This window comes from Dorea amylophila (assembly GCF_025567265.1).
Taxonomy (GTDB): Bacteria; Bacillota; Clostridia; order Lachnospirales; family Lachnospiraceae; genus Dorea_A; species Dorea_A amylophila.
This window is the reverse complement of record NZ_JAOQJW010000027.1, coordinates 1-50,870: the sequence shown is the minus strand read 5'-3', so window position 1 is coordinate 50,870 and position 50,870 is coordinate 1. Positions and strand designations below refer to the sequence as shown.

General features: G+C 42.5%; 39 protein-coding genes, 7 tRNA genes and 1 pseudogene. 39 read left to right on the top strand and 8 right to left on the bottom strand.

Annotated elements, in window-relative coordinates:
* Positions 1 to 145 precede the first annotated feature (145 nt).
* The 9 genes from OCV72_RS14855 (at position 146) to OCV72_RS14815 (ending at position 4,806) form a co-directional block, all read left to right on the top strand.
* Positions 146 to 219 (top strand) — tRNA-Asp (locus tag OCV72_RS14855).
* Between the two features lie 7 nt (positions 220 to 226).
* Positions 227 to 299: transfer RNA gene (locus OCV72_RS14850), tRNA-Val, on the top strand.
* Positions 300 to 315: 16 nt separating this feature from the next.
* Positions 316 to 397, top strand: a tRNA-Tyr gene (locus OCV72_RS14845).
* A gap of 17 nt (positions 398 to 414) precedes the next feature.
* A tRNA-Thr gene (locus OCV72_RS14840) sits at positions 415 to 487 on the top strand.
* Positions 488 to 513: 26 nt separating this feature from the next.
* Positions 514 to 587 (top strand) — tRNA-Met (locus OCV72_RS14835).
* Between the two features lie 23 nt (positions 588 to 610).
* A tRNA-Phe gene (locus OCV72_RS14830) sits at positions 611 to 683 on the top strand.
* A 22-nt stretch (positions 684 to 705) separates the two neighbouring features.
* Positions 706 to 778 (top strand) — tRNA-Lys (locus OCV72_RS14825).
* A 308-nt stretch (positions 779 to 1,086) separates the two neighbouring features.
* Positions 1,087 to 3,639, top strand: a complete 2,553-nt coding sequence (locus tag OCV72_RS14820) for a cation-translocating P-type ATPase (protein WP_055284607.1) — start codon at positions 1,087 to 1,089, stop codon at positions 3,637 to 3,639.
* A gap of 9 nt (positions 3,640 to 3,648) precedes the next feature.
* The gene (locus tag OCV72_RS14815; RefSeq protein ID WP_055284605.1) at positions 3,649 to 4,806 is read left to right on the top strand and encodes an AI-2E family transporter; all 1,158 of its coding nucleotides are present in this window, start codon (positions 3,649 to 3,651) and stop codon (positions 4,804 to 4,806) included.
* Positions 4,807 to 4,826: 20 nt separating this feature from the next.
* Here OCV72_RS14815 and OCV72_RS14810 read toward each other — a convergent pair whose 3' ends face one another.
* The gene (locus OCV72_RS14810) at positions 4,827 to 5,483 is read right to left on the bottom strand and encodes a hypothetical protein (RefSeq protein WP_055284602.1); all 657 of its coding nucleotides are present in this window, start codon (positions 5,481 to 5,483) and stop codon (positions 4,827 to 4,829) included.
* A 185-nt stretch (positions 5,484 to 5,668) separates the two neighbouring features.
* Between OCV72_RS14810 and OCV72_RS14805 the strand changes: the two genes are divergently transcribed.
* The 10 genes from OCV72_RS14805 (at position 5,669) to rpoN (ending at position 18,918) form a co-directional block, all read left to right on the top strand.
* The gene (locus OCV72_RS14805) at positions 5,669 to 7,033 is read left to right on the top strand and encodes a Wadjet anti-phage system protein JetA family protein (RefSeq protein ID WP_028088411.1); all 1,365 of its coding nucleotides are present in this window, start codon (positions 5,669 to 5,671) and stop codon (positions 7,031 to 7,033) included.
* 25 nt (positions 7,034 to 7,058) lie between these two features.
* Complete coding sequence (locus OCV72_RS14800; protein WP_028088410.1) at positions 7,059 to 7,703, top strand: DUF4194 domain-containing protein; 645 nt, start codon at positions 7,059 to 7,061, stop codon at positions 7,701 to 7,703.
* Positions 7,654 to 11,001, top strand: coding sequence for an ATP-binding protein (locus tag OCV72_RS14795; RefSeq protein WP_055284599.1), 3,348 nt, complete (start codon positions 7,654 to 7,656; stop codon positions 10,999 to 11,001). Before OCV72_RS14800 ends, OCV72_RS14795 begins: the two co-directional genes overlap by 50 nt.
* A gap of 12 nt (positions 11,002 to 11,013) precedes the next feature.
* Complete coding sequence (locus tag OCV72_RS14790) at positions 11,014 to 13,629, top strand: sigma 54-interacting transcriptional regulator (RefSeq protein ID WP_055284596.1); 2,616 nt, start codon at positions 11,014 to 11,016, stop codon at positions 13,627 to 13,629.
* Positions 13,630 to 13,809: 180 nt separating this feature from the next.
* Positions 13,810 to 14,586 carry a PTS mannose/fructose/sorbose/N-acetylgalactosamine transporter subunit IIC gene (locus OCV72_RS14785; RefSeq protein WP_055213128.1) on the top strand — a complete coding sequence of 259 codons (777 nt, stop codon included), beginning with the start codon at positions 13,810 to 13,812 and terminating at the stop codon, positions 14,584 to 14,586.
* On the top strand, positions 14,579 to 15,382 hold the full coding sequence (locus OCV72_RS14780; protein WP_055213295.1) for a PTS system mannose/fructose/sorbose family transporter subunit IID: 804 nt from the start codon (positions 14,579 to 14,581) through the stop codon (positions 15,380 to 15,382). Before OCV72_RS14785 ends, OCV72_RS14780 begins: the two co-directional genes overlap by 8 nt.
* A 24-nt stretch (positions 15,383 to 15,406) precedes the next feature.
* On the top strand, positions 15,407 to 15,886 hold the full coding sequence (locus OCV72_RS14775) for a PTS sugar transporter subunit IIB (RefSeq protein WP_055213126.1): 480 nt from the start codon (positions 15,407 to 15,409) through the stop codon (positions 15,884 to 15,886).
* Between the two features lie 14 nt (positions 15,887 to 15,900).
* Positions 15,901 to 16,320: a PTS sugar transporter subunit IIA gene (locus OCV72_RS14770; RefSeq protein ID WP_055284594.1), complete on the top strand. Its 420-nt coding sequence runs from the start codon at positions 15,901 to 15,903 to the stop codon at positions 16,318 to 16,320.
* Positions 16,286 to 17,650, top strand: a complete 1,365-nt coding sequence (locus OCV72_RS14765) for a glycoside hydrolase family 32 protein (RefSeq protein WP_055284592.1) — start codon at positions 16,286 to 16,288, stop codon at positions 17,648 to 17,650. Before OCV72_RS14770 ends, OCV72_RS14765 begins: the two co-directional genes overlap by 35 nt.
* A gap of 11 nt (positions 17,651 to 17,661) precedes the next feature.
* Positions 17,662 to 18,918, top strand: coding sequence for an RNA polymerase factor sigma-54 (gene rpoN, locus OCV72_RS14760; protein WP_055284590.1), 1,257 nt, complete (start codon positions 17,662 to 17,664; stop codon positions 18,916 to 18,918).
* Positions 18,919 to 18,960: 42 nt separating this feature from the next.
* Here rpoN and OCV72_RS14755 read toward each other — a convergent pair whose 3' ends face one another.
* The gene (locus tag OCV72_RS14755; RefSeq protein WP_055284589.1) at positions 18,961 to 19,185 is read right to left on the bottom strand and encodes a hypothetical protein; all 225 of its coding nucleotides are present in this window, start codon (positions 19,183 to 19,185) and stop codon (positions 18,961 to 18,963) included.
* Positions 19,186 to 19,695: 510 nt separating this feature from the next.
* On the opposite strand from OCV72_RS14755, the gene OCV72_RS16695 reads away from it, so the two are divergent.
* Both OCV72_RS16695 and OCV72_RS14745 read left to right on the top strand, forming a co-directional pair.
* The gene (locus OCV72_RS16695; RefSeq protein WP_055284585.1) at positions 19,696 to 20,031 is read left to right on the top strand and encodes a PDDEXK family nuclease; all 336 of its coding nucleotides are present in this window, start codon (positions 19,696 to 19,698) and stop codon (positions 20,029 to 20,031) included.
* A gap of 173 nt (positions 20,032 to 20,204) precedes the next feature.
* Positions 20,205 to 21,005, top strand: a complete 801-nt coding sequence (locus OCV72_RS14745; protein WP_055284583.1) for an MBL fold metallo-hydrolase — start codon at positions 20,205 to 20,207, stop codon at positions 21,003 to 21,005.
* 121 nt (positions 21,006 to 21,126) lie between these two features.
* Here the strand turns inward: OCV72_RS14745 and OCV72_RS14740 are convergent, their stop codons facing one another.
* Positions 21,127 to 22,086, bottom strand: coding sequence for a hypothetical protein (locus tag OCV72_RS14740; RefSeq protein ID WP_055284581.1), 960 nt, complete (start codon positions 22,084 to 22,086; stop codon positions 21,127 to 21,129).
* Between the two features lie 297 nt (positions 22,087 to 22,383).
* On the opposite strand from OCV72_RS14740, the gene OCV72_RS14735 reads away from it, so the two are divergent.
* The 4 genes and pseudogenes from OCV72_RS14735 (at position 22,384) to OCV72_RS14720 (ending at position 27,294) form a co-directional block, all read left to right on the top strand.
* Positions 22,384 to 22,917 (top strand): helix-turn-helix domain-containing protein, encoded by a 534-nt coding sequence (locus tag OCV72_RS14735; RefSeq protein ID WP_055284579.1) that lies wholly within the window; start codon positions 22,384 to 22,386, stop codon positions 22,915 to 22,917.
* Positions 22,918 to 22,977: 60 nt separating this feature from the next.
* A pseudogene (locus OCV72_RS14730) lies at positions 22,978 to 24,057 on the top strand (ABC transporter ATP-binding protein); the annotation flags it as partial.
* Positions 24,058 to 24,556: 499 nt separating this feature from the next.
* Positions 24,557 to 25,393 carry an ABC transporter permease gene (locus tag OCV72_RS14725; protein ID WP_055284575.1) on the top strand — a complete coding sequence of 279 codons (837 nt, stop codon included), beginning with the start codon at positions 24,557 to 24,559 and terminating at the stop codon, positions 25,391 to 25,393.
* Positions 25,394 to 25,398: 5 nt separating this feature from the next.
* The gene (locus tag OCV72_RS14720) at positions 25,399 to 27,294 is read left to right on the top strand and encodes an extracellular solute-binding protein (protein WP_055284572.1); all 1,896 of its coding nucleotides are present in this window, start codon (positions 25,399 to 25,401) and stop codon (positions 27,292 to 27,294) included.
* Positions 27,295 to 27,349: 55 nt separating this feature from the next.
* Here OCV72_RS14720 and OCV72_RS14715 read toward each other — a convergent pair whose 3' ends face one another.
* From OCV72_RS14715 to OCV72_RS14705, 3 genes are all read right to left on the bottom strand, one after another.
* Positions 27,350 to 29,131, bottom strand: a complete 1,782-nt coding sequence (locus OCV72_RS14715) for a DUF885 domain-containing protein (RefSeq protein WP_055284612.1) — start codon at positions 29,129 to 29,131, stop codon at positions 27,350 to 27,352.
* Positions 29,132 to 29,195: 64 nt separating this feature from the next.
* Positions 29,196 to 29,507: an AzlD domain-containing protein gene (locus OCV72_RS14710; protein ID WP_006427531.1), complete on the bottom strand. Its 312-nt coding sequence runs from the start codon at positions 29,505 to 29,507 to the stop codon at positions 29,196 to 29,198.
* The gene (locus tag OCV72_RS14705; protein WP_055284570.1) at positions 29,497 to 30,264 is read right to left on the bottom strand and encodes an AzlC family ABC transporter permease; all 768 of its coding nucleotides are present in this window, start codon (positions 30,262 to 30,264) and stop codon (positions 29,497 to 29,499) included. The genes OCV72_RS14710 and OCV72_RS14705 overlap by 11 nt, the downstream gene beginning before the upstream one ends.
* 291 nt (positions 30,265 to 30,555) lie before the next feature.
* Here OCV72_RS14705 and OCV72_RS14700 point away from each other — a divergent pair, with 291 nt between their 5' ends.
* From OCV72_RS14700 to OCV72_RS14655, 10 genes are all read left to right on the top strand, one after another.
* A complete protein-coding gene (locus OCV72_RS14700; protein WP_055284568.1) occupies positions 30,556 to 31,581 on the top strand; it encodes a methionine ABC transporter ATP-binding protein in 1,026 nt (341 codons plus the stop codon).
* Entirely contained in the window at positions 31,581 to 32,249 is a 669-nt protein-coding gene (locus OCV72_RS14695) for a methionine ABC transporter permease (protein WP_028088377.1), read from the top strand. The genes OCV72_RS14700 and OCV72_RS14695 overlap by 1 nt, the downstream gene beginning before the upstream one ends.
* 130 nt (positions 32,250 to 32,379) lie before the next feature.
* Positions 32,380 to 33,234: a MetQ/NlpA family ABC transporter substrate-binding protein gene (locus OCV72_RS14690; protein WP_055284566.1), complete on the top strand. Its 855-nt coding sequence runs from the start codon at positions 32,380 to 32,382 to the stop codon at positions 33,232 to 33,234.
* 39 nt (positions 33,235 to 33,273) lie between these two features.
* A complete protein-coding gene (locus OCV72_RS14685; protein ID WP_055284609.1) occupies positions 33,274 to 34,590 on the top strand; it encodes an amidohydrolase in 1,317 nt (438 codons plus the stop codon).
* Between the two features lie 98 nt (positions 34,591 to 34,688).
* Positions 34,689 to 34,892 carry a hypothetical protein gene (locus OCV72_RS14680; protein ID WP_055284564.1) on the top strand — a complete coding sequence of 68 codons (204 nt, stop codon included), beginning with the start codon at positions 34,689 to 34,691 and terminating at the stop codon, positions 34,890 to 34,892.
* Between the two features lie 293 nt (positions 34,893 to 35,185).
* Positions 35,186 to 37,126: a methionine--tRNA ligase gene (gene metG, locus OCV72_RS14675; RefSeq protein WP_055284562.1), complete on the top strand. Its 1,941-nt coding sequence runs from the start codon at positions 35,186 to 35,188 to the stop codon at positions 37,124 to 37,126.
* Positions 37,127 to 37,401: 275 nt separating this feature from the next.
* Positions 37,402 to 38,163, top strand: coding sequence for a TatD family hydrolase (locus OCV72_RS14670; RefSeq protein ID WP_055284559.1), 762 nt, complete (start codon positions 37,402 to 37,404; stop codon positions 38,161 to 38,163).
* Between the two features lie 110 nt (positions 38,164 to 38,273).
* On the top strand, positions 38,274 to 39,152 hold the full coding sequence (rsmA, locus tag OCV72_RS14665) for a 16S rRNA (adenine(1518)-N(6)/adenine(1519)-N(6))-dimethyltransferase RsmA (protein WP_006427524.1): 879 nt from the start codon (positions 38,274 to 38,276) through the stop codon (positions 39,150 to 39,152).
* Entirely contained in the window at positions 39,149 to 40,528 is a 1,380-nt protein-coding gene (locus OCV72_RS14660) for a citrate/2-methylcitrate synthase (protein WP_006427523.1), read from the top strand. The genes rsmA and OCV72_RS14660 overlap by 4 nt, the downstream gene beginning before the upstream one ends.
* Positions 40,525 to 41,469, top strand: coding sequence for an alpha/beta fold hydrolase (locus tag OCV72_RS14655; protein ID WP_055284556.1), 945 nt, complete (start codon positions 40,525 to 40,527; stop codon positions 41,467 to 41,469). The genes OCV72_RS14660 and OCV72_RS14655 overlap by 4 nt, the downstream gene beginning before the upstream one ends.
* Before the next feature lie 391 nt (positions 41,470 to 41,860).
* Here OCV72_RS14655 and OCV72_RS14650 read toward each other — a convergent pair whose 3' ends face one another.
* Positions 41,861 to 42,220, bottom strand: coding sequence for a sporulation initiation factor Spo0A C-terminal domain-containing protein (locus OCV72_RS14650; RefSeq protein WP_055284554.1), 360 nt, complete (start codon positions 42,218 to 42,220; stop codon positions 41,861 to 41,863).
* Positions 42,221 to 42,507: 287 nt separating this feature from the next.
* On the opposite strand from OCV72_RS14650, the gene OCV72_RS14645 reads away from it, so the two are divergent.
* The 4 genes from OCV72_RS14645 to OCV72_RS14630 all read left to right on the top strand — a co-directional run bounded on the left by OCV72_RS14645 (position 42,508) and on the right by OCV72_RS14630 (position 49,573).
* Complete coding sequence (locus tag OCV72_RS14645; RefSeq protein WP_055284552.1) at positions 42,508 to 43,203, top strand: response regulator transcription factor; 696 nt, start codon at positions 42,508 to 42,510, stop codon at positions 43,201 to 43,203.
* Positions 43,204 to 43,215: 12 nt separating this feature from the next.
* Positions 43,216 to 45,810, top strand: coding sequence for a sensor histidine kinase (locus OCV72_RS14640; RefSeq protein ID WP_055284550.1), 2,595 nt, complete (start codon positions 43,216 to 43,218; stop codon positions 45,808 to 45,810).
* A 120-nt stretch (positions 45,811 to 45,930) separates the two neighbouring features.
* Positions 45,931 to 47,112 (top strand): class I SAM-dependent methyltransferase, encoded by a 1,182-nt coding sequence (locus OCV72_RS14635; protein ID WP_055284548.1) that lies wholly within the window; start codon positions 45,931 to 45,933, stop codon positions 47,110 to 47,112.
* Positions 47,113 to 47,125: 13 nt separating this feature from the next.
* The gene (locus tag OCV72_RS14630) at positions 47,126 to 49,573 is read left to right on the top strand and encodes a hypothetical protein (RefSeq protein WP_055284545.1); all 2,448 of its coding nucleotides are present in this window, start codon (positions 47,126 to 47,128) and stop codon (positions 49,571 to 49,573) included.
* Positions 49,574 to 49,661: 88 nt separating this feature from the next.
* On the opposite strand, the gene OCV72_RS14625 is transcribed toward OCV72_RS14630, so the two are convergent.
* Positions 49,662 to 50,150: a QueT transporter family protein gene (locus tag OCV72_RS14625; protein WP_055284543.1), complete on the bottom strand. Its 489-nt coding sequence runs from the start codon at positions 50,148 to 50,150 to the stop codon at positions 49,662 to 49,664.
* Positions 50,151 to 50,870: the final 720 nt, after the last annotated feature.

The window sequence follows — 50,870 nt, the reverse complement described above, 5'->3', positions numbered from 1 at the left end:
AGATAGGTCAGAGGTGGAAGTACAGTAATGTATGGAGCTGACTGATACTAATCGGTCGAGGGCATGACCAAGCAAGGTGATAGGTAGGATGAAAGAAAGTATTTCTTGTATGCAGTTTTGAAGGTGCATAGCTTCAATTGAAGATGGCCCAGTGGCTCAGTTGGTTAGAGCGCCGCCCTGTCACGGCGGAGGTCGAGAGTTCGAGTCTCTTCTGGGTCGTTTGTATGGGATCATAGCTCAGCTGGGAGAGCATCTGCCTTACAAGCAGAGGGTCATAGGTTCGAGCCCTATTGGTCCCATCAAATTAAATAATATGGATGGATTCCCGAGTGGCCAAAGGGGACAGACTGTAAATCTGCTGCAAATTGCTTCGGTGGTTCGAATCCACCTCCATCCATTAGCCGTAAGGCACTCGCCGATGTGGCTCAATTGGCAGAGCAGCTGATTTGTAATCAGCAGGTTATCGGTTCGAGTCCGATCATCGGCTTTAAGTCACAAGACTTAACTTAATATCGCGGGGTGGAGCAGTCTGGAAGCTCGTCGGGCTCATAACCCGAAGGTCGTAGGTTCAAATCCTGCCCCCGCAACTCACACATAATATTATGTGTATGCCCAGATAGCTCAGTCGGTAGAGCAGAGGATTGAAAATCCTCGTGTCACTGGTTCGATTCCGGTTCTGGGCATTTTCCTTGCAAAAGGAAATGAGGGCGTGTAGCTCAGGTGGTAGAGCACTTGACTTTTAATCAAGTTGTCCGGGGTTCGAATCCCCGCACGCTCATGGAATGAGAGTGAAGTAGTATATAAGTACTGCTTCTTTTTTTTGTTAAAAATGATTGACAGAAGTCAGAAAAATGTTTATATTATATTTTAATAAAAGGGAGTAATCGGCATCTATTTATTTTTAAGGATAGATGTTTACGATGACGTCAGTACGATGACAGACAGGTCATCCGTATCGTAATGAAATGGTGAGACTTTTATTGCATAGTTTTTGTGCAATAAAGGGCTCTTTTTTTATTATTAAGATTTACGCTTTATTTTGCACAACGGTTTTGTATAACTTTGCACAACAGAAAGGAGAATAAGATGTTAACAAGTGAACAGGCAAAGAAGAATCAGGAAAAATATGGATTCAATGAATTGACGGAAGGAAAAAAGAAAAGTGTACTCCGGATATTTTTGGAACAATTCAAAGATTTTCTGGTTATTATATTGATTGTATCAGCGGTCATATCAGGAATTCTCGGAGATGCGGAGAGCGCAATTGTTATCTTCGTCGTGATCACAATGAACGCGGTTCTGGGAACGATACAGACGGTAAAGGCGGAGCAGTCACTGGACAGTTTAAAGCAGTTATCGGCACCGGAAGCCAAGGTGGTGCGTGATGGCAGCGTGATCCAGATCCCGTCCAGGGAAGTCACGATCGGTGATGAAGTGATCCTCGAAGCAGGAGACTGTATCCCGGCAGACGGAAAGCTGATCGAATGTGCAAGTCTGAAAGTAGATGAAAGTGCTCTGACGGGAGAAAGCATTTCCATAGAGAAGAATCTGGATGAAGTGGAAGAAGCTGCGGCACTTGGAGATCAGACGAACCGGGTATTCTCCGGAAGCTTCGTCACATATGGAAGAGGAAGATATGAAGTAACTGCGATCGGTATGAAGACAGAAGTCGGAAAGATTGCAGATCTTATGAAGAATACTTCGGAAAAGAGAACACCGCTGCAGGTGAATCTGGATGATTTCGGAAAGAAATTATCGGTGCTGATCCTGGCATTTTCCGTAGTGATATTCGGAGTGAATGTATTTCAGGGTGAATCGTGGGGTTCTGCATTTATGTTCGCTGTTGCACTTGCAGTTGCGGCAATACCGGAGGCTTTAAGCTCGATCGTTACGATCGTGTTATCCTTCGGTACGCAGAAGATGGCAAAGGAACATGCGATCATACGTAAGCTGCAGGCAGTGGAAGGTCTGGGAAGTGTATCGATTGTCTGTTCGGATAAGACGGGAACGCTTACGCAGAATAAGATGACGGTCGAGGATTATTATGTAAATGGAAAGAGGATTCCGGCAGGAAAGATTGATCTGAAGAATGAAAATGAAAAATTACTTTTAAGATTCAGTATCCTTTGTAATGATTCTACGAATACGGACGGACAGGAGATCGGTGATCCGACAGAGACGGCGCTCATCAATCTTGGAACGAATCTTGGTATTGATGCGATGCAGGTAAGGGAGAGATACCCGAGATTGTCGGAAGTGCCGTTTGACAGTGACCGGAAGCTGATGTCGACTGCTCACAATATGAATGATGCACTCCTTCAGGAAGGACATATGATGATCGTAAAAGGTGCGGTAGATGTCCTGTTGGAGCGTATGGACAGAATACGGGTTGGGAATACTATAAGGAGGATGACAGATTCCGACCGGGAGGACATTGCTGTCCATAACATGCAATTTTCCAGAGAAGGCTTAAGGGTTCTTGCATTTGCATATAAGCAGGTGGAGGAAGAGAAAGAGATCGGTACGGAGGATGAGGACCAGCTGATATTTATCGGTCTGATCGCAATGATGGATCCGCCGAGAGAAGAATCGAGACTTGCGGTGGAGGAATGCAGACGTGCGGGAATTCGTCCGATCATGATCACCGGTGACCATAAGATTACTGCAGCGGCTATTGCAAAGAGAATCGGCATCTTAAAAGAAGAATCGGAGGCCTGCGAGGGAGCCGTAATTGAAGATATGTCGGATGAAGAGCTGCAGGATTTTGTAGAAGGAATCTCTGTGTATGCGAGGGTTTCGCCGGAACATAAGATCCGAATTGTCCGTGCATGGCAGGAAAAGGGGAATATCGTAGCAATGACAGGTGACGGTGTGAATGATGCACCGGCGTTGAAACAGGCCGATATCGGTGTTGCGATGGGAGTGACCGGAAGTGAGGTTGCCAAAGATGCGGCAGCGATGGTCCTGACGGATGACAATTTCGCAACCATTGTAAAAGCTGTGGAAAATGGAAGAAATCTGTATCAGCATATTAAAAATGCGATTCAATTCCTGTTGTCCGGTAACTTCGGGGCAATTCTGGTTGTATTATGTGCATCCGTTGCCGGACTGCCGGTTCCATTTGCACCGGTGCATCTGCTGTTCATCAATCTGCTGACAGACAGTCTGCCGGCAATTGCACTGGGAGTAGAACCACATTCCAAAGCGGTTATGGAGCAGAGACCACGGCCAATGAGCGAGTCAATCCTTACAAAGCCATATCTGCTGAGTATCGCAACGGAAGGAGTGAGCATCGGCGTAATGACGATGGCTGCATTCCTGATCGGATACACAAGCCAGAATGCAGCTCTTGCAAGTACGATGGCATTCGGAACCTTATGCATGAGCCGTCTGGTGCATGGATTTAACTGTAAGGATGATAAACCGGTAATATTTACAAAGAGATTCTTTAATAATAAGTATCTGATCGGAGCATTTGTCCTGGGTATGATCCTGATCACAAGTGTTCTTATGATTCCGGGATTGCACGGAATGTTCAAAGTAGTTACGTTGAGCCTGAAGCAGCTGATGACAGTATACGGGCTTGCATTGTTGAATCTTCCTGTGATCCAGGGAATGAAATATTTGAAAGAGAGATAGAAACAGAGAATGGAATTGAGAAAAGAAACGGTAAAACAGATCAGGGGGCTGATCGTATTTACGGCATTATTGATCGTCTGTCTGTGGAAATATGATGTTGTGATGGATGCGTTTAGATTCGTATTGAATATTTTATATCCATTTCTGCTTGGCGGTGCGATTGCATTCGTCTTAAGCGTTCCGATGAATTTTGTGGAAAGAAAATTATTCACAGAGAGAAAGCTTCCTGAAAAATATAAAAGAAAATATGCCAGAGGAGTCAGTCTTCTGATCGTTCTTTCCGGTGTGATCGGGCTTCTTGCAATTATCATGTTCGGGCTGATTCCGCAGCTTGCCGGGACATTTGCCAGTCTCGGGAAGAGTATCCAGGATTTTATCCCGCAGCTGCAGGAGTGGGCAGATCATTGGTTTCATAATAATAAGGAGATCATGAATGTAGTCAACAATCTGGAATTTGACTGGAACAAGGTGATGGAGGCTGCGCTGGAGTTTCTGAAGAACGGAGCCGGAAGTATGCTGGAATCTACGATCAATACGGCGAAAAATATCATTGGTGCCGTGGGAACATTCTTTATCGCTTTTGTATTTGCAATGTATATTTTGCTGCAGAAAGAAAAGTTGGGAAGACAGGCGAAAAAAGTGTTATTTGCATTTGTCAGAAAGGGAAGGGCAGAGGCTGCGCTGGAGGTTCTTGCATTGACATATAAGACATTTTCCAGTTTTCTGACGGGACAGTGTGTAGAGGCTCTGATTCTGGGATCCATGTTTGTGATTTCGATGACGCTGCTTAGACTTCCGTATGCACTTCTTACGGGAATTGTGATCGCATTTACCGCATTGATCCCGATCTTTGGAGCATTCATTGGCTGTGCGGTCGGTGCGTTTCTGATATTTATGGTGAGTCCGGTCCAGGCATTGATATTTATCGTACTGTTCCTGGTACTCCAGCAGATAGAGGGCAATCTGATCTATCCGCATGTGGTGGGCAATTCGGTCGGCCTTCCGTCTATCTGGGTGCTGGCTGCGGTAAGTATAGGCGGAAGCCTGATGGGTATTGTTGGAATGTTGATCTTTATTCCGCTGATGTCAGTGTTCTATGCTTTGTTTCGGGAAGTTGTCTACATTAAACTGCGGCAGAAAAAGATTTATCCACAGGATATTGGTTGATTGTGGATAACTTTTGGGGATTAAGCATCGGTTTTATCTTTGCTGCCTTTGCTGTCCTTTCCATTCTGGGCTTTGCTCCAGATACGGAGGGCAGCGAGGATTCCGAATGTATACAAGATCGTCACGAGTATTACCGGATTATCCTTCAGAAAATAAATAACAAGGATAACGGATAACAGACAGATGGCGAGCTGGAATGTAGTCCAGAATCTTTTCTCACGTACTTCCTTTGCCTGCTGGAGAAGTTCCATACGTTTCTGTTCCATGCGGAGATACTCCATCAGATCTTCATCGCTGATGCGGGAGAGGATCTGTTCATCACGGTTCATCTCGATCTTGCGTTTGGAACGGAAATTGGAGAAAAATTCGCGGAACGGATGCTCGTCTTTGGAGCGGGATTTTTCCTGTTGTTCGTAGAAATCTTCTTCCAGGTCATCGTCGTCGTCTTCTTCTTCCGCATCTTTTGGTGAAGATTCTTTTGTATTTTGGGTGTCACTGAATTTGTTAGTGTTATCGGCAGTTTTATCGTCGGTAGCTTTGCTTTCAGTATCTGAAGTTTCCTGCGCAGCAGATACAGTTTTCTCCTCATCAGAAACAGGGTAAAGCACAACGTTGTCAGTTCCTTTAGTCTCAGACGATTCTTCGGTCTGTACTGCTTTTTCTATATTTTCGGACATAATTTTACCTCCGTCTTCATTTCTATGTTGTATATTGTCTTTTATTTTATCTTTATTATTTTATCATATCAGCTATGAAAGCAAAAAACAAATAAAGAGTACATAAAATTCTGGAAAATAACTTGCAGTAGAAAAACTCCCCTAAAAATGGTAGAATTGTAAGGAATCATTTGGAGGAAAACAAGATGCAGTTAATGAATGAAATCCCGGATACGTTCTGGAGTCTGTTCCGTTCGGTCAACCGGGATATTTATATTGAAGCACTTTTATGTATTAATGAAGAATACGAATATAATAACTATTTCCTGACGAAAGAGGTGTGCATCCAGATCTTAAGTGATATGAATGCGAAGAAGCGCTTTGAGCTACAGCGGGAGGAAAATGATACAGACTTTGATATGTTGGAGACGCCTTCTTCGAGGATCTTAAACTGGCTGCTGCGGGCAGGATGGCTGAAGCGTATCGAGGATTATAATACACTGGTGACAAATATTGTCATTCCGGATTATGCGGCGGTGATGATCGATGCATTTGAAAAGCTGAATTCGGAAGATGCATCGGAGACGGACATTTATATTCAGAATGTGTATGCGACGCTATATGCGTTCCGCAATGATCCGCGGGCAAGTGTCGGGCTCTTAAGGACGGCTCTGGTGAATACGAGGCGGCTGAATAAGGCACTGCAGGATATGCTTCATAATATGAATAAATTCTTTGCGAAGCTCTTGCAGCAGGATTCTTACAGTGGGATTCTGCGGGAACATCTGGACAGTTATGTGGAAGAAATCGTATGGAAGAAGTATCATATCCTGAAAACATCGGACAACTTTTATATCTATAAGATGGATATTAAGAAATGTCTGAGAGAGATCCGGGATGATGAAGCATTTATCATGAAGGTACAGGCACGGTCGAAGATGCTGGGAGATAACCAGGATGATGTGTTGGATCTGTTGGATCTGATCGAGCGTGGATTTGACGACATCGAGCACCGCATTGCCAATATGGACAAAGAACATACGAAATATGTCCGGGCAACGGTAACCAGAATGAATTATCTGTTAAGCGGTGAGACAGATACGAAGGGCCTGGTGGTACAGCTTCTGAATAAGATGTCGGAAGAACCGGAGCAGATGGAAGAGATTATCACAGAGACCGGAAAGCGCATGAATCTGTCACTTCTGGAGATCCTGTCAGAGAAGTCTTTATATAAGAGAAGAAAATCCAGAAAAGACTTCATCAGTCAGCTGCTTCCGGATGAGACGACGGGAGATCTGGATAAGGATGATATCTTAAGACTGAACCGGATACAGATGCGGTTCAGCAAGAAGCAGATTGAAGAATTCATCGAGAATAATATGGAAGATGAAGTGATGGATGCGTCGAAGATCAATATTGCTGACGAGGAAGAATTTGAAAAACTGATTCTTGCTTATGATTACAGTACGCGTAAGAACAGCAGATATATGGTGCTGGAAGAAGAACCGGAGATGGTGGAAAAGGACGGATACCGGTATCCGGCACTCAGGTTTGTGAAACGGCGCGTGTAATAGATAAAAGGAGTTCTGAAAATAAATGATAGATTATTACGAACAGTTAACTCAGGAAGAAAAAGAAGAGATCACAGAGGTCATCCAGACACTGTACCGTCAGACATTTCTCCTGGAAAGAAAATTTGATAAACGTGCGGGAAGGATGCAGTATACAAAAGAATACCGTACCTGTACGAAGCATCTGGAATTTTTTAAAGCATATTTTGAGGTGGCGGGGATCATACTGCGGGAAAATGTACATATGGGTGTGATCTATATCCAGGGAGAGCAGTTATGGGGTGAGAAGCTGCCGCGTCTAGCGACGATCTATTTACTGGTGCTGAAGCTTATCTATGACGAGCAGATGCAGACTGCATCGTCAAGCAGCCATGTGGTGACAACACTTGGTGCAGTAAACGGAAAAGCGGGAGAATTTCATGTATTGAAGAGTCTTCCGTCAATTACGGAAATGAGACGGACGATCGCACTTCTGAAGAAGTATCAGATCATCGAGCCGCTTGATGTTCTGGAAGAATTAAACGAGTCGACCCGCCTGGTCATCTATCCTTGTATCCATACGGTACTTTTAGGAGACGACATCAGGGAATTATTAGCAACATTCAGTGAGGAGGATCAAATTGGAGACGAAGCAGCCATTCAAAGCACTCTCGAAGATATGCCTGAATAATTGGCATTACATAGATAAAAAGATACTGACGCTTAATGAAGGAATCAACTTCTTCACCGGACATTCCGGAAGCGGTAAATCGACGGTTCTGGATGCGATCCAGATCGTGCTGTATGCCAATACGGACGGCCGTGGATTCTTCAACAAGGCGGCAGCAGATGATTCGGACCGTACACTGATCGAGTACTTAAGAGGTATGGTGAATATCAGTGAAAATAATGAATCACAGTATTTAAGAAATCGTAATTTTTCCAGTACGATCGTGCTGGAGCTGACACAGACGAATACCAGAGATAAACAGTGTGTTGGTGTTGTGTTTGACGTGGATACGTCGAATAATGACGTAAGCCGCCTGTTCTTCTGGCATACGGGAGAATTACTTCCGAATCATTACCGCTCGGAAGGCCGGTGCCTTACTACTGCGGAAATGCGTGAGTACCTGCAGCGTTCCTTTACGCCGGAACAGTTCTACTGCGGTCCGAGCAATGAAAGATTCCGGAGACAGCTATACGATATCTATCTTGGCGGTCTGGACATGGAAAAATTTCCAAAGCTATTCAAACGTGCGATCTCGTTCCGTATGAATATCAAACTGGAAGATTTCGTAAAGGAATATATCTGTATGGAGCAGGATATCCATATTGAGGATCTGCAGGAAAGTGTCATGCAGTATGGACGTATGCGCAGTAAGATCGAAGAGACGATGGAGGAGATCAGAAGACTGAAGCTGATCTGCGGAAAATATGAGCAGTATGCAGAAAAATCCGATGAGGAGAAGGTGTGCTCTTATCAGATCGACCGTCTGGAGATTATGAACCATGAGGTGAAGAGTCAGGAAGCCAGAGACCGGATCAAGGTAAGGCAGGAAGCCATCGAAGATTTGAAAAAGCAGCAACAGGTGCTGGAGCAGGAAGAAAAGGACCTGCAGAAAGAGTATGAAGAGATCATTCTGCGGATCGCAGACAGTGGGTATGCAAGACTGGAATCAGATCTGGATACATTAAATGAGACGCTGGAGCGTCTGAATAACGGAAAAGTCCGCTGGGAGCAGACTGCAGAGCATCTGAAGGCATGGACGGAGAAAGACATTACGCCAAATCAGGTGATCTGGGATATCGAAAAATTCGCAGACGGAAGCATTTCCGAAGAAGAGCTTGTGCGCCTGCAGGAAGGCTTAAAAGATCTGCAGGAGGAGCTGGAAGACCAGAGACAGGAAGCGGATGCAGACCTTCGCCGGATCAAGAAAGAAGAGAAAGAGGCAAGAGCAGAATTAAAAGAACTGAAGCAGGGAAAGAAGGCTTATCCAAGAGAGCTGGAAGAGGCGAGATTCGAACTGCGTAACCGCCTGCATGAGCGCTGCGGCAAGTTCGTGAATGTGCATATTCTTGCGGACCTTCTGGATGTGAAGGACGAGAGATGGCACAATGCAGTGGAGGGTTATCTTGGAAATAATAAATTGCAGCTGATCGTGGAACCAAAGTATGCCAGGGCTGCGATGGACATTTACCAGGAGATGGATACAAAACGTTTCTTCCGGGCAGCAGTCCTGGATACGGAGAAGCTTACGAAGGACAAGCATCAGGTACAGCCGGGGGCGCTGGCAGAAGTAGTAAAAGCGAAAGAAGCGTATGTGCAGGAATACATTAATTTCTTCCTTGGAAATGTAAAGAAATGCGAATCACTGGATGAACTGCGTGAGTGCAGGATCGGTGTGACACCGGATTGTATGCTGTACCAGAGCTACAAACTGCAGCACATGAATCCGGAGAATTACACCAGAAGAGCCTACATCGGTGAGACGAGTATGCGCCAGAGAATCCGCAAGCTGGAAGAAAAATGCGAGAAGTTAAATGGCGAGAGAATGCCGGTACAGGAGCTGTTAGAAGAGATCCGCCAGGCAATGCAGATGGAGATGTTGAAGCAGCCGGCAGAGGATTATCTCGGATGGCTGGCTGACAGCAAGGCAATCATTTCCAAAGAAAAGAAAAAGGCTCAGCTTCTGGAACAGATGCAGAAGTTAAAGGATGAATCCGTTGCTGCATGGGAAGGCAAGAAGAAAGAAGTGCAGGCGGCACAGGATGCGAAGAAAGAATCCGTATCCAAGGTGCAGGAAGCAATCTGGGAGAACAAGAAAGAAATCGAACGTCTGAATGCAGAAGTTCTCGAATCGGAAGAACAGATGAAGGACGTGAAGAGAAAAGTAGCAGATAAGCGTTACGAGAAGGAGTTCCAGGAATATCTGGCGAGCAGAAAATCCGAGAATTATGAGTATCTGAGACGTCAGATGGTTTCGCGGGTATATACGCTCAGGGAAGAAGAGGAAGACGCTTACCGGAAGCTGGTGGAAGAGAGAAGCAGTTATATCAGAGAATATCCGAACCGTACATTCTCAACTTCTATCCGGGACAATACGCCGTATGAGAAGCTTTTGAATTCGCTGTCCTGCGATCATCTGGAGACTTACAGGGAGTCGGCGAAGACACAGGCGAAAGCAGCTGTGGAGCATTTCAAAGATGACTTCATCTTCAAGATCCGAAGTGCGATCCTGGAGGCTTATCAGAGAAGGGATGAGTTGAACCGGATCATCAGCAAACTGGACTTCGGTAAGGATAAGTATCAGTTCGTGATCACGAAGAACAAGGGTGTAGATGGAAAATATTATAAGATGTTCATGGATGATTCCCTGCAGATCCGTCCGTCTGACTTAGATGATACGATGGACAACCAGCTTGATATGTTCACGATGGAGCATGAGAACCAGTATGGGGAGATGATGAACGAGCTGATCAATATCTTCATCCCGCCGGAGAATGCGACGAAGGACGAGATGGATGAGGCGAAACGCAACATGGATAAGTATGCGGATTACCGAACCTATCTGTCATTCGATATGCAGCAGATCGTACATGGCGATAAGGAGATGACGATCGGACTGAGTAAGATGATCAAGAAGAACTCCGGCGGAGAGGGGCAGAACCCGCTGTACGTGGCACTTCTGGCAAGCTTTGCGCAGCTTTATAAGATTAATCTGTCGCCGAAGATGCACCGGTCACCGACACTGCGTCTGGTTGTGTTGGACGAGGCGTTCTCCAAGATGGATGCCGAGAAGGTGGCAAGCTGTATCTCACTGATCCGCGGACTTGGCTTCCAGGCAATCATCAGTGCGACGAACGATAAGATCCAGAACTATCTGGAGAATGTAGATAAGACTTTCGTGTATGCGAACCCGAATAAGAGACATATTTCCATTCAGGAATTTGAGAAGACGGAGTTTGGGGAGTTGGCGGAGGAAGAATAAGGAAGATATAAAATGGAAGCAAAAGAAGAAATCTATCAGTATATCAGGAAAAATATAAAAGAAGATGGTGTAACGGCTCAAAGTATAGCGGAAATATTCGGAATAAAAAGAAATGTTGCATCACATTATCTAAACTTGCTGGAAAAAGAAGGAAAATTGCAAAAAGGAACTAACCGGCCGGTACATTTTTCAATTCCGACAGATACAGAAAAGAAAGCGGAAGAGTGTAATAATATGATAGATGAAAGACCGGTTGCTCAGAAAGAAGTATCTGTATTTTCAAAATTTATAGGCTATAACGGTTCGATGGAACAAGTAATCGAAAAATGTAAAGCAGCTGTGAACTATCCGGTAAATGGACTGACGATGATCATATGTGGTGCGAGCGGAGTAGGAAAAAGTTATCTTGCATCATTGATTCATCAGTATGCGGTAGAATCCGGGGCAGTAGAAAAAAATGCTCCTTTCGTTGTATTAAACTGTGCGGACTATGCGAATAACTCGGAGTTATTGTCATCTGTATTATTTGGACATGTAAAGGGGGCTTTTACAGGTGCAAATGAAGAAAAGCAGGGACTGCTTGCAGAGGCGGATGGAGGTTATCTTTTTCTGGATGAGGTACACAACCTGTCAGCAGAAAATCAGGAAAAACTATTTCTGTTTATCGATTCGCAAAAATATAGAATGCTGGGCGACAGCAAAAACTGGCAGACAGCAAAGGTACGGTTATTGTTTGCAACAACAGAAGATATTCACAGTACATTGCTTGCAACATTCAGAAGAAGGATTCCGTTTGAAATCCGGATTCCGGATTTTCTGGAGCGGTCATATGGTGAAAGGTTCCTGCTGGTATCGTCCTTCTTTCAGAATGAAGCAGAGATTTTAAAGAAGAATATATGCGTGGATTCAGAGTATTTCAGAAGGATGTTGAATCTGCACGAGGAAGGAAATATAGGTGCTGTAAAAAGTAGGATAAAAGTCTTGTGTGCACAGGCATATAGTCAGCAGAGAGAAGAAGAATTAAGAATCACTACACCGGGAAAAGAATCATCCGATAGTTTTCATTTTTACTGGAACCGTCCGGAAAAGAAAAAATGGATGTCATCCTATCAGATTTTCAGTAATATTACCGGGTGTTTTGTGCCGGGGATGAATTACTCAAAAATAGAAGAAGTACTGGATCTGTTTTTACAGACCATTACAAGAAGACTTGAAGAAAATAAAAAAGAAAATAATTTCTGTGAGATTCCTCCGTTCAGGCACTATGAAGAAAAATGCAGAAACAGCATCAATAAAATATTGAAAAGCTATGGATATCGCTTAAATGAGTTGGAGATAGATGAATTTTATAAGATGGTCATAGCAGTGTTGTTTGACGAGACATTTTTTGGAGCGGCATTTAAGATCAGTGGATATGAAAAGAAAAAATATCGGAAATATGAAGTGATGATCAGCCGGATACTGGATGCTGTGCTGGAAGATTATAATGATAATGTAAGGGAATTCCTGCAGACGATATTAACGGTATGGTTATCAGACAAGGTGAAGGTAAAGTCCAAGATCAACGCATTGATCTTAATGCATGGAGAGCACAGCGCATCAAGCATGGCAAGTCTGGCAAATGAAATGATCGGCGATTATGTCTATGAAGCATTTGATATGCCAATACAGGTACATACGGAAGATCTGATCGTTAAAGTGAATGATTATGTAAGAGATATCGAGACAAATGAGGGATTGGTACTTCTGGTAGATATGGGATCACTGGAAAGAATGTATGATAAGATATCTTGTAATGTAGACGGGGATCTGGTGATCGTTAACAATGTTTCAACGGCATTTGCACTGGAACTTGGATTTAGTCTCTTTGATAAAGCGGATATTTATCGTATTACACAAATGGATATGTCACAATTTAATATGAAAATGCAATATTATAAAGGACTGTCCCAGAAGCCGAATATTATTGTATCCTGCATTTCGGGAGAAGGAATTGCGGTGGAAATTAAGGAAATTCTGAGCAGATATGTCAATACGGATGAAATTGATATTCTTACGATGGATTATTCGGAATTGAAAAAACAGCTGAACAGAGGAGCCGCAGAAGATTTCCATAATACGATAGTTGTCTTTGCAACAACACCGCTTAGCAGTACGGTAGTACCGGTAATGAATGTGGAAGATCTGGTAAATGGTTTTACAAACCCGTCCTTTCCGGAATTTATGTTAAATAAAGAAAATGTCAGGGAATTTACAAATGATATTATTAAGTTATTCACATTAAAAGGTGTGGCATCCCGCCTGAGATTTCTGAATCCGGAAGTAGTTATGCAGGAAGTGGATCAGGTAATCCGCGGGTATGAAAACTACTATCATGTACAATTGCCGAATTTCCTTCGGATTAATTTGTTTTTACATACATCGATAATGATTGAAAGAGTATTGGTAAAAGAAGAATCGGGAAAAATAGACAGTATTGATACAGAAGGAATCAATGAGGAGAGCAGAAAATTTATTGAGGTTTCAAAAGATATTTTCAAATCCATTATGATGAAATATAAAATAGAAATCTCCGATGCGGAATATTTATTGTTATATCAGATATTACAGTCTGTCATTCAAAAATAGAATAGTGTCTAAAGAAAAAATAGTGTCCAAATGCATGATTAGACACTATTTTTTTCGTACAAATCAGGAAAAGCCTTGAAAATAAAGGAAATTTTTAATATTTTGATTTGAGAGAAAGTTGGCACGCTTCTTGCATGTAATAGAGTAGAATGCAAAATAGAATCTAAGGAGGAAGAGAAAATGCATGTACAATTATGGCAAATGTTATTGATCATTGCTTATGGATTTTTTATCAACTATGACAAAAACGGAACAATGATCGGAACGTCACAGCCGGTCACAGCCGGACTGATCGTAGGATTGATTATGGGAGATTTGAAGACAGGTCTTTATATTGGAGCAACACTTCAGTTAATGACTCTTGGTATCAGTAGTTTCGGAGGGGCTTCTGTACCGGATTATCAGACAGCTGCTTTGGTTGGTAGTTATATTGCAATTTCGACAAAGCAGGATGCTTCTATCGGAATCACACTGGCAATCCCGGTTGCTATGTTAATGGTTCAGTTGGATGTGCTGAAATGGTCTATCAATATCTTTTTCCAGAATAAAGCAGAAAAATTTGCTGAAGCTGAGAATTACAAAGGAATTGAGAGAATGCACTATTGTGGAGTATTGTGTACGATGTGTACATCAGGAATTCCGGTATTGCTGACAGTTATTTTTGGGCCAAAGCTTGTTGGTGGAATCATCAATTACATCCCGGACTGGCTGTCAAGTGGTCTGTCAATCGCAGGTGGTCTGCTTCCGGCAGTAGGTATTGGACTTTTACTTCGCTATCTGCCTGTTAAGAGTTACTTTGGCTATCTGATTGTAGGTTTTGTTGCAGCAGTATATCTGGATATTCCGATTCTTGGAGTTGCGCTGATTGGTTTTGCTATTGCACTGATCATTTATAAAAACAAAAGCGTAGAAGCTGTTTCACCGGTTGTAGCAGGAGGTATGGATGAAGATGAGTAAGAAAGAAAAGACAGTTTTAACAAAGACTCAGAAAAGATCTCTGTTCCGTTGGTTTTTAAATGGAGGGGCATCGCTGAACTATGAACGTATGATGAGTATGGCATATACATATTCCATGTTGCCATGGTTGAAAGAAAATTATAAAGGAAATCCGGAAGGATTGAAAAAATCAGTAAAGACACATTTACAGTATTACAACTGCAGTCCATATATGAATCCGTATGTTATGGGAGTTAACATGGGAATTGAAGGACAGGGAAAAGAGAACTCCCTGGATGCGGTTATGGCAATCAAGACAGGACTTATGGGACCTCTTTCAGGACTGGGAGACAGTGTATTTGTTGTAATACCATGGACAATATTTGGAGCAATTGCTGCCAATATGGCATTAAACGGAAGTGTAGCTGGAATTTTCATCTGGATTCTTGTAACATGGATTTTAAAGGGACTTGGATATCCGTTATTTAAGGCTGGTATAGCTTCCGGAACAAGCCTTGTAAATTCAATTGAAACAAAGATGAAAGTTTTAAAAGAGTGTGTTGCTGTACTTGGACTGACTGTAGTTGGTGCACTGATGCCGACAGTTGTAAAAGCAAATGTTGCACTTACCTTTAAACAGGGAGATCTGAAAATGACAGGTACAGAGATCCTGGATCAGATCATGCCAGGGTTAATTCCGGCAGCACTTGTAGCACTTGTATACTGGATGCTCGGAAAGAAAGTAAAACCGGTATGGATTATCTTAATGATCATTGTTGCATCTATCTTATGTGCAGTATTTGGAATTTTAAAATAATAAAGAAAAAGGGAAGGTAATATAATGGAAGGAATTATACATATCAGAATCGATGACCGTCTTATTCACGGGCAGGTAGCAACACAGTGGACGAATGATCTTGGAGCAACCCGTATCATGGCAATTAATGATGAAGTTGCAACAAATCCAACATTAAAAACCGTACTTCGTATGGCTGCACCACCGAATGTCAGTACATCGATCATTACAAGAGAAACCGCAGTAACCAATATTAAAGCAGGAAAATATACCGGACAGAAAGTTCTGGTAGTGGTAAAATCTCCGTTTGATATCTTATATCTGATCGATCAGGGATTAGATATAAAGACTGTAAATGTTGGAAATATGTCAGCAAGAGAAAATACGGAACATTTACGTCCTACTATCAGTGTGACACCGGAAGAAAAAGAAGCATTTAAGGAACTGTTAGATAAAGGAGTAGAGATTACAACAATTTTAGTACCAAGTGCTCCGAAATCTTACTTAAAAGACAGTCTGGCATAAAAGGAAGGGTGGATATGTATAAAATAATTGTAGCAAGTCATGGTCCGATGGCTGAAGGAATGAAGAAATCACTGGAATTTGTTATGGGACCGGCAGAAAATGTAACGGCACTCTGCCTTGATGAAGAAGGAATCAGTAAATTTTCGAAAGAGGCAAAGAGGCTGTTAGATGAACAGGATACAGAAGAGGTTCTTGTAATGGTTGATTTTCTGTTTGGCAGTCCATTTAATGAATTTTCAAAACTTGCAGCTGGTTATGCAGGAAAGATGGAAATTATTACCGGGGTAAATCTGCCGGCACTTGTAGAAGCAGTGAATTGTCAGGAAGACGGAAGCAGTATGGAAACGGTAATTCCACAGATAAAAGAAGCTGCAGTAATGAAAACTTTAAGAGAGATACTTGCAGAAGAAGAAAGCGGAGATGACGATGAATAAACCGATCTATCATATTACACCGGAAAAGGGATGGATGAATGACCCGAATGGACTGGTTGAATACAATGGTGTATATCATGTGTTTTATCAGGCAGACCCGGAGCATCTGATAAATGAAAATATTGGGTGGGGACATAAAATAAGCTCTGATTTGTTACATTGGGAGGAGTGCCAGCCGGCACTGCTCCCTGATCAAAGTTATGACAGAGACGGATGCTTTACCGGGAGTGCAGTGATCAAAGATGATAAGATGTATCTGTTATATACAGGTCATGTGAATCAGGAAAGCGGATATATAGAAACACAGAATCTTGCAGTGAGTAAAGATGGAATTCATTTTGAAAAATATGACGGAAATCCGGTAATAAAAAACCCGCCGGCAGATACGACAATGAGGTTCCGTGATCCCAAAATATGGGAAAAGAATGGAAATTATTATGCAGTTATCGGTGGGGAGACAGAAGATAAATGCGGAAAAGTTGTATATTACAGAAGCCGGGACCTGCAGGAGTATACATATTGCGGAGTGTTTGCAGATTCTGACGGATCCATCGGAAATATGTGGGAATGTCCGAATTTTGTGCAGATAGGAAATACAGATGTTTTGATCATTTCACCAAAAGGATTGGAAAAAGAAAATGGATTTTCTGCTTCGTTTGAAAGTGGGTATATGACCGGAAAGATGAATTATGAAGAAGGGATGTTCAGTCATGCTTCGTATAAAAAATTAGATCATGGATTTGATTTTTATGCACCACAGGTGATGGAGTGTGGAGACCGTAAAATTCTTTTTGCATGGTTTGCAATTCCGGATTCGCCGGGAAAAGAGATGGAAGACGGATGGAGACATTTACTGACAATACCAAGGGAATTAAAAGTAGCATCAGATAACAGTCTTCTCATGACTCCGATTGAAGAGTTGAAAAAATTACGTACAAAAGTTCTCGAAAAGACGGTACCTGGAGCATCATGGAATTGTAATATCGAAAATCAGCCGCTGGAATTATTGCTGACCGGCCGGTATGAAGAATTATGCTTTGAAATAGCTGATAAAAATGAACCGTTGCTCGAACTTACTTTGAAAAAAGATAATATAGTGTTAAAGCAAAAAAGAGAAGACGGATGGCAGATCCGTACTTGTAGTTATTATGATGATATCATGCGTAAACTGCAGATTTATATGGATTACAGTACAATTGAAGTGTTTATCAACGACGGCAGATATGTATTCTCAAGCAGAATATATCCGGTCGGATCATTGGATTTTAGGATAAATGCAGCCGCAGATAATGAAGATGGAAGTTTGAAAATATATTCTTTGAGTTTATAGTGGGGAACTTTATGATTCTTTCGATGAAACAAGGTCAGCAGCAAAAGCAGAAGCTGACACAAGAGCAAAGCTTTTTTCTGGATATTTTAAAATTTAATAAAGAAGAATTGACGGATTATCTGGAGAAAGAATATCAGGAAAATCCATTGATTGATTTTGACCGGCGCATTTTTAATAAAGAAGGTGTATCTTTTGAGGAGGATTTGTCGGATATCGAAAACAATGCCGTAAAAGAATCGTTACAGGACCATTTGCTGCAGCAGACAGGATTTCTTTCAAAAAAAGTCCCGGAACATATTGCGGAATTTTTAATCTATTCTTTAGACCGCAATGGATATCTGCGGGAGGAAAGTATAAATGAAGTGATAAAATTTTTCCCGGAATATACGGAAGAACAAGTAGAGGATTTTATCAGATGTATGCAGCAGATGGAACCGACGGGGGTATTTGCAAGAAACCTGCAGGAATGTATGGTGCTTCAGCTGCAGGAATCAGAATCAAAATATAAAATGAAATGTATTCAAATCGTGAAGAATCATATTCAATTGTTAGCTGACAATAAATTGCCGGAAATCAGCAGGCTGGAAAACAGTACACTCGAACAGATAACAGAATGTGTAAAAATAATAAGATGTCTAAATCCAAAACCAGGAGCAGAGTATGTCGCTGATGCATCCTATATGGAATGTGAAGTAGAGGTTCTGAAAGAGAATGAAAGTCTGACTGTAAAAATGCTGAATAATTATGAAGCACTGCAGTTGCGGCCGGAATATTATATGACAACGGATGAAACGATGACGGAGTTTGTACAACCATATCTGAAAAGAATCCGTCTGCTGGTAGACACATTGAATGCACGGGAGAGGACACTTTTTTCTATTGTTTCGAACATTACAGAACATCAGAGGAATTTTTTCCTTAAGGACGGCAGGCTGGAACCATTTACACTGAAAGAAGTTGCAGAAGAACTTGGAATGCACGAATCAACCATATCCAGAGCAATTTCAAATAAATCCGTGCGCTTTAAAAAAAGGGAAATTCCATTGAAATACTTTTTTATCAGTAAAACGGTAAATGGGGACAGTAAAGATTGTGTAGAAGAAAGAATAAAAGCTTTAATTGCATCGGAAGATAAACAGCATCCATTGAGTGATCAGAAATTGTCAGAATTAATGAAAAAAGAGGGAATTGTTGCGGCAAGAAGAACGATCGCAAAATACAGGGAGCAGATGGGCATCTTGCCGGCAGCAAAGAGAAAAGTTTATTAGGGGGACGGGGAAAGTGGTTTTTTTCCTGTCCCTGCTGGCTTTTTATAAGTTCAATTCCGAATGTGCCTTTTCATATTCCAGTTCATTGATGAAGTTTTGGATGACGAGAGGACTTCCTTCAAGAGCATCCGCAAATTCATTGATAGATTTTCCTTTGGCAAGTTTTTTCTGAATTTGAGTTTTCAACAATTCATGCTGACCGTATTCAAATTCGGCTTTTCTTAACTTCTTTTCTTCAAATTCCTTGTCATATTCATATATGCTCATTTTAATTACCTCGGCCTTATTTTTTAGTAAGAATTCTGATAAGATTCCTTCTTTTATACATTCATTAACGGCCCTTTTTACAGAATCTTCAAGGGATAGTTCTGATAGGGATGTGTATAGTTTTTTTCATTAACTGCATTATATAAAGATAATAGATTTTCTTTTCTTTGTATAACATATGGAAAAGGGTATCTTTGTACTTTACATTTGCTCTTAATCGATGGTTACTTACCTGATACTTCTGGGTAAGCTTTTTCTGAGTGTTTCTTTTGGTCATATTCAGTTCCTCATTTCGCAGGAGAACTTAGTTGTTTAAGTAAAATCTTCTGCTTTTTTACAATTGATTGGTATAAATCCATTGAGGACAGGGAAAAAGCCACTTCCCCCGTCCCCAATGGCTTTTTTTGTTATTGTTATACGGATGAAATAAAATTAAATATATTAACTTTTGAATATACAAAGCAAATATGCTACAATGCAATTACTTCAAAAAAGCATTCGCTTTTTACTATGATTCTTTATCGTGAAATTAGATTGTCAAAACTGCTGACAGCAGATAAGAACAAAGCAGCAGAAGTGCTGGGAGCATATCAGGTAAAGAAGCAGGGGGAATATACATTAGAGGATTATTATGCCCTGCCCGATGACCAGAGATATGAAGTGATCGATGGCGTTTTATATGACATGGCAGCACCTGCCGTTACACATCAGGAGATTGCGGATGTGAAAAATCAGAAGGTAATCGTGTATGATCTGGGAGAAGATTTTGGAGAAAATATGGATCTGATGATATATGGAATGGATGGGGAAGTGCCGGTTGGAATTTATGATGGGAGTGTAAGATAGATTTTGAGGAAATTGTCAACAGTGTTGTAAATATTTAACACATTTATATTATAAAAAGAAAAAATGAATATTATTTCAAAATCCAGTACATAACCAGTTGAAAAAAATATGCTATACTGCTGATAGAAGTACTACGAAAAAGCGGTACAAAAACCAGAAATGGAGAAAAGCATATGAAATTAACAATATTAGGAACCGGAAATGCAACGGTAAGTGAATGTTATAATACTTGCTATGCAATCAGCGATGAAGGGAAACATTTCCTTGTAGATGCAGGCGGTGGCAACCGTATTCTGAAAGTATTAAAAGACACAGGAATCGACATGAATGATATCCATGATATCTTCGTTACACACGAGCATGTAGACCACGTGCTTGGAATTATCTGGCTGGTGCGTATGATCGGACAGAGAATGAACCAGGGAAAATATGAAGGTGATCTTCGCATTTACTGCCATGAGGAGCTGGCAGAGAAGATTCAGGCAATCGCAAATATGACGATCCAGCAGAAGGTCTGTAAGCATATGGGGGAGCGAATCCAGTTTGATGTCGTGAAAGACGGAGACAGCAGAACAATTCTCGGATGTCCTGCGACATTCTTCGACATTGGTTCGACAAAGGCGAAACAGTTCGGATTCACCATGCAGCTTAAGAGCGGTAAGAAATTCACCTGTGTTGGTGACGAGCCGTACAATGAGGTGGATTATAAATATGTGAAGGGCAGTGACTGGCTGCTTCATGAGGCATTCTGCCTGTTCGGCGAGGCGGATAAATTCAAGCCTTATGAGAAGCATCATAGTACAGTAAAAGAAGCATGCCAGCTTGCGGAAGAACTCGGTGTGCCGAATCTGTTGTTGTATCATACAGAAGAGACACATCTGGCGGAGAGAAAGAAGTTGTATACGGAGGAAGGACAGCAGTATTATCATGGCAATCTGTATGTGCCGGATGATCTGGAGACGTTTGAGATATAGAAAAGCAAAAGAAAATAAAAATAGATTAGAATGTAAGAAAACCTGCCGGCGGGCAGGTTTTCTTACGTTCATTTTTGATCCGGAAGGGACAATAAAAAAGTCAAAAACCCTGTCCCCATGGCTAAAAAAGATCGAGCATATTATCCAGATAAATCTCTTCCCTGACATGCAGTTGATATTCCGGCTTCGTCATATAATAAAGCAGAAATTCAAGAATCAGCGCACTTCCAAGCCCGCGTCCTTCAATCTTAAAATTAGAAAATCCCATGGGCATGTAAATATTCTGTATATCATCCACACTGATGAATCCGGGATTTTCCATTGCCTTGGAAAAGCGGTAACCGTTACCGCCATCCGGCGAAGCACAGTGAAACTCCGGGGCAGGATTTCCGAGATTCTTCCGGCTGACGGATTCATAACAAGTCTTTCTGTCCTTACAGCCGAACCAGCAGCATTCATTGCATAAGAATTCTACTTTATCTTTCTGGTGCTGCGACATCAGGTTTAATTTATCGAATACTTTGTTTAACCGGAAGTCCGGTACAATATAACGGAAATCTTCTCGGTTTATTTCAGTTAAAAAATCCTGAAAATCTGTCAGAACTTTTGTGGTTGAAGAGATAAGGTAGAGATCAGGATAATTTTTTTGTAAATAGTTTAATAAAAGCTCGGAGTGCACGATCACGCCATTCTGGAGTTGGTGTGTATGTGGTGAATTATCAGCATCAGAGGCGTGTTCGAACATTTTACAAAGCTCGTTACATTTCTTATCTGTAAGATGTTCTTCCCGTAGCAACGAATTACTGAACGTCAGCCGGGCCGAGATGCCGTATTCCCGCACCAGATCAAGCACGTCTTCCGGATTAGAATATCCAAATGAAGTACGCCCGCCGCCCCAGATACTATCCGAAGGAGCGCCATAGATCGAGCCAATCTCACACCAGTCGTAAAAATATTCCCTGTGTTTCCGGAATAATGGAAGGAATATGCGGTACAATTCGTAAAATTCAAACAGGCCTGGGAGGTGGTAAAAGGCAGTAGGATTATTATTTTGAATGTTTGCTGTAGTTGCTGTATTCATGTGGTTACCTCTGGAAAATTTTCTATGGTTAATGATAACACATTATCCCGATAGTGAACACGTATATTTCTGCATATGATACACCACATATACTGCGATCACAAGTTCTGTAAGCGGCATTGCGGATCACAGACTTCCGGGCAGGCAATGTCCTTATAGCATATTTTTAATTTATGTCAAGGTTTTACATGCATTTCACTTGCATTATCCATATACATGTGTATAATAAAGCTTGTTCGGTATTTTTGAAAAAAAAGTATAGTAATAGAAAACTTTTGGAAATATGGAGGTGAAAATGTGGATATCGGAAAGAAGCTGAGAGAGCTTAGAAAGCAGAACGATCTGACATTGGAAGATCTGGCTTCGCGCAGTGAGCTTACGAAAGGATTTCTGTCACAGGTAGAGCGTAACCTGACGGCACCGAGTATTGCGACATTGGAGGACATTCTGGAAGCACTTGGAAGTAATCTGTCGGAATTCTTTCATGAAGAGGAAGAAAAGCAGATCGTGTTCGGAGTAGATGATTTCTTCGTTGATGAGAAAGAAGATTACCAGGTGGAATGGATCATTCCGAATGCGCAGAAGAACCAGATGGAGCCGATTCTTATGACACTCTATCCGCATAAAAAGAGTCATATCCAGACGTCGTATACGGGCGAGGAATTTGGCTATGTACTGAAGGGAAATATTACGATTATGCGCGGCGGTAAAAAATATAAAGTGAAGGCGCATGAGACGTTTTATATGGATGGTGCGAAGAGTCATTATCTTTATAATCACGGGAATAGCCCGGCAAAGATATTGTGGATCACGACACCGCCAATCTTTTAAAAATAAACCAGAGGGGACAGTAAAAAAGCCGGAAAACCCGTCCCCATGGAAAGGAGAACCATGGAAGAGAAAAAACTAATCGAATTTCGCAATATTGTGAAAAGCTTTGATTCGCAGGTTGTGTTAAAAGGGATCAACCTGGACATATATGAAAATGAATTCGTAACCCTGCTTGGACCAAGTGGATGTGGTAAGACTACACTGCTCCGAATCCTTGGAGGATTCCTGGATGCGGATGAAGGAAAGGTGATCTTTGACAATGAAGATATCACCGACAAGCCGCCGTATGAACGAGAGCTGAATACCGTATTCCAGAAATATGCATTATTCCCACATCTGAGCGTATATGAAAATATCGCATTTGGATTAAAGCTTAAAAAAATGAGTAAAGATATTATTGAACAGAAGGTTATGAAGATGCTGAAACTGATCGGTCTGGAAGGCTATGAGGATAAGAATACGACCTTACTTTCCGGTGGTCAGCAGCAGCGTGTGGCAATCGCGAGAGCACTGGTCAATGAGCCGAAGGTACTGCTTCTGGATGAGCCGCTGGCAGCGCTGGACTTAAAGCTTCGGAAGGAAATGCAGTATGAACTGAAGCGCATCCAACAGGAGGTCGGCATCACATTTATCTTCGTAACACACGATCAGGAAGAGGCACTTACGATGTCGGATAAGATCGTCGTTATGCAGAAAGGTGAGATCCTTCAGATCGGAACCCCGCAGGAGATTTACAATGAGCCGACGAACCGTTTCGTTGCAAACTTCATCGGAGAGAGCAATATCATTTCCGGAAGAATGATTGAGGATTACAAAGTCCGTTTTGATGATATCACGTTCGACTGTGTGGATCAGGGCTTTAAGGAAAATGAGCCGGTGGATGTCGTGATCCGTCCGGAAGACATCGATATCGTAGATGTAAAAGACGGCAAGATGACAGGTGAGGTATTAAGTGTTCTGTTCAAGGGTGTGCACTATGAGATCATGGTGGAGACGGTTCCCGGAACGAGTGTTACGGTGAACATGCGTGTCATCCGTAATCACGATGTGACCAGCGAAGACGGAAGCGAGAAGATCAGTGCCAACAACTTCTATGTAGATCTGGAAGATGTGGAGAATCTGGATGATAAGGAAATTGTCGCACTGTCGAATGCACAGGCATGGGAGACGGAAAGTGATGAGTACATTTCCATTGCAAATATTGAATATGAACTGGAAGCAAAAGAAGGCCAGTATCCGGTAACATTCAGCACAGCAAACGGAACCAGCATCGAGAGAACCATCTTTGTAGTTAACCAGCCGTTCGTTAAGAATGAGAAGGCAAATGAAGGTGTTATGGCATTCAACTTCTTCAAGACGGTAGATGAGATTACAGAATCCCAGGCATTGGATACGGATCTTAAGACATGGGCAAATGCACAGGGATGGAAACTGACGGATGAAGACCAGAGCGTGGACATCAGTGTAGACTATGATTTTGATCCGGAAGAAGTAACAGAAGGCGTGTATGAGATTACATTTTCCACTACGGGACGAGAGTTCAAGATCCATACAACGGATTATTCGGAGGAAGGACAGGAGGTCGGCCTGACATTCTTCCCGGAAGATATCCATGTTATGCCGAAGGTGGTATTCTAAGATGAAGAAATTTTCACAGTTAGCATTTCCGTACATTGTGTGGGCGGTACTGATGCTGGTGTTCCCGATGGTTCTGATCGCACTTTATTCAGTGACAGACCAGGGAAATACCATTCTGTCGTTCACATTTACACTGGAACATTATGCCAAATTTTTTACCGACCCGGATTTCTTATTAATCCTCTGGCGTTCCATTGTGATTGCGGTAAAGACAACCGTGATCTGCCTGTTGCTGGGCTATCCGATCGCATATTATATTGCGCGCAGTGAGCAGAAAAAGCAGAATGCGCTGATTCTTGTGATCACGATCCCGATGTGGATCAACATGCTGGTAAGAACATATGCATGGATCGGACTCTTAAGTGACGGCGGCCTGATCCAGAGAATCTTACAACTGGTGGGATTGGGAAAGGGGTCTCTTCTTTATACAGAAGAGGCAGTGCTTTTGGGAATGGTATATAACTTTCTGCCATTTATGATCCTGCAGATCCAGACGTCACTTAGTAAGATGGACAATTCCTTGCTGGAAGCGAGTGCAGACCTTGGGGCAAGCCCGGCGCAGACATTTAAGCGTGTGACACTGCCGCTTTCCGTGCCGGGAATCATCAACGGGATTACGCTGGTATTTCTTCCGGCAGTCAGTTCGTTCTTCATACCGAAGCTGCTCGGCGGCGGTCAGTATTTCCTCATCGGAAATATGATCGAGAACCAGTTCATTACGGTTGGAGAGTGGAACTTCGGAAGTGCCATTTCCATGATCATGGCGGTCATCATGATGGTACTTATGATGGTTGTCCGTAAGATCGAGATTCGTAACCAGGGCGGAAAGGGGGTATAATCGTTATGAATAATAAGGGAAAACGTCCGATAGGGAAGATCCTTATGATACTGGCGGTTGTGTTCTTCTATCTTCCGATCCTGTACATGATCATATTCTCATTTAACGATGGGAAATCACTGACGAGTTTTACAGGATTTTCACTCCGCTGGTACAAACATATGCTGGATTCATCAGATATGATGGATGCACTGTCGACAACATTCAGTATTGCATTGCTTGCGACCTTTATTTCAACGGTAACAGGAACAATTGCAGCAATCGGTATCAGTAAATCAAAGAAGATTGTGCGTGACCTGATGGAGCAGATCAACAACCTTCCGATCATGAATCCGGAGATTGTAACAGCAATCGGATTTATGTTATTATTTATTACATTTCATGTGGAAAAAGGTTATGTAACGATGCTTCTGGCACATATTGCATTCTGTATTCCGTATGTTATGTTATCGGTCATGCCAAAGATCAAATCGCTGGATCCGAACCTTGCCGATGCGGCAATGGATCTGGGGGCAACACCGTGGCAGGCACTGACGAAAGTTGTTGTGCCGCAGATCACGCCGGGAATCGTAGCCGGTGCATTGATCGCATTTACCATGTCAGTGGATGATTTTATTATCTCTTACTTCGTAACCGGACGTGGTGTGAAGAACTTAAGTATCATGGTGTATACGATGAGTAAACGTGTCAACCCTAGTATCAATGCAATCTCGACACTGGTGGTTGTGATCATCACGATCGTACTTGTGATCATCAATGCTGCACCGGCACTTTTTGCAAAACGTGCGAAGAGAAACAGCATCGGCAGACGAAATGTACTGGTACCGGCAGTTGCGGTTGTGTGTGTACTGGCGATCGTAGCCGGAGTTGTGACATATAATAACAAGAAAGAGCCATTGCCATTCGAGGGGCAGACGCTTCGTATCTACAACTGGGGCGAGTATGTAGGTGAACATATTATCCAGGATTTCCAGAAAGAGACAGGGGCAACGGTACTTCTTGAAAATTTTGATTCGAATGAACAGATGTATATTAAGGTCGCAAATGGAGAAGCTTACGACATTATTGTACCAAGTGATTATATGATCCAGAGACTCATTTCCGAAGGATATTTACAGAAATTAGATAAGTCGAAACTGAACTGTATGGATAAATTATATGATGCGGTCAAAGGACTTCCGTATGATCCGGAGAATGAATATTCTGTTCCGTATTTCTGGGGAACAGTCGGAATCGTGTACGATAAGACAAAAGTCGACATCAAAGACCTGGAAAAAGAAGGCTATAATATTTTCCTGGATCAGAAATATAAAGGGGACATCTACCTGTATGATTCAGAGAGAGATTCCTTTATGATGGCATTGAAGGCATTGGGATATTCGATGAATACGTCTGACGAAAGCCAGATCCAGGAAGCGTATAACTGGCTGGTTCAATGTGTACAGACCATGAAGCCGGAGATCGTTACCGATGAGATCATTGATAACATGGCACAGGGAAGGAAGGCACTTGGTCTGATCTATTCCGGAGATGCGACATATGTGATCAATGAGAATGAAAACATGGGATACTACATGCCGGAAGGCGGAACCAACCAGTGGTCCGACGCCATGGTCATTCCGAAGAATGCGAAGAATCCGGAACTTGCACATGCATTTATCAATTATGCAAGTGATTATGACGGAGCTTATGACAATTCAAGTTATGTAGGTTATACATCGGCGAATAAGAAGGTTATGAAAGATCTGTATGGCAAGGGCGGAGAGTTCGAAGGAATTGATGCATATATACCAAGAACAGATAATAAGAATGATGAAGTCTTTGAGTATAATGAGGAGACGAAGAAAGAGATCAGTAATCTTTGGAGTAAGGTGAAGATTGCGGCTAGTAATACGAATTAAGGGGCCAATGGGACCAATGGGGACGGGGAAAATGGAATTTTCCCCGTCCCTGTTTCTATTTAAACACATACTTCTGGATCACATCAAACGACGCCGGCCCAACATCCAGAACCGCCTTATGAAACCGCATCTGCGTAAAGTTATCACCCCATTTATTCACCGCATTTTTCTTAAGTTCCAGAAATTCCAGATACCCAATATAGTATTTCAGATAATTAGCCGGATCGGCAATGATCAGATCATAGATATCCTCAATGGTCGCATCATCCGTTATTCCATAAGTGTGGAAAAAAGCCGCCGCATCGGCAAGCTTCCAGCCATCGTAATGGATTCCCATATCGGTAAGTGCATATAGTCCCAGAATGACAGATGAGTTGCGTTGAAATAATGTAGCCTGCTCTTTCGTCAGTGTGGAAAAGTAGTAGCTCATCATCTCGCTGTAAGTGGCCCAGCCCTCGGTGTAGCCGCCATAGTTCAGTACACAGCGGATTGGATCGGGATGAAGGCTTGCATAATAGACATTCTGATATAAATGTCCGGGGTAGCCTTCGTGGGCGAGGGTGGTGAAGAGAGAGAGGTTGTCGGTGAGGTGCCCGTTGTTGATGTAGATTACATTTTCAGAAGTGTTGTCGATGGCCGGAATCATGTAGAAAGCCGGGCTTAAGTAGTCTTCCATGGATTTCTGGACGTATTTGATCTGTGTATGAATCTGTGGATATGGTGGAAAATCTTTCGTAATCTTGCCTGATAATGTGGATAAGATCTTTTTCGGATCAGATTCGGCGAGCAGTGTACCCTGGGGGCTGAAAATGTCAGAAGTTACGGAGGATGAGGCGGAAGAGGAATCATCAGTCAGCACCCGTTGCATAACTGTAAGATCCGAAAGTATCTGTGTATTTGCAAGATTTTGTAACTCTGCAATACTGCGGGAGGAACCGGTCTCACTTCTTACCAGATATTCGTAATAAGTCCGGCCATTCGGAAGATAGCACAGCCCGTTATTGTTTTTGCCGGAACTGCGGAGTTCGGACAAGCCGGAAATAAGTTGTTCATAGGCCGGAAAAATATATTTTTTTATGTAAACGTTGTTCTGCCGGGTATAGGCTTCCCGCTGCTTTTCGGTAAGGACACCGTCTTTGGCAGAAGCAAGTTCTTCTAGTCGTTCCACAAAAGAAGAATAGAGATAATTGCTTTCTTTTAAATTAACAAAATCCCGGCATTCTTTGATGATGGAGTCAGCAGTGTAGGAGGCCATAAAAAGACCGGATTCGGATTTTGTGTGTTCAAAATTCAGGATAGATCGGAAGTATTCCGGCGTCCTGGTAAGGAGTTTCAGGTAATTATCGATGTCGGAAATTTTATAAAAGCGGTATTCGGATAAGATAACAGGAAGCTGTGACTGAGTTCCGGTGAGTGGCGCAAGCGGTTCTTCGTAAAGTGTATAGGGAGCCAGATTATAAGCAGAAGTCAGATAGTTATCCAGCACATCATAGGTGAGACGGTTGTCTTTGGAAAGAGAAGTTCTGTTATGAGACTGAAGTCTGGTGCGTTCCGCATCGACACTTGACCGGACGAGCCCGGGGGCGGTAGTACATTGTCCATAAGAAATGGGTGTATTATTTATGCCATAGTTTTCGGGATTTTTCAGGGTGTAGTGGAGAGTGATCGTGTTCCCGCTGATTTCCTGACGGAAAAGTTCGGATGTATATTTAGAAAATGCCTGATCTGCGTCCTGGTGAAAGTGAAGAAACAGGACGGAAAGAATCAGAAATGCAGCGGCAGATGGGAGGAGCATGAACAGAGGCTTCTGCCGGAATTTTTTCAGAAATTTTTGCATAAAAATCCCCATATAAATCATTTGTAGTATTTATATGGGGATTTCCTGTAAATATGTATTATCCTTATAATCCGGTAATCAGTTCAACAATAAAGACGCCGAGACATGCGAACAAAGATACCTTCAGCAGACTCTTTCCCCGGTAAGCCAGGAATACAGCAATGATAAATCCGGCAAGTGCAGACCAGATATTTGCGGTGGCACTAAGGATTGCCGGGAATGTCATAGCCGCAAGCGTCACGTAAGGGACATAGTATAAAAATGATTTAATATACGTGCTTTTAATCTCTTTGCGGATCAGTGTCAGCGGAAGCATACGGATCAGGTAGGTGACTGCCGCCATTACAAATATGTAAATGTAAATATTATGATTCATGGTGTGCCTCCTTTGTACTGTCACTCAATTCGCCAGCTTCTTCCAGTTCATCGTACTCGTCCTCTTTCACCGGGAAGAAATAAGCCGCAATTCCTGCAATGATCAGAGTAATGATGATAATACGGAATCCGGATGAAATATTCCTAAGCCCGGGTGTTTTGTCAAATAAAAAGCTGGCTGCCATGGAAATGACAACAACACCTGCGAGTACACGGTTGTTACGGGCCGGCGGAATGATGATCGCCAGAAACATACCATAAAGTGCGACACTTAATGCACTGACAACACGAGCCGGTAATATATTTCCGGACAGGATGCCAAGAAATGTACCGAACACCCATCCGAATACAGAGATAAATATAACCCCGTAAGAATAAAAAGGACTCAGCTTCCCACCCTTACAGACTGTGACACCGAAGATCTCATCGGTTACACCATAAGCAATGAAAAACCGGTGGATCAGTGGTGCTTCCGGATCAATCTTCTGCGAAAGTGCGCAGGACATCAGACAGTATCTTAAGTTGATGATAAGCTGTGTGATGGCCATCTCTATATAAGAAGCGGTCGATGCGATCAGCGACAGCCCTGCAAACTGTCCGGCGCTGGTCACATTTGTCAGAGAGATCAGAACCGCATCAAAGATCGAAATTCCGACTTTTTTTGCCATGATCCCAAATGTAAATGAAACCGCTATGTATCCAAGACAGATCGGTATTCCGTCCTTGAAACCGGCGGTGAAATATTGTCTTCTGGTCATAATAAATTCCCCAATCTTATGTATAGTTTCTGTAAATAACGAGAATATTATAAGCTCTCTGATTGGTTGCGTCAATGATGTGAAAAGTGGAAGATGGGAGAGATTGAGAACAAAGATAACAGTATACTATGTAAACGAATAAAAAAATGAATAGAAATAATTCAAAATAGCTGCCGAATTAGTGGAAAACATATAAAACATACAAAACCTATTGACAAGGTAGGGTAAAAGCAGTATCATACGCATATCGAATCTGAGATACGAAAAATACACATAGATGGAGTGATGAGTATGATAAAAGTAGAACACGCAAACAAAACCTTTTCCGGAAAATACGGTAAGGTACATGCCTTGCAGGATGTAAGCATCCATGTAGAAAAGGGAGACATTTACGGAATCATCGGATTCTCCGGAGCCGGTAAATCCACATTGATTCGTCTTGTAAATGGACTTGAAACACTGGATAGCGGAACTGTAACGGTTCATGGAGAAGAACTTGGAAGTCTGAAGAAACCGCAGCTTCGTAAATTAAGAAGAAAAATTGGAATGGTATTCCAGCAGTTCAACCTTCTGGAATCCAAAACAGTTTATCATAATATAGCATTGCCGCTGATTCTTGAGAAAGTACCGAAGGCTGAGATTGACAAGAAAGTCAAAGAAGTTCTTCAGTTTGTAGAACTGGAAGACAAGAAAGACGTGTATGTCAGCCAGCTTTCCGGTGGACAGAAACAGAGAGTCGGAATTGCAAGAGCATTGACAACAACACCGGATATCCTGCTTTGTGATGAGGCAACCAGTGCCTTGGATCCACAGACAACAGAGGCAATTCTGAAACTGCTTAAGAAGATTAATCGTGAGATGGGGGTTACAATCCTTCTGATCACACATCAGATGCAGGTGGTTCAGATGATCTGTAATAAAGTAGCAGTCATGGAGAAAGGTCAGGTAGTCGAGGCGGGAAGTGTACTGGATGTATTCGGAAAACCGCAGGCACCAGTTACAAAGAGATTTGTTCAGACTGTTGTGAATGATCAGATTCCTGAAAGCATCATAAGTCTTGTAAAAGAGCAGAAAGAACATTTCCGTGTAGAACGATTGAAATTTATCGGAAGCAGCGTAAAACGCCCGGTTATCTCAGATATTTGTCATGTAGAAGGAATTGTAGTAAATATCTTAGGAGCAACCGTTCAAGAGCTTCAGGACAACATAATGTGTGTGTTCATTTTACAGTTGCTAGGATCTGAAGAGAAGATTCTGAAAGCAGAGAAACAGATTGACGAAAACGGAGTAATCAGAGAAAGGGTAGAGGTGATTTAATGGATCAGCAGTATTTTGGAGTTTCACTGGAGAAATTACTGACCAGTGGAGGACAGACTTTATATATGGTGGCATGGTCATTGATCATCGGAACCATCATAGGAATCATTCTGGCATTGATCCTTGTGCTTTGTCGCAAGGGCGGACTTGCAGAGAATCGGATTCTCTACAATATCGTAAGTATCTACATTAACATTGTAAGAAGCATTCCATTTGTAATCCTTCTTGTAGCAATCATGCCACTGACAAGAACAATTGTTGGAACTACGATTGGAAGTACGGCATCGTTGGTACCACTTGTTATTTACATCAGTCCATATCTGGCACGATTGATGGAGAACAGTTTGTTGGAAATTAATCCGGGTATTCTGGAAGCAGCAGAAGCGATGGGAGCTACAACATGGCAGACTATTCGTTACTTCCTTCTTCCTGAGACACTGGGATCTATTGTTCTGGCACTGACAACTGGTACAATCGGACTTCTCGGAGCATCTGCGATGGCAGGATATGTAGGTGGAGGCGGTGTCGGAGATTTGGCACTGACTTATGGATACCAGAGAATGAACACACCACTGATGATTTTCACAGTTGTAGTACTGGTTATCTTTGTACAGATCCTTCAGTTTGCAGGAAATACAATTTCAAGAAAATTAAGACAGCATAAATAAATATCAGAGTTCTGTAAGAAACAAAAAAGACAGGACAACAAGCCTGGTAATAATAGTTGTGAGTGTTTACAGTCACTGTGTAACGACAGCCGGACATGAGATAGATAAAAAGAATAGGGAGATTTAGATTATGAAAATGAAAAAATTTATTGCAAGTGTATTAGTAGCGGCAACAGCATTTGGTCTTGTGGCATGCGGAAACTCAGGATCAGGCGATTCTGCAAAGAGTGATTCATCAGCAAAAAACACAGATAAGAAGGAAATCGTCTATGGAAAATCTCAGGGACCATATACAGAGCTTTTTGAAGATGCCATTGTTCCGATTCTTGAAAAAGAGGGATACACAGTAAAGGGCGTTGATCTTTCTGATCTTCAGACAGCAGACGTTGCATTAAATGACGGAGATGTTGATGTTAACGTTGAGCAGCATACAGCTTACATGGAAAATTTCAACAAGAGTTATAACGGAGATCTGGTAGCAATCAGCCCGATCCCGACAGTGCCGGCAGGTGTATATTCTGATAAATATGATTCGATCGATGATATTCCGAACGGTGCAAAAGTGGCAGTTCCAAACGATGCATCTAACACAGCACGGTGTTATCTGATGCTTCAGAAGATCGGCTGGATCAAACTGGATGAGAATGCAGATCCATCCGCAATAACACAGGATGATATCACTGAGAACCCACATAACATTAAGTTTACAGAGATGAACAGTATGACAATCCCGGCTACAATGGCTGATTTTGATTATGTAGCAATTACAGGAAGTGTTGTATACAATGCAGGAATCGATGCTTCTACAGCACTTGCGAACGAAGATATCCAAGATTACCTTGTACTTCAGGTTGTAGTAAAAAAAGAGAACAAAGATGCAGCATGGGCACAGGCAATCGTAGATGCATATCATTCTGATGAATTCAAAGAATATATGAAAAAAAATAATGATGGATTATGGTGGATCCCAGAAGAACTTCAGTAAGTGGTTCTGAGCGGAGTTAAAGAAAGCGAGGTAGAAGCCATGGATCAGACGGAAAAGTTAATTATAGATATAATTGATCAACATAGAGATGAAATTATTGAGTTTGCAAGAGATATTTATACACATGCGGAACTTGGCTATAAAGAATTCCGTACCTCACAGAAATTTGTAAATAAGATGAAAGAATTAGGACTTCACACAGAAACAGGATTTGCCATCACAGGTGTAAAAGCATACCTGAATGAAGAGAAGAAGGAGAATGCAAGTCTTGCACTTTTAGGAGAGTTGGATGCTCTGAGAATCCCGGAACATGCCTATGTAAATCCTGAAACAGATGCGGCTCACTGCTGCGGACATCATGCACAGATGGCAGGCATATTTGGTGCGGCACTTGCACTTACAGTACCTGAGATTGCAGAAAAACTGGGTGGACAGGTAGTATTTTTTGCCACACCTGCAGAAGAGTATGGTGAGATTGAATTTAAGAATCAGCTGCGTGAGCAGGGCAAGATTCGCTATGGAGGTGGAAAATGTGAATTGATCCGTACAGGAGCGTTTGATGATATTGATCTCTGCCTGGCGCATCATATTCAGCCGGGAGATGAAATTCAAGTCGGAAGCGGAACAGGAAATGGATTTGTATCAAAAGTAATCCGCTATTTAGGAAAAGCAGCTCATGCAGCCGGAGCACCTGACAAGGGAGTGAATGCACTTTCCGCAGCTTCTCTTGGCCTTCAGGCATTAGGGCTCAACCGTGAGACTTTTCGTGACGAAGACTGCGTCCGTGTTCATCCGATCATTACGAAAGGTGGAAATCTGGTTAATGTTATTCCGGATGAAATTGTGATCGAGACACTGGTAAGAGCGAAAACAATTGAAGCATTTACGGATGCGGCAAAGAAAACAGATCGTTCTTTTCAGGCAGGTGCAGTGGCGATGGGGGCAAAAGTAGAGATTACTACACTGCCGGGATACCTTCCGACACTTGCAGAACAGGCTTTGCCGGAGTTGAAGAGAGCTGCAGAACTTGCAGCACCGGAAGTACCTGTAAGAGAGGCTGCGGGACATTCCGGCGGTTCTACAGATGTAGGTGATGTGCAGCATCTGATGCCTGTTTATACATTCAATACAGGCGGTGTAAAAGGCGGACTTCATCAGATTAACTTTGAAGTGACAAATGAAGAAGAGGCTTATATTGATACAGCGAAAATGTTTGCATTGGCAGCATATGGATTGCTGAAAGAGAAAGCTGCAAGAAGTAAAGAACTGGTTAAAAATTACAAACCGGTATTCAAAGATTCTGCAGAATATACAAAATTTATGGAGCAGTTTGATTCTAAGGAAGTACTTGATTGATAGTTAAGGAATTTAATTGCAGAAGATTGATACGTACAGCCTGTAGACCTTGACATCCCGCCCGCTTATATGCTACGATTTACAATACGAATGGATATATGACAAACGCATTGATGAAGAGAGTATGTAACAGGAAATCTTACAGAGAATCCCGTGGACTGCAAGTGAGAATACTGCAGTGTGATGCTGAGAGGGACAGGTGGAACGTTACAGAAGATGGCTTACTGAGCGGTGTGGATGAGCATGGAAAATGTAAGTTCACGAAGGGTTCCGCCCTTTACAGCGGAGAGGTGGAGTGGTGACTTCACCCGCAGAGACTGTCGGTTGCGAGACTGATAGTGAATGGAAGTGGTAACACGGATTTTCGTCTTCCCTGGGATTTACGAATTGTAACAGAAGTTATGAGGAGTGAATGCAGGGGAGATTTTTTATATAACAGGAAACTGAGTTTCCTGTTATATAAAAAGCCTCCGGCAGGATGCGCATTCGCGCGAAGAAGTAGGATGTCGCAAGCGACCGCGCTCAGCGCGAGAATGTGCCAGGGCACATTCTATATTTCATATATCCGGTAAACATAGAAGGAGAGAGAAAAAACATGTGTGAAAAATGTAATAAAGGAAAATATTATATTACAACAGCAATCGCTTATGCATCAGGCAAACCGCACATCGGTAACACGTATGAGATCGTGCTGGCAGATGCCATCGCAAGATATAAAAGAAGTCAGGGATACGATGTATTCTTCCAGACAGGAACAGATGAACATGGACAGAAGATCGAGCTGAAGGCAGACGAAGCAGGTGTTACACCAAAGAAATTCGTTGACAATGCATCAGGCGAGATCAAGAGGATCTGGGATCTGATGAATACTTCTTATGACAAATTCATCCGTACAACAGACGAAGATCACGAAGCACAGGTTAAGAAGATTTTCAAAAAACTGTACGATCAGGGAGACATTTACAAAGGATCTTATGAAGGAATGTACTGTACTCCATGCGAGTCTTTCTGGACAGAGTCTCAGTTAGTAGACGGTAAATGTCCGGACTGCGGACGTGAGTGTAAGCCTGCGAAAGAAGAAGCATATTTCTTCAAGATGAGCAAATACGCAGACAGACTGATCAACCACATCAATGAGCATCCGGAATTCATTCAGCCGGTTTCACGTAAGAATGAAATGATGAACAACTTCCTGCTTCCGGGACTTCAGGATCTGTGTGTATCCAGAACATCTTTCAAATGGGGAATCCCGGTAGACTTCGATCCAAAACATGTCGTATACGTATGGCTCGATGCGCTGACCAACTATATCACAGGAATCGGATATGACTGCGACGGTAACAGCACAGAACTGTTTAATAAGAACTGGCCTGCAGACCTCCACTTGATCGGAAAAGATATTATCCGTTTCCATACCATTTACTGGCCAATCTTCCTGATGGCACTGGATCTGCCGCTTCCAAAGCAGGTATTCGGACATCCATGGCTTCTGCAGGGCGACGGTAAGATGAGTAAGTCCAAAGGAAATGTACTTTACGCAGATGAGCTGGTTGATTTCTTCGGAGTAGATGCCGTACGTTACTTCGTACTTCACGAGATGCCATTTGAAAATGATGGCGTGATCTCATGGGAGCTGATGGTAGAGCGTATGAACTCTGACCTTGCAAATACACTTGGAAACCTGGTAAACAGAACTATTTCCATGACAAATAAATACTTCGGCGGTGTTGTAACAGATAAGGGTGTTGCCGAGACAGAAGAAGAAAAGGCTGTCGATGCAGATCTTAAGGCTGTCACAGAAGATACTCCGAAGAGAGTCGATGCGAAGATGGATGAACTGCGTGTCGCAGATGCAATCACAGAGATCTTCGTACTGTTCAAACGCTGCAACAAATACATCGACGAGACAATGCCGTGGGCACTTGCAAAAGATGAGGCAAAGAAAGACCGTCTGGAGACCGTTCTCTACAACCTGATCGAGAGCATCAAAGCAGGAGCAAAACTTCTGGAATCCTTCATGCCGGAGACTTCAGAGAAGATCCTTGCTCAGCTTGGAGACGGAAAAGTAACAGAAAAACCGGAGATCCTTTTCGCAAGACTGGATGTCAATGAAGTAATGAAAAAAGTAGAAGAACTTCACCCACATGTAGAAGAGAAGGAAGAGGCAAAAGAAGAAGCTGACGAAGAAGTGATCGACATCGAAGCAAAACCAGAGATCACATTCGATGACTTCGGAAAGATGCAGTTCCAGGTTGGTGAGATCATTGCCTGCGAAGAAGTGAAAAAATCTAAGAAACTTCTCTGCTCACAGGTTAAGATCGGAAGCGAAGTAAAACAGATCGTATCCGGAATTAAGAAACATTACTCTGCAGAAGAGATGGTAGGCAAGAAGGTTATGGTTCTTGTGAACTTAAAACCTGCAAAACTTGCCGGAGTATTATCTGAGGGTATGTTACTGTGCGCGGAAGACGCAGAAGGTAATCTGGCACTTATGACACCGGAGAAGAATATGCCGGCCGGTGCAGAGATCTGCTAATGTAAGTATAGTAAGTATAGAAAGAATAAAAATGAGGACGGAGGATTTGGAAAATCACCGTCCTTGTTTGATATAGAACTTCATTATCTTTCAATATCCGATATCTATATACAGTATCTGTCATGCAAGTTATCCACATGATGTGGATAAGTATGTGGAAAACCTTGGGATAAGGGTGGGATAACCGTAAAAAAGCTTGGGATAACGTGTGGAAAAGATGGGATAAATATTGGGATACAGAAGACAGGACATTTTTGATTTGAAACGGAGGATATATGATATTTGATACACATGCACATTATGATGATGAGCAGTTTAATGAAGACAGAGTAGAATTACTGAATTCGATGGAAGAGCAGGGCGTTGGCACAATTGTAAATGTCAGTGCAGCATATAATTCCTGCAGGAAGGTTATTGCACTTGCAAAGGAATATCCATTTGTATATGCGGCAGTCGGGATTCATCCGGATGAGGTCGGAAGCCTGAATGAAGAGACCTTTGCACAGATGAAAGAGCTGTTTAAAGAGGAGAAAGTGGTTGCGGTAGGCGAGATCGGTCTGGATTATTACTGGGACAATGAGCCGAGAGAAGTGCAGAAAAAATGGTTTATACGGCAGCTGGAACTGGCAAGAGAGTTGGATCTTCCGGTTCTGATCCACAGCCGGGAGGCAGCGGCAGATACCATGGAGATTATGAAGGAGCATGCGAAAGGACTAAGCGGTGTGATCCATTGTTATTCGTATTCTAAAGAGATGGCACAGGAATATATCAAGATGGGATTCTATATCGGCGTTGGCGGAGTGGTAACGTTCAAGAATGCGAAGAAGCTGAAAGAAGTAGTGGAAAATATTCCACTGACGTCAATTGTACTCGAGACGGACTGCCCGTATATGGCACCGGAACCGAATCGTGGAAAGCGCAACAATTCTGCTTATATCCGTTATGTGGCAGAGAAGATTGCGGAATTAAAGGGCATTACGTATGAAGAGGTAGTCGAACAGACGGAGAAAAATGCAAGAGAGATGTACCGGCTGTAGAATACAATGTTCTATTTATACATATTTCATTTTTATCGCTGTCAATCCCGGCCAAATTATTGTATAATGAGGAATAATCAAGAAACCATATAACAGATACGGGAGGGTCTATGAAGGAACCAACGTTAGGAAATCCGCAGAATACCATCGAGGTTCTGCAGAAATATAATTTTTCATTTCAGAAAAAATTCGGTCAGAATTTCCTGATCGATACACATGTATTAGATAAGATCATACAGTCGGCGAATATCACGGAGGATGATATGGTACTGGAGATCGGACCGGGAATCGGTACGATGACGCAATATCTGGCACAGGCGGCAGGAAAGGTGATCGCAGTTGAGATCGATAAGAATCTGATCCCGATCCTGGAGGATACATTAAGCGGATATGACAATGTACGTGTCATCAATGAAGATGTATTGAAGCTGGATCTTAAGAAGCTTGCAGACGAAGAGAACAACGGAAAGCCGGTCAAAGTGGTGGCGAACCTGCCATATTATATTACGACGCCGATCATCATGGGACTTTTTGAAAATGAGGTTCCGGTAGAGAGTATCACTGTCATGGTGCAGAAAGAAGTTGCGGACCGTATGCAGACCGGACCGGGTAATAAGGACTATGGCGCACTGTCATTAGCAGTACAGTATTATGCCGACCCGTATATTGTGGCAAATGTTCCGCCGAACTGTTTCATGCCGAGGCCGAAGGTGGGATCAGCGGTTATACGCTTGACCTGTCATCAGGAGAAACCGGTACAGGTGCAGGATGAGAAGCTGATGTTCAACATCATCCGTGCATCTTTCAACCAGAGAAGGAAGACACTGGCGAACGGTCTGAAGAATGCGGCGACATTAGATTTTACAAAAGAAGAAGTGGAAGCAGCGATTGATGCACTTGGAAAGGGTGCAAGTGTGAGAGGTGAGACACTGACACTGGAAGAATTCGCAAGATTGAGTGATTTATTATCTCCATATAAGAAAGGATGATGACGATGGACAGAAAAGAAGGACAGACACTATTTGAGGTAACACCGGAAATCAGCCATTTTGCAGAACTTTGCGAGAAGAACAATGCGATAGACAAAGAGCTGTATACGAAGTACGAAGTCAAACGGGGACTCCGTGACCTGAACGGAAAAGGTGTCCTTGCGGGACTTACGAACATTTCCGATGTATGTGCGAAGAAGATCGTGAACGGAGAGGAAGTGCCATGTGCAGGAAATCTTTACTATCGCGGCTACAATATCAAAGATCTGGTGCAGGGGTTTCTGAAAGATAAGCACTATGGATTTGAGGAAATCGCCTATCTGCTGTTATTCGGTGAACTTCCGGATAAGACGCAGCTGCAGACATTTCATGAGACACTGGTGGAAAGACGGACATTGCCGCCGACATTTGTCCGTGATGTGATCATGAAAGCGCCAAGCCGTGACATGATGAACAGCCTGTCGAGATCGATCTTAAGCCTGTACACGTATGATCCTCATGCAGACGATACGTCGATTCCAAATGTACTGCGTCAGTGCCTGAATCTGATCAGTCAGTTCCCGATGCTGATGATCTATGGTTATCATGCATATAATTACCGTATGGGAGAAGATCTCTTCATCTATGCACCGTCACCGGAATTATCAACAGCAGAGAATATACTGATGATGCTGCGTGAGAATAAGGAATATACGAAATTAGAGGCAAAGATCCTGGATATGGCACTTGTCCTTCATATGGATCACGGCGGCGGTAACAATTCTACATTTACAACGCATGTGGTAACATCATCCGGAACGGATACTTATTCGACGATCGTGGCTGCTATGGCATCCTTAAAAGGACCAAAGCACGGGGGAGCAAATGTCAAAGTAACCCAGATGTTTGACGATATGATGGAAAAAGTCAGTGACTGGGAAGATGATGATGAGGTACGCCGGTATCTGACCGATTTGTTGGATAAGAAGGCATTTGACCGGAAAGGACTGATCTACGGAATGGGGCATGCAATCTATTCCGTATCTGACCCGAGAGCCGATATTTTTAAGAAGTTCGTTAAGCAGCTTGCAAGAGAAAAGGGCTGTGAGAAGGAATATGCACTGTATGAAAAGGTAGAGCACATGGCACCGGAGGTCATCGCAGAAAAGCGTAAGATATACAAAGGTGTAAATGCGAATGTCGATTTCTACAGCGGACTTGTATATAGTATGCTGGATCTTCCACCGTCACTTTATACACCGATCTTTGCGGCAGCGCGTATCGTCGGATGGAGTGCACACCGTCTGGAAGAGCTTAAGAATGTAGATAAGATCATTCGTCCGGCGTACAAACCGCTGGCCGAATACAAAGAGTATGTCAGAATGGATGATAGATGATGAAGCATGAATTTTATTATACATCCAGAGATTCCGTGACAAAGATCCATGCGATCGAATGGCTTCCGGATAGAGAGATAAAAGGTGTCTTACAGATATGTCATGGAATGGTGGAGTATATTGATCGTTATGATGAATTTGCCGAATTTATGTCGGAGCACGGATATTATGTAGTCGGACATGATCATCTGGGACATGGGAAATCCATACAGACAGAAGCTGATCTGGGATATTTTGATGAACGGAAAGGGAATCAGTATGTGATCGGAGATATTTATCAGTTGCAGGAGATGACACGGAAAAAATATCCGGATGTGCCGTATTTTATGCTGGGGCACAGTATGGGGTCATTCCTGTTGAGACAGTATCTGACGATGTATGCGGAAGGCCTTGCGGGAGTTGTCATTATGGGAACCGGTCATCAGGGAATGCTGACGCTTTGTGCGGGAAGGATGATCTGCAGGATCATCGCAGCGTTCAAAGGATGGAAATACAGAAGTACATTTGTGGATAGTCTGAGCTTTGGAGGTTTCAATAAGAAATTTGAACCGGGCGAGACATCGAAGGAATGGATCACATCCGACAAGAAGAAAAGGGATGAATATGTGCGGGATCCGCTGTGTTCCTATACATTTACACTGGGAGCCTATTATCAGATGTTTACCGGTATGAAGGTTCTGGTACGGAAAAGAAGCATGAAACGGATTCCGAAGACGCTTCCGGTGCTCTTTACGGCAGGAGCCGATGATCCGGTAGGGGCTTTCGGAAAGAATGTGATCAGAGTCTATGAGAAATATAAAGATGCCGGGATCAAAGATGTGTCGATCCATCTGTATGAAGGCGACCGGCATGAGATCTTGAATGAGGTGGACCGGCAGAATGTGTATCAGGATATCCTTGCATGGATCGAAGAAAGAAATAAAACAAAAGCGGAGTCGTAAAGACATCCGCAGAAATTATCGGTAAAGTGGACCGCCAGAAGTAATCTTCTGGCGGCCTTTACTTTATGAGGGGGGGCGATAGTTGTTATCCAACTATCTGAAAGTATTATAATCAAGAAATGTGAAAAAAGTATGTTCATTTATAAAAAAACGCAACAAAAAACTCTCCTTTTCGGAGAGCTTTTTGTTGTTGTTATAATTACTAAAGGAATGAGAGTAAAGTGTACACCGGAGAGTGATTCCGGTGTTTTACTTTATGAGGGGGGGTGATAGTTGTTGCTTATCAACTATCTGATATATAGTATAGACAAAAAATATGTCTAAAGTATGTTAAAAACATAAAAGAATTCGAAAAAATCTTAACTAAAAATGAAGAAGACAAAAACAGATTCTAAAGAGCGGAAAGTAAAGGACAGCATTCAGAGTATTTGCGTAAATGAGCAGTTACGATATCAAAGAATTCACCGGAGGTTGGTTTCAGAGTTAAAGGGCGTAATGCAATTTTTTCGAGAAGCGGTCTGTTTCCGTGCTCCCAACAGACCTTGATGACAGTGCGGATATCACGTTCAACACTATAACTTGTCGTATTATAGTGATGTGCGATGTCTGGATAAAGATACTTACTGACGAAAAGGAGGTAGTTTTCATCAGACAGACAAAGACGTATACCATAAATGAGATATTCATAGCCACGGTAAGTTGCACCAATACCAAGAGAGCGAATAAGATATTCTATTTCTGGTTCATGCATAATATGCCATCTTCTTTCTAAAAATTTTGTTTGGAAGAATCCGACAAGATGAAAATCCCACGGAGTATGAAAAAATAAAAAAGATTCTTAAATCACCAGGGATTATTATATAGAAAAAATATCTTTACGAAAATATGGTTTATTGTTTTTAGACATAATATTAGCAGTTTCTATTTTAGACGACAGAACGGATAAAGAGCATATTTTCATAATATCTTAAGAATTTACAAGACCAGGACTTAAAAATTAGTTGATATTCTTGTATAGTATAAGGGAGGTGATGAGAAATGTACAACGTACTTGTATGTGATGATGATAGAGAGATTGTAGAAGCAATAGAGATATACCTGTCGCAGGAAGGATATAAAGTGTTAAAAGCCTATGACGGTGAGGAAGCGTTAAAAGTGCTGGACAGGGAGAAGGTGGATCTTCTGATCATTGATGTGATGATGCCGAAGCTGGATGGGATCCGGGCAACGTTAAAGATCCGCGAGAAGAAGAATATGCCGATCATAATCCTGTCGGCAAAATCTGAGGATGCCGATAAGATCCTGGGGCTGAATGTAGGAGCGGATGATTATATGACGAAGCCATTCAATCCGCTGGAGCTGACAGCGCGGGTAAAGTCCCAGCTTCGCAGATATACACAGCTTGGAAGCACGATCGATAAAAGTAATCAGGCTGTTTATGCGGTCGGTGGATTATCTATCGATGATGAACAGAAGGAGGTTACGGTTGACGGGGAACCGGTCAGACTGACACCGATCGAATATAATATTTTATTATTACTGGTGAAAAATCAGGGAAAAGTATTTTCTATCGATCAGATATATGAAAGTATCTGGAATGAGGATGCTATCGGGGTGGATAATACAGTGGCAGTACATATCCGCCATATCAGAGAGAAGATCGAGATCAATCCGAAGGAGCCGAGATACCTGAAGGTAGTCTGGGGTGTCGGGTATAAGATAGAGAAGCTTTAGGAAGGAGCATATATGAAGAAATGGTACCGAATGCCAAGAGTAAAATTCTTTTTGCTGGCAGCGGCACATATACTTGCAGCTGCAGGGGTGTTATGCATCCTGTGGGCTACGCGTTATCCGATGCTGATACAGGAGCTGTGTTCTGCTGATGCTGCGAAGACGTATGAGGAAAGCAATGCATTTGCCAATGCTGTGGCCAATGCCAATTATCACATCCTGGACGAGATCCAATATCAGACCTTATATGATACAGATGGAAAATATGACCCGGATAAGATCGTAGATGTGGCAAAATATGAAGATACAGGCGGGATAACGGGTAAAGACGAGACCGGACTGTCCTTCCGGCTGGGGGACATGTATTCCTGGGGCAAATTAATCGCAGAAACGATGACAGATGATGGTTCCGTCTCAGATACCCGGGACGAACAGGACGCTATCATTGTGTGTCAGCAGTCAGACGGAAGCTACCACTATTTCCGTTATAAAGAATTTAAACAGATGATCGACAGAGGGGATCTGTCATTTGTCATTACAGGAAACAGTTCTGCAGATGATATTCTGGATGAGTTGAAACAGGGGGAATATCAGGAAAGCAGCAGCGGGGAATCCAGATTCAGGGGACTTCAGGATACCGATGGAAAGATTGCTTACATCAATTGCTGGAATTATGACGGGACAAAGATTCCCGGAGACTATAAGACGGTAAACGGAGAAACGGTACTTCAGCTTGTGAATAATTCCAAGATATGGAACGGCAGGCTGAGTGATGCCTACAGAATGATAAATGATGCGGCCGAGATCATCTATTCGGATGTTGACAATTATGTGCTAAACCAGAAGCAGTATCAGGAAGGAAATACGAATATCACATACCTGTATGTGAACCGGGATAACGGAACGGTCATTACGAATAAAAAGAAATATCAGGACTATGATCATTACGAGGAGAGCCTGGAACAAATAAAAAAATCAGGGAAATATGTGATCGTAAGACCGAAGCTTGCAGACTATGAAAGTAATATTGAAAAAGCCGGCAAAGGAGATTCAATGGCACAGGAATGGCAGAAGACAGTAGCCGGTTATGTAAATGCGTCAGATTATGTATATGCATCGGTTGTGGATACAGCGTATCCTGTGAAAGATGATTTTTACGAGCAGAAACAGATCTTTACACAATATGCGGCCGGGGCAAAAGCGGCCGGTATAGGGGCAGTTCTGGCAGTCGCAGCCTATCTGGCGATTCTGGTGTTATTGACGATCGGAGCCGGAAGAAGTGCGGAAGATGAAGAAGTGCATCTGGTGAAGTTTGATCACATAAAGACAGAACCGGCAGCGGTTGGTGTAATATTGCTCTGGGCAGTAGTTATGCTGGTAGTAACAAAAGCCGGGATATTTACATGGCAAAGCGTAAATGGAGAGACTATCTATACAGAAAATAAACAGATATATCTGCAAGGAATGGCGGTGGGATGTCTGGGGGCGCTGTATAGCTGTGCGATGTTCCTTCTGGGTTATCTGAGTCTGGTGAGAAGAATCAAGGCGAAGACTGTATGGAAGAACAGTGTATTCAGATGGCTGTTACTCTTTTTGAAAGAGATGCTTCAAAACATCCGGTATCTGTGGAAAATGATGATCGGATTAGCAGCATTTTTACTGTTCCACTGGCTGACCTATATATTTGCTGCAGATGGAAGTACTACCTGGGCGTGGGCATTCATCTTGCTGGTAACAGATGCCGCAGCATTCGTCTGGATGGTTCAAAAGGCAAAAGGAACCGGAAAGATCATGATAGGGATCGAGAAGATTGCCGGTGGCGAAGTGGAGTATCAGATTCCGGTAAATGGATTACTGGCAGAGCAGAAAGAGATTGCAGAGAAAGTAAATTCTATTGGAGAAGGACTGGAAACAGCACTTGCAAAGAGTATGAAAAGCGAACGGCTGAAGACAGACCTCATTACGAATGTCTCGCATGATATCAAGACGCCGCTTACATCTATCATTAATTATGTAGAATTGTTAAAGCAGGAGGACTTTAAGGATCCGAAGATCCGGCGTTACATTGAAGTTCTGGAACAGAAATCACAGCGCCTGAAGACATTGACAGAAGACGTCGTAGAGGCTTCCAAGGTAAGTTCAGGGAATATTACGTTGGAATTCATGAACCTGAACCTGGTGGAAATGATCCAGCAGACGAGTGGAGAATTCGAGGAAAAATTTAAGGCAGGAGATCTGGAAGAGGTCATGAACCTTCCGAATGAGGAGATTGTGATCCGCGCAGATGGAAGACGGCTTTGGAGAGTGCTGTCTAATATATATAACAATGCGGCAAAATATGCGATGCAGGGAACAAGAGTTTATGCTGATCTCGAGAAGAAAGATGGCATGGCATGCTTCAGCCTGAAGAATATATCGGCACGGCCGCTGAACATCCCGGCTTCCGAGCTGACGGAACGATTCATCCGCGGGGATGTATCAAGAAGCACAGAAGGCAGTGGTCTGGGATTGTCGATCGCACAGTCGCTGACGGAAATGCAGGGCGGAACATTTGAATTATATCTGGATGGAGATTTGTTTAAAGTGACAATAAAATTCCCGGTTTCATAGTTGGGGACGGAGGATTGCATGCAATCCTCCGTCCTTAACTGCATTTTCTCGGTTCTGTCCGGTAAAATTGCCATCCATGATACTTGCGCTCTTGTCTAAAAAACAGTAAAATATAATATTATGAATGAATTAAGTAAATTATTACAGGAAAATTTAAATATAGAATTTATATCAGCAACGCTGAGTAATCCGAAGAAGAAAGACGATGTGCAGAAGGTAAAGGTAAGACCTGTACTGAAAAAAGAGGTACTTTACTTCCAGTTTGAATCGTTCCGGAACAATCAGGCATTTCACGAGAATGTGGAGGAGAAAAAAGCTTGTGAAATACTTCTCGAATATATGGGAAATATGCGCCAGATGCAGATGGAGACACAGAGAGCGGATTATACGGTTCTTGTAAGTAAAAAAGGAAAAGTGACCATAAAAAGTAAGATAAAAAAGGGCGGGAAAAAGAAGATTGATATGAGCCATGATCGTAAGAAAAAGTATGTGTTGGAAGAGGGAGTCCCGGTACCGTTTCTTCAGGATCTTGGAGTTATGACGCAGGATGGAAAGATTGTGCGTGCAAAATCCGATAAGTTCCGCCAGATCAACCGTTTTCTGGAGTTTATCGAAGATATCCTTCCGGAGCTGGATAAGGGAAGAGAACTTACAATCCTGGATTTTGGCTGTGGAAAGTCTTATCTTACATTTGCCATGTATTATTACCTGCATGAATTGAAAGAATATGACATAAGAATCATAGGGCTGGATCTGAAGAAAGAGGTGATCTGTCACTGTAATGAACTGAGTGAGAAATACGGCTATGAAAAGCTGAGATTTCTGGAAGGGGATATTGCAGATTATACCGGAGTCAACAAAGTAGATATGGTAGTAACTCTACATGCCTGTGATACGGCAACGGATTATGCACTGGCGAAAGCGGTCGGCTGGGATGCAAAAGTGATCCTGTCTGTACCATGCTGCCAGCATGAATTGAACCGACAGATCCGGAATGAGGTGTTAGAACCGGTATTAAGATATGGACTGTTGAAGGAACGTATGGCGGCGCTGATCACGGACGGACTCCGGGCACAGTATCTGGAGCGCGAGGGGTATGAAGCACAGATACTGGAATTCATCGATATGGAACACACGCCGAAGAATATCCTGATCCGGGCAGTAAAAAGGAATCAGAAAGCAGATCAGAAAGAATCTGTAAGGCGGCAGCAAATCGAAGCATCTATTCGGAAATGTGAAGCAGAACTCAGGGTGTCACCGACACTGGGGCATCTGTTAGATAACCAGGGAAAAACGGAATAAAGAGGGAGTATAAATGACATTAACTTTAAAGAAACGTTTGATAAATGTGGGCGTTTTGTCTGCAGTATTTATCGTGGCTGTCATTATATTCAGCTACGTGACGAATAAGGGGAATGACAACATGACGGCTGATATGGGAGCCGCAACATTTCCACAGATCTCATTTTCATATGGAGATTATAAGATCAATACACTTACAGGCTATGCAAAGAGGATGGATGTGTCTTCTATGCATAATACCATCACTCCGGTAGCCGATCAGAGTCTGGATGTAAATATAGAAGCATATGGCAATAAATTTACAGGAGCCAGCTATAAAGTCTACACACTGGACGGGACAAGTGAACTGGAATCTAAGAAAATCAAAAAGGCAGGAAAGAACTTCAGTCTGGATCTGAGTGGAGATAAGGTACTGGATGAAGAAAGAATTCTGGAGGTTCGGCTGAACAGAAATGGTGCGGATCCGGTATATTTCTACACCAGAATTGTCAGTGATGAAGATGCCAATGTTGCACAGTGTCTGAATTATATCAGTGATTATCATGAAAATGCACTTGCAAAGGCAGAGAATGCAGGCGTAGGAGCAGCGCTTGAGCCGACGGATGATGCGGATAATACGACGCTTCAGCATGTAACGATCAATTCGAATTACGAACAGGTTACATGGGGCAGTCTGAAACCACAGGTAGAACAGGAAGAACGCTGGAGTATCAAAGAACTGAACAGTACCTGCATGTCGGTATTGTTACAATACAGGGTAAGCTGTAAAGGAGAGGAAAATGAATCCGACCGGTATGCGGTCAAAGAATTCTTCCGTGTCAGATACATCGCAGATGCACAAAAGGCATACCTCTTAGATTATGACAGAACGATGGATCAGATATTTGATGCGACGAAGAAGGTTCTGAATGAGAAGGGAATTATCCTCGGAATTGCACCAACGAATCTGTCTTATAAGGTGAATAAAGACGGAACAATCGTATCATTTGTCGAGGCAAATGAACTTTGGAATTATAATAAAGATTCGGATGAGGTGTCACTTGTATTCGGATTTGCAGATGCGGAAAATACAGATGTGAGAAATCTGGTTCCGGATCACAAGATCAAGATTTTGAAAGTAGACGCAAAGGGCAACACAACCTTCCTTGTGTCGGGATATATGAATCGTGGTGAGCATGAAGGTGAAGTCGGAGTGGCCGTATATTATTACGATATAGAGAAAAATTCCGTGGAAGAGAAAGTCTTTATCTCTACCAATAAATCTTATGCACAGGCAGTCAGTGAACTGGGAGAAATGTCTTATTATGATGCGAAGACAGACATGCTCTACACCATGGTGGACGGTACACTATATCAGTATAGTATAGAGGATGATGAGAAAACAGTACTGGTCAAAGGTCTGGACGCACAGCAGTATGTCGTATCGGAAGATGGAAGTCTGATCGCATATCAGGCAGACGGAGAACTTGGAACTGCAACGAAAGTATCGATCCTGAATGTAGGGACAGGAAAGAAGCAGAAAATAACCTGCAGCGAAGGAGAATGCATCCGTCCACTGGGCTTCATCAGAAGTGATTTTGTATATGGAATTGCGAAGACGGAAGACATAGGAAATACCGTGTCCGGAGAAGCAACCGTCCCAATGTACAAATTGGAGATCCGGAATCAAAAAGGAAAAGTGATTAAAACCTATCAGACAGATGGCATTTACATTTTAAATGCAGCATTTGATGAAGATATGATCACGCTGGAGCGTGCATCAAAGGATGGGGACACCTATACTGCAACAGCTCCGGATTATATTACGAACAATGAACAGAAGACGAAAAGCAATATTACACTGGAGACATATGCGACAGATCTGAAGCAGACACAGGTACGACTGACATACAATGATGGGATATCAGATAAGGAACCAAAAGTACTGAAACCAAAACAGATCCTGTTCGAGACACCGCAGACGATCACATTTTCAGACAAAGACGCACCGGAGAAATATTATGTCTATGGACATGGTGAGATCCAGGGTGTGTATACAAAGGCAGGGGATGCGATCAAGAAAGCAAATGATTACAACGGAGTGGTAGTCGATTCCTCACAGGACTATGTATGGGAGCGTGGTAACCGTAACCTGCAGTATTCGATCACAGAGAAAGATGATGTATTAAATACAATCAAGGACCGTCTTAAAAACCAGGAGAAGCCAATTGATATTTTGAAGGATATAAATGATGGTGCTGCCTATGACCTGACCGGATGTACGACAGAAGAGATCCTGTACATTATCAATCAGGGCAGACCGGTCATTGCAATGCTGGATTCGCAGAATGCGGTTATTCTGGTGGGATACAGTGATACGAATGTTGTGTATGAAGACTTGAATGACAGTACAAGACACAGCGTGAAGTATGAAGAGATGGATCAGATGACATCCGGAAGCGGAAATGCGTATATTGGATAGTTGTGTATAGAAAATAAAAAAGAGCGGACATATAACTGTTATGAAATGAGTTATATGTCCGCTCTTTTTAATACCATTCAGATATAGATTAAGCTGTGCGGAAAAGTGTTCCTTTATATTTCTTCAATGCTCCGTACACGATCAGACCAAGAACAGTGCAGGAGATCACCTCACCAATTCCAACCGTCAGCATCATAAACGGAATCGGAAGTGTCACACCATAACCGTAACGCAGTACGAACGGAACGATGATGATATTCGAAATAATCGGTGGAAGTGTTGCGACAACCGGCTTCTGCTCACGCAGTTTCCATGTGAAAAATGCACCGATCAGAGTTGCAATACTGCCGAATACAATATCCGGAAGGATCGCACCGCCCAGAATATTACCGATCAGACATCCGACAAAGAGTCCCGGAATAGCGGCTGGTGTAAATATTGGTAAAATAGTGAGTGCCTCGGAGATACGAACCTGTACTTCTCCGAAAGAAAATGGTGCAAAGATGTAAGTCAGCACCACATAGATTGCAGCGATCATGGCTGCCTGGGTCATGAAACTAAGATTTTTGTTTTTCATTTTTCAATTCTCCTTTAGTTTTGTTTTACGTGTGGAAGGTCACGAACACACGCGCCGTAGCGGATAGGAAAGAAATCCGGTGGATGTCTTTTCTATCATCTTCTTTACGCCGGGAATCGGCGAAACCCTTGTAAGACCTTGGTTTTTTCGGGTTTTGTAACGGGTGATAGTATAGCATGAAAAGACAAGAAAAGCAAGAACATACCCACTTTCTATTAAAATTGCATATTGTATTGTTAAATTGCATATGCTATAATGCCAGTAGGCAAAAAGATAATGCTATTCCATAGTGAACAGCAACGAAAAACCCTCGGAGTGCCATCCGAGGGTTTTTCTATTCCTGATTTTGGTGTGGAAAGGCTTAACTCCACAGGTTAGTTACCGGCTATTTGTCGCCATCTAACCATTTGATGATGTAGTGGCAAACTACACCAGCCGCAACAGCGACAATAAAAGATAATGCCAAATCCATAATGAACACCCCCTTCCTGTTGCCAGTATGGAGGCAGCAACATTGTCAGTATACTATACGGTGTTTTGAATTTCTATATATGTTGAAATAAATTTGGGTTTAATTTGGAATTTAATTCAGAAAGGCTGTGGACACCCGAACCGGAATAAAGCTTGGAAAGGCGTTCCTGTTCAGGTTCCATCGGCGGGTCAATTCTAAAGGGGCAAAATTCTGCTAAAAGCAGGCTTTCAAAATTTGAAACTCGGCAT

What these genes read in the sequence shown, in the direction of transcription:
- OCV72_RS14820 (WP_055284607.1), top strand. Translation starts at nt 1,087, where the DNA reads ATGTTAACAAGTGAACAGGCAAAGAAGAATCAGGAAAAATATGGATTC.
- OCV72_RS14815 (WP_055284605.1), top strand. Translation starts at nt 3,649, where the DNA reads ATGGAATTGAGAAAAGAAACGGTAAAACAGATCAGGGGGCTGATCGTA.
- OCV72_RS14810 (WP_055284602.1), bottom strand. Translation starts at nt 5,483, where the DNA reads ATGTCCGAAAATATAGAAAAAGCAGTACAGACCGAAGAATCGTCTGAG.
- OCV72_RS14805 (WP_028088411.1), top strand. Translation starts at nt 5,669, where the DNA reads ATGCAGTTAATGAATGAAATCCCGGATACGTTCTGGAGTCTGTTCCGT.
- OCV72_RS14800 (WP_028088410.1), top strand. Translation starts at nt 7,059, where the DNA reads ATGATAGATTATTACGAACAGTTAACTCAGGAAGAAAAAGAAGAGATC.
- OCV72_RS14790 (WP_055284596.1), top strand. Translation starts at nt 11,014, where the DNA reads ATGGAAGCAAAAGAAGAAATCTATCAGTATATCAGGAAAAATATAAAA.
- OCV72_RS14785 (WP_055213128.1), top strand. Translation starts at nt 13,810, where the DNA reads ATGCATGTACAATTATGGCAAATGTTATTGATCATTGCTTATGGATTT.
- OCV72_RS14780 (WP_055213295.1), top strand. Translation starts at nt 14,579, where the DNA reads ATGAGTAAGAAAGAAAAGACAGTTTTAACAAAGACTCAGAAAAGATCT.
- OCV72_RS14775 (WP_055213126.1), top strand. Translation starts at nt 15,407, where the DNA reads ATGGAAGGAATTATACATATCAGAATCGATGACCGTCTTATTCACGGG.
- OCV72_RS14770 (WP_055284594.1), top strand. Translation starts at nt 15,901, where the DNA reads ATGTATAAAATAATTGTAGCAAGTCATGGTCCGATGGCTGAAGGAATG.
- rpoN (WP_055284590.1), top strand. Translation starts at nt 17,662, where the DNA reads ATGATTCTTTCGATGAAACAAGGTCAGCAGCAAAAGCAGAAGCTGACA.
- OCV72_RS14755 (WP_055284589.1), bottom strand. Translation starts at nt 19,185, where the DNA reads ATGAGCATATATGAATATGACAAGGAATTTGAAGAAAAGAAGTTAAGA.
- OCV72_RS16695 (WP_055284585.1), top strand. Translation starts at nt 19,696, where the DNA reads ATGATTCTTTATCGTGAAATTAGATTGTCAAAACTGCTGACAGCAGAT.
- OCV72_RS14745 (WP_055284583.1), top strand. Translation starts at nt 20,205, where the DNA reads ATGAAATTAACAATATTAGGAACCGGAAATGCAACGGTAAGTGAATGT.
- OCV72_RS14740 (WP_055284581.1), bottom strand. Translation starts at nt 22,086, where the DNA reads ATGAATACAGCAACTACAGCAAACATTCAAAATAATAATCCTACTGCC.
- OCV72_RS14725 (WP_055284575.1), top strand. Translation starts at nt 24,557, where the DNA reads ATGAAGAAATTTTCACAGTTAGCATTTCCGTACATTGTGTGGGCGGTA.
- OCV72_RS14720 (WP_055284572.1), top strand. Translation starts at nt 25,399, where the DNA reads ATGAATAATAAGGGAAAACGTCCGATAGGGAAGATCCTTATGATACTG.
- OCV72_RS14715 (WP_055284612.1), bottom strand. Translation starts at nt 29,131, where the DNA reads ATGCAAAAATTTCTGAAAAAATTCCGGCAGAAGCCTCTGTTCATGCTC.
- OCV72_RS14710 (WP_006427531.1), bottom strand. Translation starts at nt 29,507, where the DNA reads ATGAATCATAATATTTACATTTACATATTTGTAATGGCGGCAGTCACC.
- OCV72_RS14705 (WP_055284570.1), bottom strand. Translation starts at nt 30,264, where the DNA reads ATGACCAGAAGACAATATTTCACCGCCGGTTTCAAGGACGGAATACCG.
- OCV72_RS14700 (WP_055284568.1), top strand. Translation starts at nt 30,556, where the DNA reads ATGATAAAAGTAGAACACGCAAACAAAACCTTTTCCGGAAAATACGGT.
- OCV72_RS14695 (WP_028088377.1), top strand. Translation starts at nt 31,581, where the DNA reads ATGGATCAGCAGTATTTTGGAGTTTCACTGGAGAAATTACTGACCAGT.
- OCV72_RS14690 (WP_055284566.1), top strand. Translation starts at nt 32,380, where the DNA reads ATGAAAATGAAAAAATTTATTGCAAGTGTATTAGTAGCGGCAACAGCA.
- OCV72_RS14685 (WP_055284609.1), top strand. Translation starts at nt 33,274, where the DNA reads ATGGATCAGACGGAAAAGTTAATTATAGATATAATTGATCAACATAGA.
- OCV72_RS14680 (WP_055284564.1), top strand. Translation starts at nt 34,689, where the DNA reads ATGACAAACGCATTGATGAAGAGAGTATGTAACAGGAAATCTTACAGA.
- metG (WP_055284562.1), top strand. Translation starts at nt 35,186, where the DNA reads ATGTGTGAAAAATGTAATAAAGGAAAATATTATATTACAACAGCAATC.
- OCV72_RS14670 (WP_055284559.1), top strand. Translation starts at nt 37,402, where the DNA reads ATGATATTTGATACACATGCACATTATGATGATGAGCAGTTTAATGAA.
- rsmA (WP_006427524.1), top strand. Translation starts at nt 38,274, where the DNA reads ATGAAGGAACCAACGTTAGGAAATCCGCAGAATACCATCGAGGTTCTG.
- OCV72_RS14660 (WP_006427523.1), top strand. Translation starts at nt 39,149, where the DNA reads ATGATGACGATGGACAGAAAAGAAGGACAGACACTATTTGAGGTAACA.
- OCV72_RS14655 (WP_055284556.1), top strand. Translation starts at nt 40,525, where the DNA reads ATGATGAAGCATGAATTTTATTATACATCCAGAGATTCCGTGACAAAG.
- OCV72_RS14650 (WP_055284554.1), bottom strand. Translation starts at nt 42,220, where the DNA reads ATGCATGAACCAGAAATAGAATATCTTATTCGCTCTCTTGGTATTGGT.
- OCV72_RS14645 (WP_055284552.1), top strand. Translation starts at nt 42,508, where the DNA reads ATGTACAACGTACTTGTATGTGATGATGATAGAGAGATTGTAGAAGCA.
- OCV72_RS14640 (WP_055284550.1), top strand. Translation starts at nt 43,216, where the DNA reads ATGAAGAAATGGTACCGAATGCCAAGAGTAAAATTCTTTTTGCTGGCA.
- OCV72_RS14635 (WP_055284548.1), top strand. Translation starts at nt 45,931, where the DNA reads ATGAATGAATTAAGTAAATTATTACAGGAAAATTTAAATATAGAATTT.
- OCV72_RS14630 (WP_055284545.1), top strand. Translation starts at nt 47,126, where the DNA reads ATGACATTAACTTTAAAGAAACGTTTGATAAATGTGGGCGTTTTGTCT.
- OCV72_RS14625 (WP_055284543.1), bottom strand. Translation starts at nt 50,150, where the DNA reads ATGAAAAACAAAAATCTTAGTTTCATGACCCAGGCAGCCATGATCGCT.